General features: G+C 65.0%; 53 protein-coding genes and 3 tRNA genes (2 of these 56 cut by a window edge). 20 read left to right on the top strand and 36 right to left on the bottom strand.

Features of this window, described 5'->3' with window-relative positions:
* The 11 genes from LHJ54_RS04125 to LHJ54_RS04075 form a co-directional block, all read right to left on the bottom strand.
* Positions 1-592 carry the beginning of a peptide chain release factor 3 gene (locus LHJ54_RS04125; RefSeq protein ID WP_228242665.1) on the bottom strand. Its footprint begins 944 nt before the window's first position, so the window shows 592 of its 1536 coding nt (coding positions 1-592); its start codon is at positions 590-592; the stop codon falls past the left edge of the window.
* A gap of 48 nt (positions 593-640) precedes the next feature.
* Positions 641-1537 (bottom strand): phosphatase PAP2 family protein, encoded by an 897-nt coding sequence (locus tag LHJ54_RS04120; RefSeq protein ID WP_241721423.1) that lies wholly within the window; start codon positions 1535-1537, stop codon positions 641-643.
* 147 nt (positions 1538-1684) lie between these two features.
* On the bottom strand, positions 1685-2437 hold the full coding sequence (locus LHJ54_RS04115) for an SDR family NAD(P)-dependent oxidoreductase (RefSeq protein WP_228242663.1): 753 nt from the start codon (positions 2435-2437) through the stop codon (positions 1685-1687).
* Positions 2434-4827: a phenylalanine--tRNA ligase subunit beta gene (pheT, locus tag LHJ54_RS04110; RefSeq protein ID WP_228242662.1), complete on the bottom strand. Its 2394-nt coding sequence runs from the start codon at positions 4825-4827 to the stop codon at positions 2434-2436. Before pheT ends, LHJ54_RS04115 begins: the two co-directional genes overlap by 4 nt.
* Entirely contained in the window at positions 4824-5921 is a 1098-nt protein-coding gene (pheS, locus tag LHJ54_RS04105; RefSeq protein ID WP_228242661.1) for a phenylalanine--tRNA ligase subunit alpha, read from the bottom strand. Before pheS ends, pheT begins: the two co-directional genes overlap by 4 nt.
* A gap of 83 nt (positions 5922-6004) precedes the next feature.
* Positions 6005-6370 (bottom strand): 50S ribosomal protein L20, encoded by a 366-nt coding sequence (gene rplT / locus LHJ54_RS04100; protein ID WP_228242660.1) that lies wholly within the window; start codon positions 6368-6370, stop codon positions 6005-6007.
* Positions 6371-6384: 14 nt separating this feature from the next.
* Positions 6385-6588, bottom strand: coding sequence for a 50S ribosomal protein L35 (rpmI, locus tag LHJ54_RS04095; RefSeq protein ID WP_228242659.1), 204 nt, complete (start codon positions 6586-6588; stop codon positions 6385-6387).
* A gap of 124 nt (positions 6589-6712) precedes the next feature.
* Positions 6713-7459: an SDR family oxidoreductase gene (locus LHJ54_RS04090; protein ID WP_228242658.1), complete on the bottom strand. Its 747-nt coding sequence runs from the start codon at positions 7457-7459 to the stop codon at positions 6713-6715.
* Positions 7460-8224, bottom strand: a complete 765-nt coding sequence (locus LHJ54_RS04085) for an SDR family NAD(P)-dependent oxidoreductase (RefSeq protein WP_228242657.1) — start codon at positions 8222-8224, stop codon at positions 7460-7462.
* 167 nt (positions 8225-8391) lie between these two features.
* On the bottom strand, positions 8392-9168 hold the full coding sequence (gene hisN / locus LHJ54_RS04080) for a histidinol-phosphatase (protein ID WP_228242656.1): 777 nt from the start codon (positions 9166-9168) through the stop codon (positions 8392-8394).
* A gap of 14 nt (positions 9169-9182) precedes the next feature.
* A complete protein-coding gene (locus tag LHJ54_RS04075) occupies positions 9183-10118 on the bottom strand; it encodes a ribose-phosphate pyrophosphokinase (protein ID WP_228242655.1) in 936 nt (311 codons plus the stop codon).
* A gap of 161 nt (positions 10119-10279) precedes the next feature.
* On the opposite strand from LHJ54_RS04075, the gene LHJ54_RS04070 reads away from it, so the two are divergent.
* Entirely contained in the window at positions 10280-10672 is a 393-nt protein-coding gene (locus LHJ54_RS04070; RefSeq protein WP_228242654.1) for a DUF6356 family protein, read from the top strand.
* Between the two features lie 35 nt (positions 10673-10707).
* Here the strand turns inward: LHJ54_RS04070 and LHJ54_RS04065 are convergent, their stop codons facing one another.
* Both LHJ54_RS04065 and glpX read right to left on the bottom strand, forming a co-directional pair.
* The gene (locus LHJ54_RS04065; RefSeq protein ID WP_228242653.1) at positions 10708-12051 is read right to left on the bottom strand and encodes an FAD/NAD(P)-binding protein; all 1344 of its coding nucleotides are present in this window, start codon (positions 12049-12051) and stop codon (positions 10708-10710) included.
* Between the two features lie 108 nt (positions 12052-12159).
* The gene (gene glpX / locus LHJ54_RS04060; RefSeq protein WP_228242652.1) at positions 12160-13143 is read right to left on the bottom strand and encodes a class II fructose-bisphosphatase; all 984 of its coding nucleotides are present in this window, start codon (positions 13141-13143) and stop codon (positions 12160-12162) included.
* Between the two features lie 70 nt (positions 13144-13213).
* Here glpX and LHJ54_RS04055 point away from each other — a divergent pair, with 70 nt between their 5' ends.
* Positions 13214-13765: a hypothetical protein gene (locus LHJ54_RS04055; RefSeq protein WP_228242651.1), complete on the top strand. Its 552-nt coding sequence runs from the start codon at positions 13214-13216 to the stop codon at positions 13763-13765.
* On the opposite strand, the gene LHJ54_RS04050 is transcribed toward LHJ54_RS04055, so the two are convergent.
* Positions 13762-14646 (bottom strand): hypothetical protein, encoded by an 885-nt coding sequence (locus LHJ54_RS04050; protein ID WP_228242650.1) that lies wholly within the window; start codon positions 14644-14646, stop codon positions 13762-13764. The two genes, LHJ54_RS04055 and LHJ54_RS04050, sit on opposite strands and share 4 nt — an antisense overlap.
* A gap of 355 nt (positions 14647-15001) precedes the next feature.
* Here LHJ54_RS04050 and LHJ54_RS04045 point away from each other — a divergent pair, with 355 nt between their 5' ends.
* From LHJ54_RS04045 to LHJ54_RS04030, 4 genes are all read left to right on the top strand, one after another.
* Positions 15002-15679, top strand: coding sequence for an energy transducer TonB (locus LHJ54_RS04045; RefSeq protein ID WP_228242649.1), 678 nt, complete (start codon positions 15002-15004; stop codon positions 15677-15679).
* A 55-nt stretch (positions 15680-15734) separates the two neighbouring features.
* A complete protein-coding gene (locus LHJ54_RS04040) occupies positions 15735-16616 on the top strand; it encodes a MotA/TolQ/ExbB proton channel family protein (protein ID WP_228242648.1) in 882 nt (293 codons plus the stop codon).
* 100 nt (positions 16617-16716) lie between these two features.
* Entirely contained in the window at positions 16717-17250 is a 534-nt protein-coding gene (locus tag LHJ54_RS04035; protein WP_228242647.1) for a biopolymer transporter ExbD, read from the top strand.
* A gap of 39 nt (positions 17251-17289) precedes the next feature.
* Entirely contained in the window at positions 17290-17742 is a 453-nt protein-coding gene (locus LHJ54_RS04030; protein ID WP_228242646.1) for a biopolymer transporter ExbD, read from the top strand.
* 103 nt (positions 17743-17845) lie between these two features.
* Here LHJ54_RS04030 and LHJ54_RS04025 read toward each other — a convergent pair whose 3' ends face one another.
* Positions 17846-20293, bottom strand: a complete 2448-nt coding sequence (locus tag LHJ54_RS04025) for a ligase-associated DNA damage response DEXH box helicase (RefSeq protein WP_228242645.1) — start codon at positions 20291-20293, stop codon at positions 17846-17848.
* Positions 20294-20511: 218 nt separating this feature from the next.
* Here LHJ54_RS04025 and LHJ54_RS04020 point away from each other — a divergent pair, with 218 nt between their 5' ends.
* Positions 20512-21507 carry a BON domain-containing protein gene (locus tag LHJ54_RS04020; protein ID WP_228242644.1) on the top strand — a complete coding sequence of 332 codons (996 nt, stop codon included), beginning with the start codon at positions 20512-20514 and terminating at the stop codon, positions 21505-21507.
* Positions 21508-21611: 104 nt separating this feature from the next.
* Here the strand turns inward: LHJ54_RS04020 and pgmG are convergent, their stop codons facing one another.
* From pgmG to LHJ54_RS04005, 3 genes are read right to left on the bottom strand one after another with little or no spacing between them, the layout of a single operon-like run.
* Positions 21612-23015: a phosphoglucomutase/phosphomannomutase PgmG gene (gene pgmG / locus LHJ54_RS04015; protein ID WP_228242643.1), complete on the bottom strand. Its 1404-nt coding sequence runs from the start codon at positions 23013-23015 to the stop codon at positions 21612-21614.
* Between the two features lie 9 nt (positions 23016-23024).
* The gene (locus LHJ54_RS04010) at positions 23025-23309 is read right to left on the bottom strand and encodes a molecular chaperone DnaJ (RefSeq protein WP_228242642.1); all 285 of its coding nucleotides are present in this window, start codon (positions 23307-23309) and stop codon (positions 23025-23027) included.
* Between the two features lies 1 nt (position 23310).
* Complete coding sequence (locus tag LHJ54_RS04005) at positions 23311-24153, bottom strand: division plane positioning ATPase MipZ (RefSeq protein ID WP_228242641.1); 843 nt, start codon at positions 24151-24153, stop codon at positions 23311-23313.
* 97 nt (positions 24154-24250) lie between these two features.
* Here LHJ54_RS04005 and panC point away from each other — a divergent pair, with 97 nt between their 5' ends.
* Together panC and LHJ54_RS03995 are read left to right on the top strand one after the other, a co-directional pair.
* Complete coding sequence (gene panC, locus LHJ54_RS04000) at positions 24251-25099, top strand: pantoate--beta-alanine ligase (RefSeq protein ID WP_228242640.1); 849 nt, start codon at positions 24251-24253, stop codon at positions 25097-25099.
* 151 nt (positions 25100-25250) lie between these two features.
* Positions 25251-25967, top strand: a complete 717-nt coding sequence (locus LHJ54_RS03995; protein ID WP_228242639.1) for a cytochrome c family protein — start codon at positions 25251-25253, stop codon at positions 25965-25967.
* 30 nt (positions 25968-25997) lie between these two features.
* On the opposite strand, the gene LHJ54_RS03990 is transcribed toward LHJ54_RS03995, so the two are convergent.
* Positions 25998-26666 (bottom strand): RlmE family RNA methyltransferase, encoded by a 669-nt coding sequence (locus LHJ54_RS03990; RefSeq protein ID WP_228242638.1) that lies wholly within the window; start codon positions 26664-26666, stop codon positions 25998-26000.
* Entirely contained in the window at positions 26663-27835 is a 1173-nt protein-coding gene (locus LHJ54_RS03985) for a Ppx/GppA phosphatase family protein (RefSeq protein WP_228242637.1), read from the bottom strand. Before LHJ54_RS03985 ends, LHJ54_RS03990 begins: the two co-directional genes overlap by 4 nt.
* Before the next feature lie 186 nt (positions 27836-28021).
* Here LHJ54_RS03985 and LHJ54_RS03980 point away from each other — a divergent pair.
* A tRNA-Gln gene (locus tag LHJ54_RS03980) sits at positions 28022-28095 on the top strand.
* Positions 28096-28267: 172 nt separating this feature from the next.
* Here the strand turns inward: LHJ54_RS03980 and LHJ54_RS03975 are convergent.
* On the bottom strand, positions 28268-30718 hold the full coding sequence (locus LHJ54_RS03975) for a DUF305 domain-containing protein (RefSeq protein WP_228242636.1): 2451 nt from the start codon (positions 30716-30718) through the stop codon (positions 28268-28270).
* 181 nt (positions 30719-30899) lie between these two features.
* Between LHJ54_RS03975 and LHJ54_RS03970 the strand changes: the two genes are divergently transcribed.
* Entirely contained in the window at positions 30900-31781 is an 882-nt protein-coding gene (locus tag LHJ54_RS03970; protein ID WP_228242635.1) for an LOG family protein, read from the top strand.
* Here the strand turns inward: LHJ54_RS03970 and thiD are convergent.
* Both thiD and glmM read right to left on the bottom strand, forming a co-directional pair.
* Positions 31771-32577, bottom strand: coding sequence for a bifunctional hydroxymethylpyrimidine kinase/phosphomethylpyrimidine kinase (gene thiD / locus LHJ54_RS03965; RefSeq protein ID WP_228242634.1), 807 nt, complete (start codon positions 32575-32577; stop codon positions 31771-31773). The genes LHJ54_RS03970 and thiD overlap by 11 nt on opposite strands.
* Positions 32574-33911 carry a phosphoglucosamine mutase gene (gene glmM, locus LHJ54_RS03960; RefSeq protein ID WP_228242633.1) on the bottom strand — a complete coding sequence of 446 codons (1338 nt, stop codon included), beginning with the start codon at positions 33909-33911 and terminating at the stop codon, positions 32574-32576. The genes thiD and glmM overlap by 4 nt, the downstream gene beginning before the upstream one ends.
* Before the next feature lie 95 nt (positions 33912-34006).
* Here glmM and LHJ54_RS03955 point away from each other — a divergent pair, with 95 nt between their 5' ends.
* Positions 34007-35320 carry a dicarboxylate/amino acid:cation symporter gene (locus LHJ54_RS03955; protein WP_228242632.1) on the top strand — a complete coding sequence of 438 codons (1314 nt, stop codon included), beginning with the start codon at positions 34007-34009 and terminating at the stop codon, positions 35318-35320.
* 20 nt (positions 35321-35340) lie between these two features.
* On the opposite strand, the gene LHJ54_RS03950 is transcribed toward LHJ54_RS03955, so the two are convergent.
* Both LHJ54_RS03950 and LHJ54_RS03945 read right to left on the bottom strand, forming a co-directional pair.
* Positions 35341-35949 carry a sigma-70 family RNA polymerase sigma factor gene (locus LHJ54_RS03950; RefSeq protein ID WP_228242631.1) on the bottom strand — a complete coding sequence of 203 codons (609 nt, stop codon included), beginning with the start codon at positions 35947-35949 and terminating at the stop codon, positions 35341-35343.
* Positions 35949-36182 (bottom strand): NepR family anti-sigma factor, encoded by a 234-nt coding sequence (locus LHJ54_RS03945; RefSeq protein WP_228242630.1) that lies wholly within the window; start codon positions 36180-36182, stop codon positions 35949-35951. Before LHJ54_RS03945 ends, LHJ54_RS03950 begins: the two co-directional genes overlap by 1 nt.
* Before the next feature lie 196 nt (positions 36183-36378).
* Between LHJ54_RS03945 and LHJ54_RS03940 the strand changes: the two genes are divergently transcribed.
* On the top strand, positions 36379-38046 hold the full coding sequence (locus tag LHJ54_RS03940) for a CHASE domain-containing protein (RefSeq protein WP_228242629.1): 1668 nt from the start codon (positions 36379-36381) through the stop codon (positions 38044-38046).
* 51 nt (positions 38047-38097) lie between these two features.
* Here LHJ54_RS03940 and LHJ54_RS03935 read toward each other — a convergent pair whose 3' ends face one another.
* Together LHJ54_RS03935 and LHJ54_RS03930 are read right to left on the bottom strand one after the other, a co-directional pair.
* On the bottom strand, positions 38098-38892 hold the full coding sequence (locus tag LHJ54_RS03935; RefSeq protein WP_228242628.1) for a response regulator: 795 nt from the start codon (positions 38890-38892) through the stop codon (positions 38098-38100).
* A 358-nt stretch (positions 38893-39250) separates the two neighbouring features.
* The gene (locus LHJ54_RS03930) at positions 39251-40408 is read right to left on the bottom strand and encodes an N-acetyltransferase (protein WP_228242627.1); all 1158 of its coding nucleotides are present in this window, start codon (positions 40406-40408) and stop codon (positions 39251-39253) included.
* Between the two features lie 196 nt (positions 40409-40604).
* On the opposite strand from LHJ54_RS03930, the gene LHJ54_RS03925 reads away from it, so the two are divergent.
* Positions 40605-41690 carry a fatty acid desaturase gene (locus LHJ54_RS03925; RefSeq protein WP_373457050.1) on the top strand — a complete coding sequence of 362 codons (1086 nt, stop codon included), beginning with the start codon at positions 40605-40607 and terminating at the stop codon, positions 41688-41690.
* A 9-nt stretch (positions 41691-41699) separates the two neighbouring features.
* Here the strand turns inward: LHJ54_RS03925 and LHJ54_RS03920 are convergent, their stop codons facing one another.
* From LHJ54_RS03920 to LHJ54_RS03890, 7 genes are all read right to left on the bottom strand, one after another.
* Positions 41700-41963, bottom strand: coding sequence for a hypothetical protein (locus LHJ54_RS03920; protein WP_228242626.1), 264 nt, complete (start codon positions 41961-41963; stop codon positions 41700-41702).
* A gap of 63 nt (positions 41964-42026) precedes the next feature.
* Positions 42027-42503 carry a GNAT family N-acetyltransferase gene (locus LHJ54_RS03915; RefSeq protein ID WP_228242625.1) on the bottom strand — a complete coding sequence of 159 codons (477 nt, stop codon included), beginning with the start codon at positions 42501-42503 and terminating at the stop codon, positions 42027-42029.
* On the bottom strand, positions 42500-43600 hold the full coding sequence (gene lptG / locus LHJ54_RS03910; protein WP_228242624.1) for an LPS export ABC transporter permease LptG: 1101 nt from the start codon (positions 43598-43600) through the stop codon (positions 42500-42502). The genes LHJ54_RS03915 and lptG overlap by 4 nt, the downstream gene beginning before the upstream one ends.
* Positions 43601-43609: 9 nt before the next feature.
* Positions 43610-44854 (bottom strand): LptF/LptG family permease, encoded by a 1245-nt coding sequence (locus LHJ54_RS03905; RefSeq protein ID WP_228244289.1) that lies wholly within the window; start codon positions 44852-44854, stop codon positions 43610-43612.
* 57 nt (positions 44855-44911) lie between these two features.
* Positions 44912-45295 carry an ATP-dependent Clp protease adapter ClpS gene (gene clpS, locus LHJ54_RS03900; RefSeq protein ID WP_228242623.1) on the bottom strand — a complete coding sequence of 128 codons (384 nt, stop codon included), beginning with the start codon at positions 45293-45295 and terminating at the stop codon, positions 44912-44914.
* A gap of 171 nt (positions 45296-45466) precedes the next feature.
* Entirely contained in the window at positions 45467-46192 is a 726-nt protein-coding gene (locus tag LHJ54_RS03895) for a phasin family protein (protein ID WP_228242622.1), read from the bottom strand.
* A 77-nt stretch (positions 46193-46269) separates the two neighbouring features.
* Positions 46270-48066: an alpha/beta hydrolase gene (locus LHJ54_RS03890; RefSeq protein WP_228242621.1), complete on the bottom strand. Its 1797-nt coding sequence runs from the start codon at positions 48064-48066 to the stop codon at positions 46270-46272.
* A gap of 124 nt (positions 48067-48190) precedes the next feature.
* On the opposite strand from LHJ54_RS03890, the gene LHJ54_RS03885 reads away from it, so the two are divergent.
* From LHJ54_RS03885 to LHJ54_RS03865, 5 genes are all read left to right on the top strand, one after another.
* Positions 48191-49405 (top strand): LL-diaminopimelate aminotransferase, encoded by a 1215-nt coding sequence (locus LHJ54_RS03885; protein ID WP_228244288.1) that lies wholly within the window; start codon positions 48191-48193, stop codon positions 49403-49405.
* On the top strand, positions 49402-50193 hold the full coding sequence (locus LHJ54_RS03880; RefSeq protein ID WP_228242620.1) for a crotonase/enoyl-CoA hydratase family protein: 792 nt from the start codon (positions 49402-49404) through the stop codon (positions 50191-50193). Before LHJ54_RS03885 ends, LHJ54_RS03880 begins: the two co-directional genes overlap by 4 nt.
* Before the next feature lie 226 nt (positions 50194-50419).
* Positions 50420-53434, top strand: coding sequence for a TonB-dependent siderophore receptor (locus LHJ54_RS03875; RefSeq protein WP_228242619.1), 3015 nt, complete (start codon positions 50420-50422; stop codon positions 53432-53434).
* Between the two features lie 157 nt (positions 53435-53591).
* Positions 53592-53665 (top strand) — tRNA-Cys (locus LHJ54_RS03870).
* A gap of 71 nt (positions 53666-53736) precedes the next feature.
* Positions 53737-53812 (top strand) — tRNA-Thr (locus LHJ54_RS03865).
* A 184-nt stretch (positions 53813-53996) separates the two neighbouring features.
* Here the strand turns inward: LHJ54_RS03865 and LHJ54_RS03860 are convergent.
* Positions 53997-54281 carry a PhoD-like phosphatase N-terminal domain-containing protein gene (locus tag LHJ54_RS03860; protein WP_228242618.1) on the bottom strand — a complete coding sequence of 95 codons (285 nt, stop codon included), beginning with the start codon at positions 54279-54281 and terminating at the stop codon, positions 53997-53999.
* Between the two features lie 13 nt (positions 54282-54294).
* Positions 54295-54432 carry a hypothetical protein gene (locus LHJ54_RS03855; protein WP_228242617.1) on the bottom strand — a complete coding sequence of 46 codons (138 nt, stop codon included), beginning with the start codon at positions 54430-54432 and terminating at the stop codon, positions 54295-54297.
* A gap of 172 nt (positions 54433-54604) precedes the next feature.
* Here LHJ54_RS03855 and LHJ54_RS03850 point away from each other — a divergent pair, with 172 nt between their 5' ends.
* Positions 54605-55930, top strand: the 5' portion of a protein-coding gene (locus tag LHJ54_RS03850) for a helicase-related protein (RefSeq protein ID WP_228242616.1). 1821 nt of this gene lie beyond the right edge of the window; only the first 1326 of its 3147 coding nucleotides appear in the window; it begins with the start codon at positions 54605-54607; its stop codon lies off the right edge, out of view.

The following is a 55930-nucleotide window of genomic DNA, read 5'->3' as shown; positions in this document are numbered from 1 at the left end:
CGCGAAATTCCTTGGAGGGGCCCTCCGGCCGCGCGACGGTGCCGCTGGCGAAATCCAGCACGCCTTCGAACTCTCCGCCCATGCCAACCGGAAAGCCCTGCGGCGACACGTCGAGTTGCAGCATGTCGGCGATCTCGTCGAGCAGCTCGAACACGGGCCGCCCCTCCCGGTCGACCTTGTTGACGAAGGTGATGATCGGAACCGACCTGAGGCGGCATACCTCGAACAGCTTGCGCGTCTGCGGCTCGATCCCCTTGGCCGCGTCGATTACCATGACCGCCGAGTCGACGGCGGTCAGCGTGCGGTAGGTATCCTCACTGAAATCCTCGTGGCCCGGTGTGTCGAGCAGGTTGAAGGTGATGCCGTCGCGTTCGAAGGTCATCACCGAGGAGGTCACGGAGATGCCGCGTTGCTGTTCGATCTTCATCCAGTCCGAACGCGCGCGCCGCGCCTGTCCGCGCGCCTTCACCTCACCCGCAAGATGGATCGCGCCGCCCTGGAGAAGCAGTTTTTCCGTCAGCGTGGTCTTGCCGGCGTCGGGATGGGAGATGATGGCAAAGGTGCGGCGGTTTGACGGCGGGGTTTCAGACATGGGACCTGCGCCCTTAGCGGTGCTGGCGCACTCCGTCCATGCGGTCGATCAGCCTGGCGGGCGGGCGGGCAGGCGCCGCTTTCCGCCGAGCCAGGATTCCGCCGTGGCGGCGCAGGCGAGCCAGACCAGAAATCCGCCGACCAGATCGGAGCCGTAATGGCCGCCCATCGGTACGGTCGACACGATCGTCACCGCCGCCCAGATCGTCGCCGGCCAGCGCAGCGGGGTGCCCGCGAAACCCTGCGCCAGCACGAGCGCCATGACCGTGTGAAACGACGGGAAGCAGACGATGCCGTTGAGGTCCGCGGGCCGCACCAGCAACTCGGACCCTGTGTAGAACCGCTCGAACGCGCCCAGCGCATAGGTGCCGGCACCGTGCGGCAAACCCGCCCCTTGCAACGCGCCCAGCTCCAGCGTCGCCGTCGCTCCACGCGCGGGAAAGAAGATGCACACGATGGCCGTGACCTGCATCGCCAGCATGGCCGTGGTGAAAACGCGCCACAGCGCCTCTCGGCTGCCGGTCGCAAGGTGCCAGGCGATAACCGCCACGCACATCAGGGCCGACTTATCGTAAGCCTGGTACAGCACCGCCGAGATGGGCGGGGAAGCCGCCACGGCCAGATTCGCCGCCCTGACATCAAGGCCGATGAACTGGTCTGCTGCCAGGAGCAGCTCGTCAGCCAGCGGCAGGCGCAAGCGCAGCGCGAGGCAAGCGACAAGGCCACACAGCAAGGTACCCGAAGCGAACAGGGCGCCCACCGTCGCGGCATCGCCAAGGCGCCAGTGCAGCCTGCGGATCCTGCACCACAGGGCCAGGGCCACCAGCAGAACGCCGAGCAGCGCAAGCGGCACGAACTCTGCCGACAGCCGCTGCCCTGTGCGCATAAGCACAAAGGCGAGAACCGCAGCGCTGACCACCTGCGCCACCGCGATTGCGGCCAGCATCGGCCGGAGCGCCGCAGCCTGCGTCAAACTGCTGTCTGGGCGGACGTTCGCCGGAGGCAGGAGAGCAAGCGCGCCGTGCATTAGCGCGTAATGTCCCGATCATGCTTGAGATCGGGTTAAGATCGCCGGGAAGCGATGGCAGTATTGTCAGGACGCTTCCCTGGCCACCTTGAACCCGGCAAAGCTCTGGCTGACGGGCATCAGTTCCAGCGTGTTGATATTAAGGTGCGGCGGCAGGTCGGCGACCCAGCGCACGGTCTCCGCAATATCCTGCGCCGTCATCGGCTGTGCGCCGCCGTACAGCTGTTCGTGCGCCTGCACATTGCCGCCGGTGCGGACCAGCGTGAACTCCGTCTCCACCATGCCCGGCTCAATCGATGTGACGCGCACGCCGGTGCCGTGCAGGTCGCAGCGCAGGTTCAGAGTGAATTGCCGCACGAACGCCTTGGTGGCGCCATAGACATTGCCACCCCCGTACGGATAGGTTGCCGCAACGCTGGCGATATTGATGATCGCGCCGCGGCGTTCGATGATCCCCGGGAGCAACCGGTGGGTCAGCGATACCAGCGCGGTGACATTGGTGTCGATCATGGTGCGCCAGTTGGCCAGCTCGCTGTGCTGCGCCGGCGCGGTGCCAAGGGCAAGGCCGGCGTTGTTGACCAGCAGGTCCACCTCCGCGAAGTCGCCCGGCAGATCGTTCAGGGCAGCATAGCGCGCTGCGTCATCCCTGACATCGAACGCCGCGCCGTGGAACCGTTCCGCACCGTGCAGGGCCGCAAGCTCCGCCAGCCGCTCGGCCCGCCGGCCCGTGCCGATCACCCGCCAGCCGCCGGCGATCAGCGTGTCGACGCAGGCGCGGCCGATCCCCGCCGTCGCCCCCGTGACAAGCGCGGTTTTCATGAACGCAGCTCCCCGCCCAGTTTGGCCGCCGCCGCGACGATACGGTCGGACACGGCTTTGAGCTCCGCCTCAGTGAAGCTCTTCTCGCCCGGCTGCAACGTCACTTCCACCGCGAGCGACTTGCGCCCATCGGGCACGCCTTGCCCCGCGAACACATCGAAGATCCGCGCTTCCACGATCAGTTTCCGATCCGCGCCCCGTACAGCCCGCTGGAGATCGCCCGCCGGCAGGTCCGCAGGCACGATGAATGCGAAGTCGCGCGTCACCGCCTGCAGGATCGGGGGCGCAAACGGCGGCCGAGCAAAGTCGCCATTGGCCTTCTTGCCAGGAACTGCATCGAGGTAGATTTCCGCCGCCATAACGGGCGCGGCGATGTCGAACGCCTTCAGCGTCGCGGGATGCAATGCGCCGAACCGGGCAAGGATGTTCTTGGGCCCCAGCCTCAGAGTGGCCGACTGGCCGGGGTGAAACTGCGAACCCGCGTCGCCAGCCACTTGCAGGTTGGCCACCGGCGCTCCGGCAAGTTCCAGCAGGGCCAGCGCGTGGGCCTTGGCATCGAACGGGTGGAACATCGCCGCTTTGCCGTTTCGCCAGCCGCGCACGGTCTTCTCGCCCGCCAGCACGATGCCGAGGGTCGGCCGTTCTTCCATCGCGCCGTCCGCTGTGCGGATGTAGCGGCGGCCAAGCTCGAACAATCGCGAGCCGCTTGCGCCGCGGTCAGCATTGCGCTTGGCGGCAGCGAGCAGGCCGGGGATGAGCGAGGGGCGCATCGCCTTCATGTCTTCGCTGATCGGGTTGTCGAGCACCCACAGCGCCTCGTCCGTAGCGGCGAAGTGGCGGGCGTCCGGCTGCGGGAGAAAGGACCATGTCACCGCCTCGTTCAGACCACGCGCGGCGGCAGCGCGGCGCAGGCGCCGCTCGGTGATCTGCAGCGCGGTGGCAGTTGGCCGGGCGATCCCCGCGTGCCGGGGCAGGGGGACGCTCGCCACTGCGTCCAGGCCATGGATCCGGACTACTTCCTCCACCAGGTCGGCAGCCCCTTCGATATCATGGCGGCGCGGCGGCACGGAAACGTTCCAGTCCGCATTGACGTGAAAGTCGAGCGCGGTCAGGATGCGGCGTTGTTCTTCCTGGGCAACCTCCACCCCGCCCAGCCGCGCGGTCAGCGTCGGATCGAATGGCACAACTCTTGACTGCGCCGGCGGGGCTCCGGCCCGCGCAACTTCGCTCGCCTCTCCGCCGCACGTTCTGAGGATGAGGTCGGTGAGAATTGCCAGACCGTCTTCCAGGAAGGCCGGGTCGACACCCCGTTCGAACCGGGTGCGCGCGTCGGAGCTGAGGCCAAGCTTGCGCCCGGTGACGCCGATGCGGGCAGGATCGAAATAGGCGATCTCGAGCAGGACGTCGGTGGTTTCTTCGCTTACTCCCGAATGTTCCCCGCCCATGATGCCGGCGATGTCATGCACCATCGCGTCGTCCGCGATCACCGTCATGGTGTCATCAAGCGTGTAGGTCTTGCCGTTCAGCGCGACAATTTCCTCTCCGTTGCGGGCGCGGCGGGCAACCAGCGGGCCGGACAGCTTTGCCAGGTCATAGGCGTGGGCCGGACGGCCGAATGCCAGCATCAGGTAATTGGTGGCATCGACAACCGCGTTGATCGGGCGCTGTCCGGCCGCCAGCAAGCGGCGCTGCATCCATTCCGGGCTGGCGCCGTTGCGGATGCCGCGGACAATGCGGGCGTAGAAGGCCGGACAGCCTTCTTGATCGTCGGTGCAAATACCATGAGACCATTCGTGGCGAGCAGCGATGTCCGGCACCTCGACTTGCCTTAACATGCCCACTCCAGCCGCCGCGAGATCGCGGGCGATGCCGTAAACGCCCATGCAGTCCGGCCGGTTGGGGGTTATAGCCACGTCGAACACGGGCGAAGTTGCTGCGTAGCTCGCGAACGCTGCGCCCACCGGCGCGTCGGCGGGCAGCTCGATGATGCCGTCGTGTTCGTCACCCAGTTCCAGTTCGCGGACCGAACACATCATGCCATTGGACTCGACGCCGCGAATGGCTGACTTCTTCAGCGTCATGCCGCTCGCCGGAACAACAGCCCCGGGCAGGCCGAGCACACCCGTCATTCCGGCCCGCGCATTCGGCGCACCGCAGACGACCTGCAACGGCGTCCCGTCGCCAGCGTCAACCGTGAGCACCTGCAACTTGTCGGCGTCGGGGTGCCGCTCTGCGGTCAGAACCCGCGCAACCTTGAATCCGGCCAGCCGCTGCGCCGGGTCGTCAATGCCCTCAACCTCGTGCCCGATGCGGTTCAGAGCATCAGCGATGTCTTGTGCGTCCGCGTCGGTGGTCAGATGGTCGCCGAGCCATTCAGCGGAAAACTTCATGGCCGTGCTCCTACCCCGGCGGACAGGGTCGGCTGATCAAACGCGGAAAAGCCGTAATGCTGGAGCCACCGGTTATCGCCGTCAAAGAATGCCCGCAGATCGTTCATCCCGTATTTAAGCATGGCCAGCCGGTCGACTCCCACGCCGAAGGCGAACCCCTGGTACTCATCCGGATCGACGCCCGCGAACTCCAGCACGCGCCGGTTCACCATGCCTGATCCCAGCAGTTCCATCCAGTCGTGCCCTTCGGCATCGCCTGATCCACCGACCACCCGACGGCCACTTTGATGCGAATAGCCGACGTCCACTTCGACGCTCGGTTCGGTGAACGGGAAGTAGCTGGGCCGCAAGCGCAGCACGATGTCGTCCCGTTCAAAGAAGGCCTTGAGAAAGGTTTCCAGCGTCCATTTGAGATGGCCAAGATGAATGCCGCGGTCGATCACCAGCCCTTCGACCTGATGGAACATCGGCGTGTGTGTTGCATCGCTGTCCGAACGATAGACCCGCCCCGGCGCAATGATGCGGATCGGCGCACCGTTCTGCATCATCGACCTGATCTGCACGGGGGAAGTGTGGGTCCGCAGGAGCATCCGTTTGCCGGCCCCTTCGTCCGGGAAATAAAACGTGTCATGCATCGCCCGCGCCGGGTGGGTTTCGGCCATGTTAAGCGCGGTGAAGTTGTGCCAGTCGTCCTCGATCTCCGGCCCGGTCGCAACGGCAAAACCCAGATCGGCGAAGATTTCGGCCAGTTCGTCCATGACCTGGCTGACTGGATGAACCGTGCCGCGCGGTCCGTCGGAAGCGGGCAGTGTCAGATCCAGGCGTTCGGTTTGCAGCCGCCGTTCCAGCGCCGCCGCCTCGAGCGCCGCCTTGCGTTCGTCGATGGCGCTTGCGATGGTCGCGCGCATCTCCTGGATCCGGGGCGCCTCGCGCGTGCGTTCCTCCGGGCTCATCGACCCCAGGGTCTTCATCAGGGCACTCAGCCAGCCCTGCTTGCCAAGAGCCTCGATGCGGATGGCCTCGACCTGCGCCGGATCCTCGGCACGCTGGAGCCGTTCCAATGCGTCGGTGAGCTTCTGTTCGTTTTGGGTCATCGCCAGTCCGCTACTCGAGTTGCGCGCAAAGAAAAAGCGCCGCTCCATCGCTGGGGCGGCGCTTCGGTTCTCTGCGGCCGGGCTTAAGCCGCCTGGGGCAGCGCGCCCTTTGCCTGGCTGATGATGGCGGCAAAGGCGCCGCCTTCGTTCATCGCCAGATCGGCCATGACCTTGCGGTCCAGTTCGATGCCGGCGAGCTTCGCACCGTGCATGAACTGGGAATACGTCAGCCCTTCGGCGCGGACCGCGGCGTTGATGCGCTGGATCCACAAGGCGCGGAAGCTGCGCTTCTTAACCTTGCGATCGCGATAGGCGTATTGACCGGCCTTTTCGACAGCCTGGCGCGCTACCCGGATGGTGTTCTTGCGCCGGCCGCGATAACCCTTGGCCTGCTCGAGCAGCCGCTTGTGCTTCTGGCGTGTGGTTACGCCGCGCTTGATGCGTCCCATATCCGTCTAACTCCTTATTTGAGGCCGTAAGGCGCCCACAGGCGCACATGCCCGGCATCACTGTCGGACAGCACCTTGGTGCCGCGTTGCTGGCGGATATACTTCGCATTGTGGCTGATCAGGCGGTGACGCTTGCCAGCCACACCGTGCTTGACCTTGCCGGTCGCGGTGAATTTGAAGCGCTTCTTCACCCCGCTCTTGGTCTTCATCTTGGGCATTTTCATCTCCTTGGCAGAGACACGTCCAAACCGGCCCTGGCAGCCCTGTTGGCCAGGCCGGCGGATAATCACGTGTCGGTGAAGTGGGCGCGCATAGCCCTGGAAGTGACGAAACGCAAGACTTCTAGAAATGGGCGAGATAGCCGCCGTCGACGGCAATGGTGTGGCCGGTGATGTAGCTCGCCTCGTCGCCGGCAAGGAACGCCACCGCCCCGGCGATCTCGTGCGGCTGGCCCCACCGCCCCAGCGAAGTGCGGCGCTGAAGATGCTGCTCAACGGCAGTGTCGGCCACCATTCCGGCATTGGTTTGCGTGCTGAAATAGCCCGGCGCGATTGCATTGACGGTGATGCGATCAGCACCCAGTTCGGCCGCAAGCGCGCGGGTCAGCGCGGCCAGCCCTCCCTTGGACGCGGTGTAGAGCGGGTCGCCGCGGGCGATCTCGGCGGCGATGGAGGTGATGTTGATGATCCGTCCTGCCCTGCTCTGCCGCAGCAGCGCCGCAGCGCGGCGGGCGAGATCAAACGGCGCGACGAGGTTCACTTCCAGCAGGTCGCGCATTGCCTGCCGGTCAAGTTTGGCCAGGGCGCGCCGGTCGCGCTGTCCGGCGTTGTTGACCAGGATATCCAGCCCGCCTTCCCGCTCCAGCCGGGCAAAGGCCGCGGCGGTGGCCGCGTCATCCGCTATGTCAAAGGGGAGCGGTGTCGCCCCGCCGCCGATGGCGGCTGCCGCCTGCTCCAACGCACCTTCGTTCCGCCCGTTCAGCCAGACCCGCGCCCCGCTGTGTGCCAACCGCTGCGCGATGGCAAAGCCCAACCCCCGGGCCGCGCCCGTGACCAGCGCCACGCGCCCTGCCAAGCCTTCGTTTCCCATTCACGCTTCGTAGATCATCTTCACCGTCATGCCACCATCGATGTTGAGGTGCTGCCCGGTCACAAAACGCGCGGCGTGCAGATAGGCGATCGCCTCCGCGATATCGTCGGGCTGGCCGATCCGCCCTGCCGGATGCTGTTCGCGGTCCTGCGGGCGATGGTCCGGCTCTTCCCGCCTGTCGCCAGCCTGCCACGGGCCGGTTTCGATCCACCCGGGGCGGACCGCATTGACGCGGATCGCCGGGCCGAGACTGATCGCAAGAGCATGGGTCAACGCGTCCAGCCCGCCCTTGGCCGCGGCGTAGGCGAAGCATTCCGGCTCGCTCCTCACCGCGCGCGTGGAGGAGATGTTGCAGATGCTGGCACCCTCCTCCCGGCGCAGCAACGGCACAGCCGCCCGGCTCGCCAGAAAGGCGGCGGTCAGGCTGGCGTCGATCCATCCCCGCCACCTGGCGAGCTCCAGTTCTTCCAGCGGACCGCAATATGGATCGGCGATCCCGGAATTGTTGACGAGGCAAGTGAGCGGGTCATCGCCGAGCCATTCGCCGACCCTTTGGAACGCTTCGTGTACCGCCGCCTCGTCGCCGCAATCGCAAGTGACAAGCAATGCCTCGTCTCGCGGGAGTTCACCGCGCACCTCGTCCAGCGCTTCTTCGTCGCGGTCGAGGCCGATGACCCGCCATCCCCGCGCGTGAAACCAGCAGACAGCAGCCCGTCCGATGCCGTTGCCCGCCCCAGTGATGAGGATCGTCTGCTGCCCTGTCATGCCGCCTCAACGGGCGGGCCGCAGCTTGGTGCCGGTCGGAACTGCGCGGCGGGCGACCGGCGCGGCAGCCATTCTGAAAAGACTTCGCAGTGGCGCCGGCATGATAACACCGTGCCGCCAAGCGGCGTCCACCAAAATCGAGGAGCGGTCTGCCGAACGCCTTGGCATCACGCCGAACCCAATGCCTCCACCACATCCTCCAGCCGCGCCGGATCGCCAACTGCGATCACATCGCCCGCGCTGTCGGCGCGCAGCGGCTCTCCGCGCCAATCGGCGACGATGCCTCCGGCTCCTTCGACCACGGGCACCAGGGCAGCAAAGTCATGCAGCTTCAGCCCGGCTTCGGCCACGATATCGATGTGCCCGCTCGCCAGCATGGCATAGTTGTAGCAATCGCCGCCCATGACCATCCGCTTGTGGTCCGTCTCGCCGGCCAGCGCCATGAACCTGTCGCCCTGATGCGGCGTGAAGTAATGCGGCCCGGTCGTGGCGATCACCGCTTGGGACAGGTCCGCGCACGGGCGGCAGCGGACCGGGGCGGCGTTGAAGGTGGTCGGGCGACCCGTCACGCCCACCCAGCGTTCGCCCAAGATCGGCTGGTCGATGATGCCAACGACCGGAAATCCATCGACCAGCAATGCGATCAGCGTTCCGAAGATTGGCCGGCCGGCAAGGAACGCGACGGTGCCGTCGATGGGGTCGAGCACCCACTGCCGGCCGCTGTGCCCCTCCTTCACGCCAAACTCTTCGCCCACCACCCCGTCCTGCGGCAGGTCGTTCTCGAGGATCAGGCGCATTGCCTCTTCCGCCGCGCGGTCGGCCTGCGTCACCGGGGATGCGTCGGCCTTGCGCTCCGCATCCGCAGCGCGGAAATGCGGGCGGATGGCCGCACGCGCTGCATCGGCGAGGCGGTGGGCGACGGCGAGTTCGGCGTCGAGTTTCACGGGCGCCTTTCGCGTCAATCAAACAGGCTGGAAACGCTGGACTCGTCCGCGATCCGCTTGATCGCCTCGCCCAGCAGCGGGGCAACGGTCAGGATGCGGATATGGCTGGACTCGGTGGCCGCATCCGTCGGGCGGATCGTGTCCGTGATGACGAGTTCCTTGAGCGCGGAGCCGTCCACCCGGGCGACCGCGCCACCCGACAGTACGCCGTGCGTGATATAGGCGACGACGCTGGCCGCACCATTGTCGAGCAGCGCCTGCGCCGCGTTGACGAGGGTGCCGCCCGAATCGACGATGTCGTCGATCAGGATGCAATGCCGCCCCCCAACCTCGCCAATGATGTTCATCACTTCCGATTCGCCAGGCCGGTCGCGCCGCTTGTCCACGATGGCGAGCGGCGCATTGTCGAGCCGCTTGGCCAAGGCGCGGGCGCGCACGACGCCGCCGACATCGGGGGACACCACCATCAGGTCACGCTCGCCATAGCGGGCCTGAATGTCCGCCGCCATGACGGGCGCGGCGTAGAGGTTGTCGGTGGGGATGTCGAAGAACCCCTGGATCTGGCCGGCATGCAGATCGACCGACAGCACCCGGTCCGCTCCGGCCTGGGTAATGAGGTTTGCGACCAGCTTGGCGCTGATCGGGGTGCGCGGGCCGGGCTTGCGATCCTGGCGGGCATAGCCGAAATACGGCACAACCGCCGTGATCCGCCGGGCCGACGCCCGCCGCAGCGCATCGATGCAGATCAGCAGTTCCATCAAATTGTCATTCGCCGGATAGGAGGTGGACTGCACCACGAACACATCCTCGCCCCGGACATTCTCGTGCACTTCGACGAAAATCTCCTCGTCCGCGAAGCGGCGCACCGACACATCCGTCAGCGGCACTTCCAGATAGCCGGCAATGGCGCGCGCGAGAGGAAGGTTTGAATTGGCGGCCAGGATTTTCATGGGGGTCGCGGCTCTGTCCTGTGGTGGTGGCGGTCGGCAGCGCGCCCTAGCTCAATTGCAGAGGATTGCCAAAGAAACTTGGCCGCGGTTCCGGCCAGATGTTTGCCGGACTTGCTTGATCCCCGCGTCAGGTGATGCGAAAACCGCGCCAGGAGCATGGCATGATACGAAGCAGTCGCAAACACCTGGCGGACGCTGGCGAAACCTACCTGGAACACCTGCGATTTGCTTTGACGGTGGCCGCCCTGATGATCGGCGCGGGTCTGGCCTGCCTCATCCACGCGCTGGTCCCGGCCCTTTGCCAACGGACCTGCAGCACCACGCTGGAACAAGTGCGCAGCCTGCTCACCGACCGGAACAGGTTGACCGAGGTACGGCGGCACTGCTCCGGCGTTCTGACATTCACCGGCCTCGTCGCGCTGTGTTCCACCTTGGCGCTGGCGCTCGTACTGATCGCAAGCTTTCGGCCGATTGTTGTCGTGATTGCCCTGCTGGTGCTGCTCTATCCTGTTGCCTACCTCGCCGCGGATCGCCAGCTGAACGGCTTACCCTAGCGCGATGGAAGGCTGGTGCGCGCCTCCTTTGCCAATCACCCCAGCGCCAGTTGACTAGCGATCCGTTCCGCCACCGCAGCTGCCTGAACCCTGATATCCGGCACGGCCGTCATCTCCCAGAACTCTCCCCGGCTCAGCGGTCCGACAGCCCACAGGTCGTCATGGCCGCGCACTCTGGCGCAGGCATCGACGCTGATCGCGATCCCCAGATTGTCGGCGGCGATCGTGCCGCTCCCGAGCAGGTCCGATAAGAGCGGATCGCGCGTGTCGCGGATGGAGCCGAGCGGGCCGGTGCAGTTGAAGATGCGGGAATACCGACGCCACTCAACCGCCGCTGCCTCGCCCCGCCGGTGGATGCGCACGGCCACCATGCGATCTTCGCGGCGAGCGTCGACAATCCGGCCGGCCTGGACCTCCAGCCGCCCGGCTCGGATCGCTTCGGCCAGCCGCCCCGCCACTGCCGGAGCGATCCGGTGGCGGCGCACATCCCAGTGTGGACGGGCGTGGCGCAGGAACCGGCGCTTCGCCGTATCGTCCAGCGCTTGCCAGAGCGTCTGGGTGTGCGGCCTCAGGCAGTCCACCGCAGCCCGCCAGCCGGTCGTGCCCGAACGGTGGCGGATCCAGCGCCACAGCGCCATCAGATCGCCTGCGGGAAGGTCCGCCAGCGCCACCGGCGCGGGCGCAAAGGCGTCGTGCGGGCGGGGCAACAGCCCGCGCCGCGACACTGCAATGGTCCTGCCGGCGAAGCCGGCGGCCTGGAGCGACAAGGCGAGGTCGATCATGGTCAGGCCGGTGCCGATGATAAGGACGTCATCGCGCCGTCCGGCCAACTGCGCCAGCGCGGCACCGGCTTGCCTGCTCCACGGATCTGCAACGAAGCGATCGCCGAGTTCGGCGGCCCAGCCGGGCGCGGCGGACGGCTCGTTACCGGTGGCCAGCACCAGATGCCTTGCCGACAGCACGTGCCCCCCATCGACCTGAACCTGCCATTCGCCCGCCGCCTTTGCGGCCGACACGGCCTGGCCGCCGGCCACCCGCACCCGGCCGCTGGCGCATGCCTCGGCCAGGATGCCGCGCAGGTATTCGCCGTATAGGCGGCGCGGGGCGAACGGCGCCGACCCGTCGCCGTGTTCGTGCCAGTAACGCTGAAAGGCGTCCGGATCGCCAGGCCACGCGCTCATGCCCGCTGCCGGCACATTCAGGAGATGATCGGGATCGGCGGTGCCGTAGGCCCGCCCCGGACCTGCCACCGGCGCGGCTTCCACCAGGCGGGACGTGACGTTCAGCCGCGCCAGATTTGCCGCGACCATCGTTCCGGAAAAGCCAGCGCCCACGATCAGAACCTGGGAAGAGGCGTCCGCCATGGCCGCGCTAGCCATTACCCGGTGCCGCTGCCCGGCCGGAAGAAGCCCCGGAGCGGGCGAGCCCGATCGGTTGCCAGCTGGCCATCCCGCCCCCCTTTTTGCCCCTGCGTTCCCGCCGGCGCTCTAGCCCCTGCGATGCTCTCCACGAATCCAGCGCACGGTGCCGCTGGATGCGCGCATCACAACGCTTTCGGTGGTCATGCGCCCGTCCTTGCGATACTTCACCCCGTCCAGCAGCGAGCCGGAAGTCACCCCCGTTGCCGCGAAGATGCAGTCGCCCCGCGCCAGATCGTGAAGTTTGTAGATACGGTCGAGATCGTCGATGCCCCATTTGCGCGCGCGGGCCCGCTCCTCATCGTTGCGGAACAGCAGGCGGCCCTGGAACTGCCCGCCAACACAGCGCAGCGCGGCGGCGGCCAGAACACCCTCCGGCGCTCCGCCAGAGCCCATGTAGAGGTCGATGGTAGTGTCCTCGTCCGTCACGGCGATCACGCCCGCCACATCGCCGTCACCGATCAGGACAACTCCGCAGCCCAGCGAGCGCAGCTCCGCGATCAGATCGGAATGGCGCGGCCGGTCGAGGACGCAGACGATGATGTCGGCCGGCTCAACCCCCTTGGCCGCCGCGACCGCGCGCACGTTGTCGGACGGCGATTTCGCCAGATCGATGACGCCTTCGGGATAGCCCGGTCCGACGGCGATCTTGTCCATGTACACATCCGGCGCGTTGAGCAGGCAGCCTTCCTCCGCCGCCGCGAGCACCGCGAGCGCATTGGGGCCAGCTTTCGCGGTAATGGTCGTCCCTTCCAGCGGATCGAGCGCGATGTCGATCTTCGGCCCCGTGCCCGGCGCGCCGCCGACCTTTTCGCCGATGAACAGCATGGGCGCTTCGTCCCGCTCGCCCTCGCCGATCACCACCGTGCCGTCGATCTCCAGCGTGTCGAAGGCCCGCCGCATCGCTTCCACGGCGGCAGTGTCGGCCGCCTTCTCGTCGCCGCGACCGATCAGCCTGGAAGCGGCAATCGCCGCCGCCTCCGTCACCCGCACCATCTCCAGCACGAGCACCCGGTCAAGCGGGCTCACCCCTGCGGCGTCAGTCTTGTTCATGGCCAATTCAGTCCCTCAAAGTTGTTCTGCAGCCGGGCGTTAGAGGGGGAGAATGGCATTGTCGAGACGCGTGCCCCTCCTGCTTCTGGCGCTCGCCTGCCCCGCCCCGGTGCTTGCGGCCCCCAAGGCTGAGCCGCCGCAATCGGTTGATCTGCTTGAACATGCGCGCAGGTTGCCGGCCGTGCCGCCCGAAACGGAGCCTTGCGAAGCCGAACAGGACACGGCCGCCATCGCGGGCGAAATCGTCGTGTGCCGCCGGGTCAGCGACGGCGCCGAGCACCGGCTGCGCAACCCCGGCGAGGCACGCAGCCGCTATGCCGCCGCGACCATGGACGCAGGCGATCCGCGTGCGCCCGATCTGGAGCCGAAATATTCCGGAGTGGTTGTAAGCCGGGGCTGTTTCATCCCGCCCTGTCCAAAGTCACGCGCTATTGTGATCGACTTTGCCGCCTTGCCGGAAACTCCGCCCGGATCCGACGCCGAGCGGATAGCTAACGGTCTGACGCCGGTGGGTGAAGAGGAGAACAGCCCCGCTGCCCAGGCACGAATTGCGGCCCGGCTGGCGGCGGAGCGGGAATTGTCAGCGCCCGCTCCGGCGACCGATCGACCTGCGCCGCCCTAAACGGCGGTTCGCGTGCGCCCGCACGGCCCAAGGTCGCGCCGGACGAGCTGGTAATCCTCGGCCGCCTGCCGCTGCGCCGACGGGCTGCGCGCAAGGTCGGCGTCCGGCGGAAGCGCGTCCGGCAGGCCGCAAGCCAAGCGCTGCCAAGCCAGGGTATCGCGGGCAGGAGGACTGGCAGCCTGATCGACGAGTTCGCTCCACGACACGCCCCACCTTGGGTTCTGCCCCGGTCGGCGGATAACCGTGATGGAGGCAGGCGCTCCGCTGGCCGTACGCAGGAACAGCTGCGTCTCCGATTCGCCCGCAAGATTGCCGGGCATCGACAGCACATCGACAATGCCCGTCACTATCGGCGGCCTGTCGGGCGCCAGGGTCGCGGCGACGACCTCACGTACACGCGCCTCCAGCGCAGGCGTAGCGACCAGTTGCGCGGAAGGGTCAACCAGCTGCAGTTCGCCAGGGCGGCCGGCGACCGGCCGAGCGAACAGCAGGACGGTTTCCCGACGCAACCTGGGCACCCGCCCGCGCGCGTCGCGGGGCACGTCCACAAGATAGCGCAGCCGTTCACCGACCGGCACGGTGCCGGCGATCAGCGCCTGCGTGTCGGCTTCGATGAACAGCCGCGCGTGGCCGGGCACGAGGCCAGGCGCCCGGTCCGGGCGGACCTCGGCCTGCCGGCGCACCTGCGCCCTGACCACTAGCTGCGCCGCCTCCGCGAGATCGACAAGATCCGCATAGGCGGGCCCGGTCACGCTCGTCGCCTGCGCGGCGGGCTGCGGTTGTGCGGCAAGGTGTTGCACCGGCGCTGCTGCCAGAGCAACGCCCAGCACCAGCCCGGCGATTGCGCGGGGTTGAGGGTCGAATCGGAGCATAGCGATCATGGTTCTCCTGCGTGTCTTTCAGCAGCTGTGCCACGCCGGCACATTTGCTTGGCCCTCGATTACAGTCAGCCAGCGTTAACAGGCTTTGAACCCATAAACCATTGCGCACCTGCCACACTGTAGCTAAGGGCGCGACCGAAAGGGAATAACAAAGCATTAACCCTTTATCGTTCGGGATGGAAAGCCCGCCCGCCCGCCAGAGGCAGAATGCTTCTCAAGGGTTGGCAAAAGGGTCGCACCGGAGGATAATGACGCGGCTTGCCCCTTGCGGGTAGCAGCGCAATGCGCAACAACCGGCCTTCAACCGGTGATGTAATGGAGTGATGCGACCGAAATGGCCTATGCCGACCAACAGATGAGTTCCAATCGCCTTATCGCGATCATCATTGTTGCGCTCATTCATATTGGAATTGGCTATCTGCTGATCACCGGGCTCGCCATCTCGGCGGTGAACCAGGTGGTGGAGCGGGTGACTGCCGTTGATCTGAGTGAGCCTCCGCCTCCGCCGCCGGAGCCGGACGAGCCGCCGCCACCGCCGCCGGACACACCGCCTGCCGCGCCGCCGCCGCCCGTGGCCGTGCCGCCGCCCATCAACATCGCGACGCGGCCGCCGCAGATCGAGACGCAGACCCAGATTCCGCCGCCGGCTCCGCCAGTGGTGCGCATCCCGCCGCCGGCTCCGCCCGCGCCTGTGGCCGCGCCTCCGCCCCCGCCCCCGCCGCCGCCTGCTCCGTCTCGCGCCCGGCCTGCTTCGGCAGCCAATCAGAACAGCTGGGCAAGGCGTATCCAGGACAACTACCCTTCCCGGGCCCTCAACGAAGGGACCGAAGGCAGGGTCGGAGTTGCCGTCACCGTGACCCCGGACGGGCGGGCCACCGGGTGCCGGGTAACGAGCTCCAGCGGGTCAAGCGTGCTGGATACCGCAGCCTGCCAGGGGATCGAGCGTTACGGGCGGTTCAACCCGGCGCTTGACCGGGACGGCAATCCGACGTCCGGTTCTTTCGCAACCACCATCGTATATCAGATCACCTGATGGCGCAGGCCCACCGCCAACTGCGCTCAGACCAACTCAGCAAGAGGAATTCGCAATGACCTTTAACCTAATAGCAGCGGCGGCAGATGCGGCGCCGGTCAACCAGTTCGGCTTCTGGGAAGCCATGGAACAGGGCGGCCCTGTCGCCTGGTTCATTCTGGCTGTGCTGGTCATCATGTCCATCGGTTCGTTCTACATCCTCATCACCAAGCTGCTGGAGCAGAACAAGGTGATGCGTGAATACCGCGAGATGCAGGGCAGCTTCTGGCGTGCCAACAACTTGGAAGACGGCGCCCGCAAGCTGAATGACAACAGCCCCTGGCGCCAGCTGGCCGACGACGCGATCGCCGCCCGCAAGGACCACGGCAAGATGACCGACGAAGTGGAAGCGCACGACTGGCTGCACGGCTCCATGATCCGGTCGGAATCGGCCATCATGGCCCGGCTGCAGCAAGGCATGCCGTTCCTCGCCTCGGTCGGTGCGACCGCGCCGTTCATCGGCCTGCTCGGCACGGTGATCGGGATCTATCGCGCGCTGATCAACATCGGCATCGCGGGTTCGGCCTCCATCGACAAGGTCGCCGGCCCGGTCGGTGAAGCGCTGATCATGACCGCCATCGGTCTGTTCGTGGCGGTTCCCGCGGTGCTCGCCTACAACTGGCTGCAGAGCCGCAACAAGCGGATCCAGGCCTTGCTCAGCGGGTTCTCCAACGACCTCATGGCAAACATCACGTCCAATGGCGCGGTGAAGCCTGCCGTCACGACGGCCGCCGCGACGAAGGCGGCTGCCGCGACCACCACGTCCAAGACCGCTCCGGTGACTGGGCGTCCGGCAACCGCCGGTGCGCCTGCTGGCGGCACGACCACCGCCGGCACGGCTGGCGGCGCAACCGCCGGCATGACCACCAGCACCACGACCACTCCGCCGAAGCGGTAAGCGGCTTGGCCGGGCGGTGCCGCGATCTGCGCGGTTCATCGCCCGGCCAGCCCCTCTGCAGTACACAGTGACCGACATCTCAAGCGAATAGGACGACCTGATGGCAATTTCGATGGGAGGGGACGGCGAAGACACGCCGATGTCCGACATCAACACCACACCGCTGGTGGACGTGATGCTGGTGCTCCTCATTATCTTCCTCGTCGCTGTTCCGGTCGCCATTCAGACGATCGCACAGCTGCGTATTCCGGTGCTCGAAACCACCGAATCGCAGGACAAGGTCGAAAACCTCCAGCTCACCGTGAGCACCACCGATGCGGCTGGCCGCAGCGCCGGCGAGCCTGGCTTCGAAGGTGCGTCGCGCAACGGCGAATGCCGGGTGTATTTCAACAACATCTCGCCCGTCACTTCCGAGGAGCTGTACGATCAGGCCTTCAACCGGCTGGATACCATCGTTCAGCGGGCCGGTGGGCCGGAAGCGATCATGGCCGACCCCGAGCTGATCCCGCAGGTGCATATCCGGGCGGACCGGGAAGCGCCGTGGCGCTGTGTCGCAGGCACCATCTTCAACGTTCAATCGGCCGGCTATCCGACCGTGGGTTTCATTTCCAACCCGGTCGAGTCCAACATCTAAGCCGACCGCAAGGCGCGAAAAAGCAGGAGTAAAGCAGCGATGGCAATGTCAGGCGGCAAGGATGATGGCCAGCCGATGATGGAAATGAACACGACGCCGCTGATCGACGTCATGCTCGTGCTCCTCATCATGTTCATCATCACCATCCCGGTGGCGACGCACTCGGTCGACATCGACCTGCCGGTGCCCAGTCAGAACCCTCCGCCAGTGCTGGTGGACCCGATCAAGAACAAGATCGTGATCACGCCGCAGGATGAAACATTGTGGAACGGTGAAGTGGTGTCGGATGGCGAACTTCTGACCATCTTGCAAAGCACGGTTGGGCCGAACGAGCCTGAACTGCAGTATGAGCCCGACGCGCTGGCGAGCTATGACCGATCCTTGCGGGTGCTCGACATCATCAAGGGCTCCGGAGTGACCAAGTTCGGGTTCGTGGGCAACGAACAGTTCCGCACCTTCGGCACGGGCGGACCTGCCAACCCGGTGGGCTAAGCCGCCCCCGGCAGGTAACAGGATGCAGAAGGGGCGGATAAACTCCGCCCCTTTTTTGTGGCTCGCTAGACGCACCTGGCCGCCGCTCGCCAGACCTGCGCAGTCAATCCTCCAGCGGCAAGTCCACCCACATGGCTTCGGCGGCAAGCCCCTCCGCCTCCACCAGCAGGGCATCATCGGATGTCGCGGACGGGGTGTTCTCGCGGCCCACTATGATCAGCACCGGGACGGCCAGCGGGCTGATCCGATCGAGCCGCACATGTCTAAGCTGCGCAGCGGCGGTGTCCAGCAGATCGCCCAGCCGGCCAACGTCCGTCAGCAGCGCACGCGCATCCGCCCAGGCGGCCTCCAGCAGCAGGTGGCCCGGCTCGTATTTTCGCAGCACGTCGTAGATTAGATCGGTCGAAAACGTCACCTGCCTGCCGGTCTTGCGCCGCCCGGGATGCTGCCGTTCCACCAGCCCGCCAATCACCGCTACCTCGCGGAACGCCCGGCGCAGCAGATGGCTTTCCTGCACCCACGCCACGAACTCCTCCGTCAGCACATCGGGTGACAGCAGCGGTGCCGGGTCCTCAATGGGCTTCAGGCTCCACACGGCCAGTGAATAGTCGTTGGCGTTGAAGCCCAGTGGTCCGAGACCGCGATCCTGCATCCGCTTGGTTACCAGCATGCCCAGCGACTGGTTCGCGTTCCACCCCACAAAAGTATAGAAGACGGCGTATTCCCGCCCGTCGCGCGGAAATGTTTCGACGAGCAGGGTTCCGGGCGCCGGCATCTCGGATCGCCAGTCCTGCACTTCCAGCCATTCGCGCACATCATCGGGAAAGCGCGCCCACCCCGCCCGGTCCACCAGCAACGCTCGCACCCGGTCGGCAAGGTGGGTGGTCAGCGCCATGCGCGTGCCGCCGTAGGACGGGATCATGGCCGCCTTGGACGACGCGCGGACGATGACCTCCATGTCGCGGACCTGCTCCACCTCGAGGCTCATGCCGGCAAAGGAGAAAGTGTCCTTTGGGCTGAGCGCGGCGGCAAACCGCTCCTCCACCCGGCCCAGCTGACGCCCGTTGCGGAACCGCACCGTCAGCATTTCGCTATCGATTATGATGCCGGCGTTAAGCCGGTGCCTGGCCGCGCGTTCAGGGTGCGTCAGGCGCCAGGTGCCGTGTCTGTCGCGCACAATGCGCTGGAACTTGTCGTAGGCTTTCAGCGCATAGCCTCCGGTCGCAACGAACTGAAGCACGCGGCCGAATACCTCCTCGTCGATCCATGCATAGGGCAGGCACGACCGCACCTCCGCCAGCAGCGCGGCCTCGTCAAATGGAGCAGCGCAGGCACACCCCATGACATGCTGCGCAAGCACGTCGAGACTGCCGGGACGAAACGCTTCGCCGTCACGCTGTCCCTCGTCCACTGCCTCCTTGGCAGCGGTAGCCTCCAGAAACTCGAAGCGGTTGCCAGGCACGATCAGAGCGCGGCTTGGCTGGTCGAGCCGGTGGTTCGCGCGGCCGATCCGCTGCAGCAGGCGGGAGGAGCCCTTGGGCGCTCCCATCTGGATCACCAGATCGATATCGCCCCAGTCCACCCCCAGGTCGAGCGAAGCCGTGGCGACGAGCGCGCGCAGTTCGCCGCGCGCCATCGCTCCTTCCACTTTGCGGCGCGCCTCCACCGACAACGATCCATGATGAATGCCGATGGGCAGCTTGTCCTCGTTCACATCCCACAGGTGCTGGAAGATGTACTCGGCCAGGAACCTTGTGTTGGTGAACACCAAGGTGGTCCGGTTCGCTTTAATCTGACCGTAGATCTGGGGTATCGCCCACGTGGCCGCGTGTCCGCCCCAAGGCACGCGCGCATCTTCGGGCAACAGGATCTCCACCTCCGGCGCGGCACCCGCTTCCCCCTCGATCAGCGCGACGGTGTCTATCTCGCCCCACAGGGCCAGCCACTCACGGAATACTTCCGGGTTGGCCAGCGTAGCGGAAAGCGCGGCACGCTGAAGCCCGGGCGCAATGGCCTGCAACCTCGCCAGGCACAAAGCCAGCAGGTCGCCGCGCTTACCGGTGGCAAAGGCATGCACCTCGTCGATCACCACTCGCTTGCAGGAGGCGAACAGATCGAAGCTGTCCGGGTAGGAGAGGAGCAGCGAGAGGCTCTCCGGCGTGGTGAGGAGAATATGAGGCGGCTTCTCGCGCTGCCGCTTCTTGCGATCCGATGGCGTATCACCGCTGCGCGTTTCGATCCGCAGCGGCAGGTTCATCTCCGTGACCGGCGTAATCAGATTGCGTTGCACATCGGCCGCCAATGCCTTCAGCGGTGAGACATAGAGCGTGTGCAGTCCCTCCGCCGCTTGCCCTGATCCGGTTCGGCTGGGGCAGAACGCGGCAAGGGTCGGCAGAAACCCGGCCAGGGTCTTGCCCGCCCCCGTATCGGCCACCAGCAAAGCGTGGGCGCCAGCATCGGCCGTATCCAGCATCTCTGCCTGATGGCGCCGCACATGCCAACCGCGCCGGGTGAACCAGTGCGCGATTTCCGGAGGAAGGTTGAAACCCATCACAGGAGCCTCAACGCCCGAAGCGGGAAACGGTCGCTCCGCCGGATGGCCGCGGCCGATCCGATCAGCCCCGCAGTCACCACGGTCCGTCCCCGGCCTGCTGCGCCAGACTGCGGCTCCGGCGCGCCGGACAGAGAAACATTTCAGCCGTTCCAGCCGTTTATGAGCATCACGCCCTGAAAACTCGGGCGATTACTCACCCACGAGAGGAGATGGAGATGGATAACAGGTATCGCGACCGGCACAGCCAGAACAGGGGCGACTACGATCGCCAGCAGGAGCAGTTTGGCGGCGGTCAGAACCGCCAGTATGGCGACGATGACTATGGCTTTCGTCAATCGCGTCAGGGAAGCCAGGATCGCTACAGCCAGGGTTCGTACTCAGACCGCGACCGCGGGAACTTTGGCGACCGTTACAGCCAGAACAGCGATTACGACAGTTTGAGCGACTATGACCAGCAGTCGCAGTCATACGGCAGATCGCAGTACGGTTCGGGCAGTCAGAGCTATCGCGACAACGATTACGGCCGTTCCGGCATGAACCAGAGCCGCCAGAGCTACGGCAGCAGCTATCTTGGTGGCGGGTACGGCGATATGGGCCGGAGCGATTATTACGGCGGCTCCGGCTATGGCCGTGGCGGAGACAGTGATCGCGACCGCACACGCACGAGCTACTACGCCGGCGAAGGCGGGCGGCACCGAGGGCGCAGCTTCGACCGGGATGACGACCGCGGCTTCTTCGATCGCATGGGCGACAAGATTGAAAGCTGGTTCGGCGGCGATGATGACGACCGGCACCGCCAGGACGACCGCTATGGCCGCAGCAGCGGCTATCGCGGCCACGGCCCGACCAACTACAAGAGGTCGGATGAGCGGATCCTGGAGGATGCCTGTGATCGCATCACTCACGATCCGCGCGTCGACGGCCGCAACATCGAAGTGACGGTGAAGGACGGCGAGGTCACGCTGGATGGCACCGTCGACAGCCGCATGGCCAAGCGGCGGGCGGAAGACTGCGTCGACGACATCTCCGGCGTCAAGCACGTGCAGAACAATCTGCGGGTCAAGGAACGCAGTTCCTGGGGCAGCGGCAATGACAGCTACGACAGCAGCCGTTCGGGTATTGGCGACTATCAGGAGAGCCGCAGCGTCAAGCGTGACTCCGATGCCACCAACAAGGCGACGAGCGGATCAGGCACTACGCCTACAACGTGAGCGCTCAGCAGCGTCGCTGAGAGGAAAGGGCTCCCGTTGCGGAGCCCTTTCTTTTGCTCTCTGTCTCTTTGAAGCTGCCTTGTTGCGGTCGCGCGCCGGCCTTCTCAGTGTCCCGCCTGTTCGCCCCTCTCGAGCCCTGACAGGCGAAGCTGTTCGTCGATCTGTGCCATCAGCCGTTCAAGACCTTCCGCCGTGTCGCTTTCGGCGCGCGCCACCAGCACGTCCTGCGTGTTCGACGCCCGCAGCAGCCACCACCCGTCCTTGGTCGTGACCCGCACCCCGTCGGTGCCGTCGACTTCGGCATCACTGTCGGCAAGGCGTGCCTCCACCTCCTGGATCGCGGCAAACTTGCGCGTTTCATCCACCTGAAAGCGCATTTCCGGCGTGTTGATCATCGCCGGCATCGCACCCCTCAGCTCCGTTACGGAACGGCCCAGCCGCGCCGCCGCCGCGATCAGGCGAACGCCGGCATACAGCGCATCGTCATAGCCGTAATAGGTGTCGGCGAAGAACACATGGCCGCTCATTTCGCCGGCGAGCGGCGATCCGGTCTCCTTCATCTTCGATTTGATAAGGGAATGTCCGGTCTTCCACATCAACGGTTTGCCGCCATGTTCCCGCACAGAGTCGAACAGTGCGCGGCTCGCCTTCACATCCGCGATGATCGTTGCGCCGGGTTGCCGCTGGAGAAGGTCTTGAGCATAAATCATCAGAAGCTGGTCGCCCCAGATTACGCGCCCCTCTCCGTCGATGGCCCCGATCCGGTCACCGTCGCCGTCGAAGGCGATGCCGAAATCAAGCTGCTTGTCGTGGACCAGAGCCTTCAGGTCGACAAGGTTCTCCTCCACCGTGGGATCGGGGTGGTGGTTGGGGAAATTGCCGTCCACCTCGGTATAGAGCAGGTGATGCTCGCCCGGCAGGCGCGCTACCAGGCGCTCCAGCGCGGGTCCTGCGGCACCATTGCCCGCATCCCATCCGACCTTCAGCCCGGCCAGCGTCGCCGGGTCTATTCCATCAAGGCCGGCAACAAGCGCGTCGATGTAAGCAGGCAAAACATCCAGCCTGGCGGTCTCGCCGGTGCCGTCCTGCCATTCCCCGGCTGCCGCGCGGCGCCCCAGTTCGGCGATCTCGGCACCAAAGAACGGACGCCCCTGAAACACCATCTTGAAGCCGTTGTAATTGGCGGGATTGTGGCTGCCGGTTATCTGGATACCGCCGTCCACATCCTCCAGTGACGCCGCCGCGAAATAGAGCATGGGTGTAGGCCCAAGCCCGATCTGGACAACATCCATCCCGCTGGCGGTAAGCCCCTCCACCAGAGCGTGCTCCAGCATCGGCGAGCTGATGCGCCCGTCGTAGCCGACCGCCACCTTGCGCCCGCCCGCCTCGCGCAGCATGGAGCCGAAGGTGCGGCCGATCGCCCGCGCATCATCCGGGCCAAGCGTTTCGCCGATAATGCCGCGGATGTCGTATTCACGCAGGACGGTGTTGTCGAAGGTGTGGGCCATCAGGGTTCCTCAGTGAGTTGCTTTCCAATGTGCCAGCAGCGTGTCGCGCGCGGCATTGGCCGCTTGCGTGTCGCCTGCGCTGCCGCCGCGATCCGGGTGTATACGCGCGACAAGCCGCCTGTGTGCCGCGAAAATTTCGAGGCGTCCGGCGTCCTCATCGACCCCAAGTATCGCTTGCGCCTCGGCTACGCTCATCCCCTGGGGTTGAGGTCGTCTTGGCTGCCACGGCCAGCGGCCCGTCACCATCCGCCAGACAAGCAGCGCGACGAGGGCGATGATGACAAGTTTGCTCACGTCACCGAACTCCGGCGGCCTCCCTCGGCCGCTCCGCCGCAGGCCCGGGTGTTTCTGCCTCTTTCACGCCGGGCAGATGCAGGCCGGCAATCAGCTGGCGCAGCTCCTGCCGGGCAACGAGGTGGCTGGTGCCCAGCTCGCCCAGGTGTCCGCGGTCGAGCAGGGTGAGGCCGGAAGGAAACAGTTCACGATAGATCACACGTTCCGATAGGCCCTTCACTACCCGGAAACCGACCCGCTTCGACAGTTCGCTCAGCGCTTTTTCGATCCGCGCCTGATTGCGCGCTTCGGTAAAGCCGGTGCGATTGCGCACCACCACCCAGTCCATCTGCCGCCGCTGTTCCGCGATGGTCGCCCGGCTGCGCTTCAGCCGGGCTTCCCAGATGAGTTCGGCGTAGAAGCTAAGCTTGCGGACCTTGAAGCTTTCGCCCTCCACCTGGCCGATCAGGTCGAAATCGACGAAGCTGTCGTTCATGGGGGTGATCAGCGTGTCTGCCTCTGCCGCGACGTGGCGTGACAGCGGGTCGTCGCGTCCGGGCGTGTCGAACAGCACGACGTCGTGGGTTGAGGCGACGGCGGCAACCCGCTCCTCCAGTTCCGCCTCGCTACCGCCGGCCACGACCTCGCAGGTCGCCGTCGGCAGATTTACCTTGCGCCGGACCATCGTCTCGGCGCGATTTTCGAAATAGCGATCCATCGTGCGTTGCCGGTGGTCAAGGTCGAAGGCCGCAACCCGCAGGCCGCGATAGGCGAGCGCAACGGCGACATGCACCGCGGTGGTGGACTTGCCGGTGCCGCCTTTCTCGTTGGCGAGGGTGATGCGGTGAGGGCGGTTGCTTGGCACCTGTTTTCCTGCATGACTTGTGGTTGTCGCCGGCTTGCCATCCGCTAAGGGCGGGAACCGACCCGTTTATCCCGCTCTTAATGAAGGCCCCGCACCCGTGCAAATCATCCGGCAACTAGAAATGTTGAGAAGCGCCGTCGCCGCTGTGCGCGAGCGCGGTGGCTCACTGGCGCTGGCGCCGACCATGGGGGCGCTGCACCAAGGGCATCTCACCCTGGTCCGCGAAGCGCGGCGCATGGCCGACGCGGTCGCCGTGTCCATCTTCGTCAATCCGCGCCAGTTCGGCCCGAGCGAGGATCTGGACAGCTATCCTCGCCAGCTGGAGCGGGATGCCGACCTGCTGCGAAGCGAAGGCGTGGCCATTCTGTGGGCACCGGACGCTGCGGTCATGTATCCTCCGGATTATGCGACCGATGTGTCTGTCGCTGGGGTGAGCGAACCGTTGTGCGGAGCGAACCGGCCCGGACATTTTGACGGCGTGGCAACCGTGGTGCTGAAACTGTTCAACCAGGTTCGGCCGGACTGCGCGCTGTTCGGGGAAAAGGATTGGCAGCAACTGGCTGTGATCCGCCGCATGGCCCGCGACCTTGATCTGACACAGCCTGACGCCGCCGCCATTCACGCCGTGCCGACGGTGAGGGAAGAGGACGGGTTGGCGATGAGTTCGCGCAACGCGTATCTGTCGCCAGAGCAGCGCGCACGGGCGGCCGCCCTGCCCCAGCTGATGCGGCAAGCCGCCGCGGCGATTGCCAACGGCGAAGCCGCGCAAGAGGTGCTGACGACCTTGCGGAGCGACCTTCTTGGCGCCGGTTTCGAGCAGGTGGATTATGCCGAATTGCGCGACGGTCAAACGCTGCACTCTGTGGCACAGGCACAGCCAGGCTCGCGCCTGTTCGTGGCAGCGCGGATCGGCGGCACCCGCCTCATCGACAACCTGGCCGTCTAAAACCAGCCTGCCGACTTGTCGGGGTGGGGCGAAGTGCGCGCCTGTCCTCGGGGCCAGTGCAAGCGGCCTTGCCTTGACCGGCGGCACTGATTAAAGCGGCTCCGCCGGGCTAGCGCCTTGTTCTATCCATTCCTGCAGGCTTTACATAACCATGAGTGATCGCACCAACACCATCTTCGGCTGGGTTCTGTTTGCCGGAATCATCGCTCTGGGTCTGTCGATCCTCAGCGGCAAGTATTTCCAGGCCGGCAACAGCCATGATGGTGAATTCGGCTACGCCATTCAGGGCGTCGTGGAAGAGGGCGCGGCCGAAGACGGTCCGGACCTCGGCACGCTGCTGGCGGCCGCCGATCCAGCGGCGGGCGAAAAGGTGTTCGCCAAGTGCGTCGCGTGCCACACCATCAACCAGGGCGGCGCGAACGGCATTGGTCCCAACCTCTGGGCGGTGATGGGCACTCCTATCGGCCAGCACGCGCCTGGTTATGCGTATTCGTCTGCGCTGGCCAATCATGGCGGCACCTGGACTTACGAGAACATGGATGCCTGGCTCGCCAATCCGCGCGCTTTCGCCAGCGGCACCAAGATGAGCTTTGCGGGTCTCTCCCGGTCGGAAGAGCGGGCCAACGTCATTGCCTTCATGCGCGCGAATGGGGGCGGTCCGCCGCTGCCTGAACCCGTCGCACCGGCGGCGGTCGCGGAAGATGCGGCGGCAGCGGCAGCGGCACCGGATGCCGATCCGGGTGCAGTCGCGGGCGAGAACCCGTCTCCGCAAGAGGCGGCGGGCGGCGCGGGTGCGGCTCAGCCGGTCGCGACGCAGCAGGGCGCGGTGCGCAACGACAGCGCCTCCAAGCCGGGCAGCAGCCGCTAAGAACGCTTAACTGCTGCAAGGACGCGTCCGTTAGTCGCTGCGCCCCTTAAACCCCTGCGCCACGACATACCACTCCGAACTGCCCTTGCGGCTGGCGGGTGGCTTGGCGTGCTTTACTGTCCTAAAATGCTTCTTCAGCAGGGCAAGAAGCTCTGCATCCGTGCCCCCGGCCAGCACCTTGGCAACAAACGCGCCGCCAGGTTCAAGCGTGTCGATCGCGAACCAGGCCGCTTCCTCGACTAGCCCCATGGTGCGCAGGTGATCGGTCTGCTTGTGGCCTACGGTGTTGGCGGCCATGTCCGACAGGACCAGATCGGGCGCGCCGCCCAGCGCTTCCAGCAACAGCGCCGGCGCCTCGGGCGCAGTGAAGTCCAGTTGCAGCAGGGCTGCCCCTTCGATCGGCTCTGTCTCCAGCAGATCAATGCCGGCGACCGCCGCTGCCGGTATTCGCCGACGCACCACCTGTGTCCAGCCGCCCGGTGCAACACCGAGGTCCGCAACCCGTCTGACCCCGCGCAGCAGGGTGAACTTCTCGTCCAGTTCCAGCAGCTTGTAGGCCGCCCGGCTGCGATAGCCCTCGCTCTTGGCCTGGCGCACGTAGGGGTCGTTCAGTTGCCGCTCCAGCCAGCGGGTCGAGGATGCGGTGCGCCCCTTGGCTGTGCGGACGCGCTTGCCCGGATCGCCCTGCCCGCGCGTCACAGACCCTTCTGCCCGCGCATCACGGCCTGCGCCTGCTGCCCCCGAAGATCGGCCGTGATGAGGCTGCGCAAAATTCCTTCCCGCACACCCCGGTCGGAGATCCCCAGCCGTTCTGCCGGCCAGATATCGAGTATCGATTCCAGGATCGCGCAGCCCGCTACCACTAGGCTGGCCCGATCGTCCCCGATGCATGGCACCTGCCGCCGCTCCGCCGCGGGCAGTCCGACCAACCGCGCGCTGACCGCCCGCATCGCCTGGGCGGGCACGATCAGCCCATCCACCGCCTGACGGTCGTACTGGCTCAGGCCCAGATGGACGCTGGCGAGCGTGGTCACCGTTCCGCTGGTTCCAAGCAGCCTGATCTGCGACCGCGGGCTCGCGAAGGGGCGCAACCGCTCGGCAAAAGCGGCGAAGCTGCGCCGCACCCGGTCGCGCATATCGGCATACATGGCGGCTCGCCGGGCCTCGTCTCCATCGACAATCCCTACGGTGTCGGTCAGCGACACCACCCCCCAGGGAACGCTGTGCCAATCGAGGATGCGCGGCACAGTGCGCCCCTGTTCCACCAGCACCAGTTCGGTCGAACCGCCGCCGATGTCGAAGATGATCGCGGGGCCGGGGCTGCTTTCCAGCAGGATGTGGCAACCCAGAACCGCGAGCCGCGCCTCCTCCTGCGCGGAAATGACGTCGAGCACCAGCCCGGTCTCCGCCCTGACCCGCTCGATGAAGGCAGGGCCGTTGGCGGCCCGCCGACATGCTTCCGTCGCGACCGACCGGGCAAGATGGACACCGCGCCGCCGCAGCTTGTCGGCACAGACTTGCAGCGCGTCCATTGTCCGCTCCATCGCCGCTTCGCTGAGCCGGCCGGACTGCGCCAGTCCTTCGCCCAGACGCACCACGCGACTGAAGGCGTCGATAATGGTAAAATTGTCGCCGGACGGGCGTGCGATCAGAAGGCGACAGTTATTGGTGCCGAGATCGAGCGCGGCATAGGCTTGCCTGCGGAATGGGAAATCCCGCGCCGGTCCGGCCTCGCCGCCTGTTACTCCTCCGGCCGCGGGTTGATGGCCGCCACCTTTGTTACGGCTGCGCTGCCGTTCTTCGCGCGCGCCGGACGTCTCGCCCCCTCGTCGTGCCGCAATCCTGTCCGGCGGAGAATGATCCGCCATATGCAATCTTTCAATTTCGTGCGCGGAAAGGACGCTTCCTTTCCGTAGATACATGGCGGATGCTAACTGCCTTTGCGGCTGGGGGCAAGGGCGGGCGGGGCGACGCCGCTTGACCTGCCGGCGTAGCGAATTTACAGGCCAACCTTCCGGCGCGCGCACCCATAATCCGCGCCGCCTCGGCAGGATTGCCCCGTCGTCTAAAGGTAAGACTACGGACTCTGACTCCGTCAATTGAGGTTCGAATCCTCACGGGGCATCCAGCAGTGCGGTTTGGCAGCAAGCGCACTGTGGCTCGCCTCGCGTGCATGGATGCTTCGGTCAGGCGAGCCCAGCGCAGGCTTGCCCGCTGCGGCGTTGTCCAGCGGGCGCTTCTGCCGGGTGTGTGTCGGAAGCTCGCCCTTAAGTCCCCGCAAGCGTAGCATCCTCCACTAATCAGCCGCCGGACGCAGCCAGCCGCAGCATGACATCGAACAGCGCCGCTATCCGCTTCTCGTCGGCAGCGCTGAGAGATGTTCCGGCCGCGCTGCTCGCCATCACCTCAGCCTGAAGCCGGGTGACCTGCGCGCGGTCCGGCCGAGTCCCGCCTTGCGCCCGTTCCGCCATTGTGCGGAGCGATGCAATCCGTGCCCGGTCCAGACCGCCAGACCGCTCCAGCTGATCGATGTAGGCAAGCGCCACCACCGGCGCCGCCGGCCAGGTCACCGGGGTCTGCCGCTGCGGGTTGAAGGCGTCCTCTCCTTGCGCCAACGCCGCCGCCGCGATTTCGTTGGCGGACAGATGCTCGCTGGGTTGCAGCGTCAGGACGTCCAAACCACGCAGTATTTCCGTCGCGTAGATCTGCCCATTGTGGAAGTAAGCGGACCAGTAACCAGCGATCGGCTTCTGGACCGCGTCGATCGGGCCACGGTCGAAGAAGGCGATTTCACGGGGCGCATTACTGTCGGTGAAATCGAACAGCGACAGCCCGCCCTGGTACCAGGCCTGGATCATCAGGTCGCGCCCCGGCACAGGCACGATGGAGCCGTTGTGCGCCACGCAATTCTCAAGCTCGCTCTGCGGGGCAGGCAGCTTGAACGTGCCGCGCCGTTGCAGCCGCCCGTCCACGATGTCGTAGATGGCGTTGGCACCCCAGGTCACCGGGTCGGACGCCTGGCAGCGCGGCTGCATGCCGCCGCCCCATTCGTCAGTGAACACGACCTTGGTGCCATCATTGTTGAATGTCGCGGAATGCCAGTAGGCGAAACCCGGATCGACCACCGCATCGATCCGCACCGGCTTCATCGGGTCGGCAATGTCGAGCACGATGCCGTTGCCCGAACAGGCCCCGGCCGCGATCTGCCGCGACGGGAAAACGGTGATGTCATGGCACTGGTTCGTTTCGCGGCTGGTCTGGGTGCCCGCCCCATGATCGCCGCCCTGCCACAATCCGGAGATATTGCCGGCTTCGTCCGCAAAGACCCGGGGGCTGTCGATGATGCGAGCGGCGGCAGGGTTCGCCACCGGAATTTCTATGACGTCGATGGAAAACAGGGCGGTGCGCGCGTCTCCCGGCGTGCCGCCGACGCATCCCGCCAGCTCCTCCTCCTCGCGCACCCCAGCGGTGCCGGAGTTATAAACGATGATGCTGGGCCGCTGCGCCGTCGGCAGGCTCACCACGGAATGAGTGTGGCTGCCACGGCAGGTCTGGACCAGACCGACTTGGCGTGGGCGGGAAAGGTCGGAAATGTCGAAAATGCGCAACCCGCGGAACCGGTCAGGGCTGACGTCCTGTGTCACCCCTTCTATCCCGCAATCGACCCGCCCCCGGGTCTGCTCCACACTCATCAAAAGAAGATTGCCGACGATCGACACATCTCCCTGCCCGCCGGGGCAGACGACCGCGCTCGCAAGCGTGGGCGCGCCATCGGCGGCGAGGCGGTAAAGGTAGAAGCCATGGTAATTGCCCACCGCCAGAAGGTCGCGGGTGAACGCCATATCGGTGTTGCCGAAGAACAGCAGCGGCGAACGGCTGGCAAAACGCTGCTCCCGCTCTGTTCCACTGCCTGCCTCACCGCCTGGTGTGTCCAGCGCAGGCAGCAGGCCGGTCGGGTTGGCCGGGTCGAAGAAGCCCGGAGGGTTGGGCCTGCTCGTCATCAGCGTCATGTTCCACGCCGCCTCGCCAGCATCGCGGAACCCCGGCGCCAGACCGACACGCGGATCGGCCGCGAAGGTGGCGAGCTGCGTGTTCATCCGCGCGATTTCGGCTCTCTGATCGGCCACCACCTCGCTCGTAAAGTCGAACAGGGCTGGATCATGGGCCGTGCCTGGCTGCTTCAGCAGGTCTTCCACCATGGTGATGGCGCCCTGATGATGCTCGATCATCAGCTGAAGGAACATGCGGTCGAACGCTGGTCCGCGCTGCTGGCCCAGCGATTGCAACTGCGCGGAAGTGAGCATGCCGGGCATCGTGTGTCCGGCATGGCCGTGGTGCGCGTCGCCGTGCTGATGCGCGGCATGAACATCATGCGCAGGCGCGCCGCTCGCACGGGCCGTTGTCGCGCCCCGTTCCGCCAGCCAGCCGCGCATGAAGGCGATTTCATCCCCCTGCGTCGTGGCGATCTTTGCGGCGATCGCGCGGACGTCGGCGTTCTGGCTCAACCGGTCGGCCATTTCGGCCATCTGCAGCGCCTGGCCGTGATGCTCGATCATCATCTGCATAAAGGCGATGTCGGCGGCCGTGTGCCGCGTCTGCGTCAACCGCGCCGCCTCTTGCGCGGTCACAACCCGTGACTCCTGTCCCGGTGCTCCCGGCTGGACGATGGGCGCCTCCTGCGCCGCCAGCCCGGATGTCATGGCCAGGGCGGCGGTGGACAGGCAAAGCAGGGCGACACTGCAATGGGGCATCGGGTGGACATCCTCTCTTGTTTTGCCTCACCTTTCACGCCCGTCGCCGCAACGTCAAAGGAAAACAGCGCAAGGATTGGCGCAAGCGGCTGGCTTGCCTAGCGCTCCGCCCCCGCCTAAGCGGCTGGACCTTTGGGGCAGCGTTCCCGCGCGCCCGGTTTTGCCAAGCAAGGACTGTTCTATGGCCATGGGCGCCGATCACGAGTTGACGGACCGAAAATTCTACGAGGCGCGGCAGGAGGCGGATTTCTCGGAACGCACGATGCCGTCCACGCCGCAGACGGAACATCCCGCCTACAAGCTCGCCTTCCGTGACGTCGACTTCCTCCTGCGCGAGGAACTGCGCCCGGTCCGGTTCCAGCTTGAACTTCTCAAGCCGGAGATGCTGCTGGATCAGGCTGGCGTCGGGTCCACTCTGGTGATCTACGGTTCCGCCCGCATTCCCCCGCCGGAAGCGGCCGAGATTGCGCTGGAAGGCGCCAGGGATCTGCCTGAAGAAGAGCGGAAGGTGGTAGAGAACCTCGCCAAGAAGGCCAAGTATTACCAGGAATCGTACAACCTTGCCCGCATCGCCAGCGAACGGTCGATCATTGAAGGCGGCAAGCGGCAGTTCGTCGTCACCTCGGGCGGGGGGCCGTCAATCATGGAAGCGGCCAACAAGGGCGCGCAGGAAGCCGGGGCGGAATCGATTGGCCTCAACATCGTCCTGCCGCACGAGCAGGCGCCAAACCCCTATGTGACCCCCTATCTGTCCTTCCAGTTTCATTATTTCGCGCTCCGCAAGATGCACTTTCTCCTGCGCGCGCGGGCGGTGGCGGTATTCCCCGGCGGTTTTGGCACCTTCGACGAGTTCTTCGAGCTGCTCACGCTCATCCAGACGGGCAAAATGAAGCCGATCCCAATCCTTCTGTTCGGACGCGATTTCTGGACCCGGGTGATCGACTTCGACGCACTGGCCGACGAAGGCACCATCTCGCGCCGCGACCTCGACCTGTTCCGCTGGTGCGAAACGGCAGAAGAGGCGTGGGAACACATCTGCGGTTTTTACGAGATCAAGAGTTGACCGCTGAACGTACCCCGTGATGGCCCAGCGGACCTGCGCCGCTGCCGAAGCCGGGTGCGGCTGCGATTGCGGCTCTGACGAAGGCGATGCCGTCCTGGGTAGCCTGCGGCAGTGACCGGCCTCTGGCTAGACCGGTTGCAAGCGCGCTCGCCAACGTACAGCCAGTGCCATGGGTGTGCCGCGTTTCGATCCGGCGGTTGGTGAAGGATGTCACCTTCCCGTCAGCAGTGACAAGGAGATCGGTAAGCTGGTCCGACGGGCCATGACCGCCCTTGGCCAGCACCGCGCAACCATGGCGTGCGCCCAGAGTGCGCGCGGCGGTCAGCATGTCCGTGTCGCTGTGAATCTTCGCACCGGCAAGGGTGGCCAGTTCGGGCAGGTTGGGAGTGACGACCAGAGTCAGCCGCATCAGCCGTTCAAAGGCAGCGACGGTTGCTTCGTCCGCCAGAACAGACCCGCTGGTCGCCACCATGACCGGATCGAACACGATCGGCACCCCGGTTGCCGCGAGCCGATCCGCCACGATGTCTGCAATCGCGGCAGAGCCCAGCATCCCGATCTTCACCGCATCCACGCCCACGTCCGCGATGCAGCTGTCGATCTGGGCGGCGACCAGTTCCGGATCCAGCACACGGGCCGCGTGAACGCCCAGTGTGTTCTGCGCCGTGATGGCCGTCACGGCCGTCATGGCGTAGCCGCCCAGCATCGTGACGGTCTTGATGTCGGCCTGTATCCCCGCGCCGCCCGACGAGTCCGATCCGGCGACGATCAGAACGCGCGGCGGAGAGGCGGTCAAGCCGCCGCCTTCACTTCCTCGCAGATGCGGTCCACCACCTGCTGCACCTGCCGCTCGTCGTCTCCTTCGGCCATGACGCGGATCACCGGCTCGGTTCCGGAGGGGCGGATGACCAGTCGTCCTCTGCCGGCTAGTTCCGCCTCGGCGTCCGCAATCGCCTTTTGCACGCTGTCCTTCTCCAGCGGCTTGCCCCCGCTGTAGCGAACATTGCGCAGGAGCTGAGGCACGGGCTCGAACTGGTGCAGGAGGTCGCTGGCCCGCTTGCCGGACCGAACCATCGCCGCCAGAACCTGCAGCGCGGCAGTCGTGCCGTCCCCGGTGGTTGCATGATCGAGCAGGATCATGTGGCCCGACTGCTCGCCGCCAAGGTTGAACCCGCCTGCCTTCATCTGTTCAAGCACGTAGCGGTCGCCCACCCGCGACCGCTCCAGCGTCAGGTCGCGGGCCGCCAGAAACCTTTCCAGGCCCAGATTCGACATGACCGTGGCAACGATGCCGCCGCCCGTCAGCAGCCCCCGGTCCGCCATGTGCGATGCGATGAGCGCCATGATCTGATCGCCGTCGACCGTCTGGCCTTTTTCATCGACCACGATCAACCGGTCGGCATCACCGTCAAGCGCGATGCCGATATCCGCCTGTTCCTGAATGACCTTGATGCGCAGCGCATCGACCGCGGTGCTGCCGCACCCGCTGTTGATGTTGAGGCCGTCCGGGCTGACGCCGATCTGCACAATGTCCGCGCCCAGCTCCCAGATGGCGGCGGGAGCGACCTGGTAAGCGGCACCATTGGCGCAGTCGATCACGATCTTGAGCCCATCAAGCCGGATGTCGTCAGACAGCGACTGCTTGACGGCGTGGATATAGCGTCCGCGCGCATCTTCAATCCGGCGGGCACGGCCGATGTCCTTGGCCGCAGCCAGCTCAAACGTCTGTTCCATCAGCGATTCGATGGCGAGCTCATCCTCGTCAGACAGCTTGAAGCCGTCCGGGCCGAACAGCTTGATGCCGTTGTCTTCGTACAGATTGTGGCTGGCCGAAATCATCACGCCCAGGTCCGCGCGCATTTCCCGCGTCAGCATGGCGATGGCCGGTGTCGGCAACGGGCCGGTCATGATGACGTCCATGCCGACGCTGGTGAAGCCCGCGACCAGCGCCGATTCCATCATATAACCCGACAGGCGGGTGTCCTTGCCGATCACGACCCTGTGGCGGTGATCGCCACGGTTGAAGTGCCGCCCTGCCGCCTGCCCGACCCGCATGGCGGTATCCGCCGTCATGTGCCCGGCATTGGTGCGGCCGCGGATGCCGTCGGTGCCAAAGAACTTGCGAACCATTGCTTCAAAAAATCCCGGTTGCCCCAAGCCTCACAACGGCTTGAGTAATTGCAGCGCTATTGCCGTTTTCCTGAAATAAAGTGAAGGGGCATCAGATGAACGACAATCGACCGATGGGCGGCCACGCCGCGCCCGCAGCGGCAGAGGGAAGCACCGGGGGTCTCATTGCGGTGAAGCTTCCCGTGCTGTGGACCTTTGCCGGGCTGGTGGCGGGGTTGGCGCTCGGCACCTTGCTTGGCGGGTCCCCCTTGCTCGACCCGGTGGTGCAGGCTGCGAGGCCCGTCGGGGCCCTGTGGCTGCGCGGACTGCAGATGACGATCATCCCGCTGGTCGCCGCCCTGCTCATCACCGGCATCGTCCAGATCGCGGCAGCCGCGCGGGCGGGCGCGATCGCGCGGCGGATGATGACGCTGGTGCTTGCCCTCCTGCTCTTCAGCGGCGCGAGCACGGTGACGCTGATGCCGCTGCTGCTGGATCGGTTTCCCATTCCCGCGTCGGCGTCGGCCCTGCTCGGCACCGCCGACTTCGACCCTGGAGACATCCCAGCGATCGGCGACTTTCTGACGTCCTTCGTGGCGCCCAATTTGTTTGCCGCCGCAGCCGAGACGGCCATGCTGCCGCTGACCCTGTTCTTTGCCCTGTTCGCGCTGGCTCTGATGCGCCTGCCGGCGGGGCAGCGCGAAGTGCTGCTGCGGTTTTTCCATGCGCTTGGCAATACGATGCTGGTGATCATTGGCTGGGTTCTCTGGCTGGCGCCGGTCGGAGTCTTCGCGCTCGCTCTGGGCGTCGCAGCGCAGGCGGGCGGCGGCGCATTCGCCACCTTTGCCCATTACATCCTGACCGTGTCGGCCATGGGCATGGTGATTGTTGTTGCCGCTTACGTGCTTGCCATAGTAGGCGGGCGCATCGGCGCGGCGCGGTTCATCAGGTCCGTGTTGCCTGCACAGGCTGTCGGGATCAGCACGCAATCATCGCTCGCCAGCCTGCCTGCAATGCTCGACAGCGCGCGCAGGATGGGCGTGCGGGAAAGCACCGCCGATTTTGTTCTTCCGCTGGCCGTGGCGATATTTCGCGCGACCAGCCCGGCGGTAAACCTGGCGGTGGTGATCTATATCGCCACGCTGGCCGGCGTGCCGCTGTCCCTGCCGCTGCTGGTCGCGGGCGTGCTGGTGGCGTTTATCGTATCGGTCGGTTCGGTCAGCCTGCCGGGTTCCATCAGCTTCGTGATCTCCATAGGCCCGATTGCGCTTGCCATGGGCGTACCGGTCGAACCGCTCGGCCTGCTGGTAGCGGTTGAAATGCTGCCCGATATCATCAGGACCCTGGGCAATGTCACCATGAACGTTGCGGTGGCGGCGACCACCGACAGGGCCGGTGCCGAGGCAAAGGTCGAGACGACCGCGTCGTAGGCGTCACAACGCTGAGTGGATTACTGGTTGACCGCCACCCGGTTGCCGGCGGCCAGCCCGTCCAGTTCTTCCAGAATGGCCCGGTGTGCGGCACCGTCGCCGATGGCGCGTTGCGGGATGGAGCCGCTGGTCAGCATCGTGTTCAGCGCTGCGCGCGCCCTGCCGACACGGCTTTTGATCGTGCCGATGGCGCAGCCGCAGATTTCCGCCGCCTCTTCGTAGGAGAAGCCCCCCGCCCCCACCAGAAGCAGTGCTTCACGCCGTTCGGGCGGCAGGGTAAGCAGCGCGCGATGCATGTCGGACAGGTGGATCGGCTCTTCCTGCCCAGCGGGCGCGGTCAATACCCGTTCCGCCACGCCTTCGTCATAGTCGCCGCGAAACCGGTTGCGGCGCATGTCCGTGAGGTAGGCGTTGCGCAGGATGACAAACGTCCACGCGCGCATGGATGTGCCCGGTTCGAACCGGTCCTGCGCGGCCCATGCTTTCAACAGCGCTTCCTGAACCAGATCGTCGGCCATGTCGGGGCGCCCGCACAGGCCGCGTGCGAAGGCCCGCAAATGAGGCACGACCTCCGTTAGCTCCTTCTTGAAATCCGCTTTTTCGCCCGCGGTCCGCGCCGGAGAACCCATCAGGCAGTTTTGTCCAGCTTGTCCAGCAGGTCCTTGAAATTACCGGGCAGCGGTTCTTCGACAACGGAATTGTAGAGTTGGCGCAAACCCTGCGTCCATTCCGGGTTACGCTCGCTTCCCTGCTCGCGCCCTTTTTTGCGCGGCGCTTCGGCGGGCCGGGGTGGCTTCTTGGAAGACGTCAAAACTTCAAAAACCTTTTGTCTGTTACCCGATAAGAACGACGCGGAGATCATGACACACACCATCTTGTTCAGCCCTGAGGCATCATTCTTCCCCTGGCGGATTGGGAACGATGAAGAGCATGTCTTGTTCCCCGTTGCAAGGCCTCTGGAACCGACCTGGCATCTGATTGGACTACGTGCCGCATGAACACAAAAACATAATCTGGCAATCGCCCCGCTTGCCTGTTGCACTTGAACAAGGACCGTCATGAGTAGGAGTTGGCTTGATCGGCATCCCCGCGCCGCACCGCTTCTGATATTCTTTCTGATCGCGGCCATCACGGTGGTCAGCGTCATGGCGATCGAGCGGGGCGAGAACGCGCGTGAGCAGGTGCGCCTGTATCGGCAGGCCGAAGGCCTCACTGCGGCGCTTTCGCGCCGCGCCGCAACAACCGCGGCATATCTGCGGGCCGGGTCTGCGCTGTTTGAAACGAGGGGCACCGTAACTCCCGAAACCTTCCGCCGGTTCTCGGCGGAACTGAAGCTGGACCAGAACTTCCGCGGCGCCGAGGGGATCGGGTGGGCGCCAGCGCTTCGGCCCGAGCAGGTGCCCGACTTCGAGCGGAGGGCCGTTGAGGAATCGCGCCGCGTTATCACAGTCACGCCGCAGCCATCCGTCGGCATCGACCTGGTGGTGCCGATCTACTACCTGCAGCCGGACACGCCCGAAAACCGCCGGGCAATCGGCTTCGACATGTATTCGCAGCCGGTTCGCCGGGAGGCCATCAATGCCGCCTTGCGGACGCGTCAACCCACCGCCAGCGGGCCGGTTGTCCTGAGGCAGGAAGAATCAGGGTCGGCGCCTGGTTTCCTCATCTACATGCCGGTGTTCGCAAACGAGCCGGGACAGCCGCTGAAGGGCTTCATCTACAGCCCGTTCCGGTCCGAGGAATTCCTGCGGGCAGCCTTCGCCGGGGAAGCGTCCGCCAACCAGCACCGGGTTGAGTTGATCGACCTTGGCACAGCCACCGCAACCCTCGTTGCGGCGATCGGTCCTGACGCCCGCAATGCCCGCACCGCATCTGCCCGCATGATGATCGCCGGCCGACCGTTCGAGGTGCGGGTTTTCTCCGCCGGCCAACCCATGTTGTCCCCTCTTTCTCTGGCGACGCTGCTGTTCGGCATGGCGGTCGCGGTGCTGCTGATGGTGATGGCCCGCCTCCTTGCTGCGCAGGTTCGCGAGGACCGGCAGCGGCTTGCCTGGTTCGAGGAGCAGAATTCCATCCGCGACTCGCTGACGCGCGAGTTGAACCACCGGGTCAAGAACACCCTGGCCAACGTTCTTTCGATCATTGCCCTCACCCGCCGCCGAGCCAGCGATCTCGACGAATTCGCAGACAGTCTCGATGGCCGAATTCGGGCGTTGTCGGCGACCCATGACCTGCTCACCAGATCAGACTGGGGAACAACGCCGATCCACGACGTCATCGCGGCGGAGGTCGCGCCCTATGCCAGGGGTGAAAACCGGGTTGTGGAAAGTGCAGGGCCGGATGTGGAGCTTGCCCCCAACGACGCGTTGTCGCTGGGCCTCGCCATTCACGAACTCGCGACCAACGCGGCGAAGTACGGCGCGCTCAGCCAGGCCGGCGGAAAGGTAAAGATAGACTGGGAACTCGCCGCCGACAATCTGGCGAGGGTAAAATGGGTGGAAACCGGCGGACCGCCGGTCCCGGAATCACGCAGCCGTGGGTTCGGGACCGATCTCCTGCAAAAGATCATCGCGCATGAATTGCGGCACCCGGTGGAGCTCGACTTCGCTCCCACCGGGGTCCGCTGCACCCTCGTCATCCCGGTTCGCGAACCAAGACCCTTTGCCATACGGGCAGGAGGTCAGAACAAGGCTCAGACGTCGGCTTCGGAACCAGCCGCGGCCTGAGACAGCGTACGGCAACGACGTCTGTGCGCCGCCCGCCCGCTGCCGCCATACTCAATCCAGCGGACGGCTGGACCCGAAGAACAACGCCTGGCTGATCGCAGCGCGGACGGTCTGTTCCTGGAAAGGCTTGGTGACGAGGTAAGTCGGTTCCGGCCGGTCGCCCGTGAGCAGCCGTTCCGGATAGGCCGTGATGAAGATCACGGGCACACTGTCGATCGCAAGAATGTCGTCAACTGCATCCAGACCGGACGAACCATCGGCCAGCTGGATGTCGGCCAGCACCAGTCCCGGAGTCTGCTCGGCAACCACCTCCTGCGCCTGGGTGCGAGTGGCGGCGGTGCCGCAGATCTCGTGACCCAGCGAGCGGACGAGATCTTCAAGCTGCATGGAAATGAGCGGCTCGTCTTCGATGATGAGGACGCTGGTCGTGGACTCGCGGTCTATTTCGGCCACGGCTTCCTGAACCAGCTGCTCCACCTCGGCTTCTGGCATGTCCATGATTTCCGCCGCTTCGGCGACCGAGAAGTCTTCGAGCGTGGTCAGAAGCAGGGCCTGCCGATTGAGCGGTGTCACGGATTTCAGCCGGTTCTGGGCCGCAGCCTCGTGCTCCGACGAGGGTGTCTCAGCATCGTTCACTTCCATGTACGCGCTTGACCAGACCTTGTTGAACGCACGGTAAAGCGGAACACGTCCGCCTTCCAGCGATCGCTTCACACCTTCGTCGGCCAGCGCGGCTTCCAACGTGGCGCGAACAAACGCGTCACCCGTCGTCTGAGACCCGGTCAGGGCGCGCGCATACCGTCTCAAATAGGGCAAGTAACGGGCAATCTGGTCACCTAGGGACATATATCAATCCTGCTAGAACTTAGAATGATGAGTGGCAGAACACGGCAGCCGGGACGCTGCCGCCAGGCCAGTGAGTTGCTGACGTCTATTGGAGATGGCACAGCGTTTTCGCAAGAACACTTTGCTTCGGCAACTCCTGGCGCAGGTTCCTTTGCGCCTCCCAATCTTCAAACATCCGGGGCCAAAAAAAGTTTCTGTCAACGGGAACTCCCGCCACGGCGCAGCATTTCCTTTTTGTCACCGCCGAGACCCCCCTCCCGTCCAAGCGGCCGGTGATACGATCCCGAAAGGCCTTCGCTCTTGACTGAGCGGAGGCCTTTTTTCTCTGAAGCCGCATTGTGCCCGAAGCCGGCGTGGATCACAGCGGCTTTGCAAAGATCATGTATTCCCGGTTGATCCGGCTTTCTATGGCGTTGGCGATGGCGATCATGCCCTGATTGTCATCGAGGATCCAGCCGATTTCCCCCCGCTCCGCCCCGAACTTTGTCACAGCGGCCCGGCGGATGAACTCGATCATCATGAAGGCCAGCTGACTGGCCAGGCGGGTGTTCTGATGTTCCTTGACAACCCCCATCAGCGGCACGCGCATGGTGCGCGCCCGCGGATGCTTCAGCCAGCGTAGCAGGCGCACCCATCCCAGCGGGAACAGCCGCCCTTTGATGACGGCCAGCGCCTCGTTCATATCGGGGAAGGTCAGCATGAAGGCAACCGGCCGACCATCTAGCTCCGCGATACGCACCAGTTCGGGCTGCACCAGCGGCTTGAGCTTTTTGGCGGCGTGCGCGATTTCCCTGTCGGTGAAGGGGATGAATCCCCAATTGTCCGACCATGCGTTGTTCAGGATCTGAAGAATGATCCGCACGTCGCCATCGTAATCGAGCCGGCCCGCTTCCCGGATGGCGATCCGCCCGTTCCGTTCGCCCGACTGGACTATCCGTCGGATCAGCGGCGGAAACTCCTGCTTGATGTCCAGCTCGTAGGTGACGAGCGACTTGACGGGGGAATAGCCCGCCCCTTCGATCCACGCGCGGTAATGCGCGGGATGATGTCCCATCATCACCGTGGGCGCGTGGTCCTGCCCCTGCACCAGCAGGCCGGGCTCCTCCCACACGGACAGGGAAATCGGACCCAACACGCGCGACATGCCACGCTCGCGCAGCCACGCTTCGGCCGTTTGGAGAAGGGCGCGAGCAACCGCCTCGTCCGCTGCGTCGAAGTAGCCGAACAGTCCCGTGCCCGGCCCGAACCCCTGCACGGCCGGCATCTGCAGCGCGAGGTGGTCGATATGCGCAGAAATGCGTCCGACATCCTCGCCGTCGCTCGTGGCGATGAACAGTTGGACCTCCGCATGATCGAAGAACGGGTTCTTCCGCGGATCGACGAGTTCCAGCTGTTCCGAGCGAAGCTGCGGCACGTAGTGCGGCACCCGGCTGGCGAACGCACGCCCAAGGTCAACGAAGCGGGTGCGCCCGGCCTTGTCGCAGACGGCCACGATGCTTACATTCCGATCTGTCACAAGGAGTTCCCGTTCAGCCTGGCGCAGGTATTGTCCTGCCACTCCTGCGTAGGCGCCGCCACTCCTGTCAAGCGGCCGGCCGCACTCTCGCCCTGATCGACGGTATTCAGGCGAGATGTTAGATCGGACTGATCGGAACCGCGCGTTTGCACGGAGCGGACTGGGTAGGGTAAGAGACTGATCCGGAAATTGTCTTATGAATATGCAGCAAACCTTTGACGCCCCGGTGGTGACCCCGTTGCGGCCCGTTCGGACCGACTTCCGCCTGTCTGACGACAAGGCCATGCTGCGTGCTGCGCGCGATCTTACAAAGGACATAGCCGAGGCGAGGCCCGCGGTTTACTGGGGAGACATGCTTGGCTCGGCAGCGGTGGGTTATCCCGCGCTTGCCGGGGCGATCGTGGCCGGAAGCGTGCCGCTCGCCCTTGTTCTGGGTGTGGTGGCGGCGCTGGCGCTATACCGTGCCCTGCTGTTCATCCACGAAGTGTCGCACATGCGCCGGGACGCGCTCCCCGGCTTTCGGACAGCGTGGAATGTGCTGGTCGGCATCCCGCTCCTCACCCCATCGTTCATGTACGAAGGGGTGCACACCTTGCATCACAAGCGAACGCAGTACGGCACCGCGGAAGACCCCGAATATCTGCCGCTGGCACTGATGAAGCCGTGGAGCCTGCCGCTGTTCGTGGCCGTGGCGATGCTGGCGCCGATCGCCCTGTTGTTCCGCTTCGCTGTGCTGGTGCCGCTGGGCGCGGTAATCCCGGCCGTGCGGCGCGTGACATGGGGGCGCTTTTCGGCTCTCGCCATCAACCCGGCGTTTCGCCGCCGTCCGGTAGAGGGCGAGCTGAAGCGGCGGGTCCTGTGGCAGGAAGCGGGCGGCTTCATGTGGTCGTGGGTGCTGATCGGCAGTATCATCGCCGTGGGCTGGAAACCGTTTCTGACCGCTCTGGCGGTGCTGTCGGTCACGGCGACGCTCAACCAGTTGCGCACCCTGGTTGCTCATTTGTGGGAGAACGAGGGTGAACCGATGACTGTGACCGCACAGTTCCTCGACAGCGTGAACGTGCCACCGCCCGGCTTCATTGCGGAAATCTGGGCGCCGGTTGGACTGCGCTATCACGCGCTGCATCACCTGATGCCGTCGATGCCCTATCACTCCCTTCCCGAAGCGCATCGGCGGCTCAAGCGGGAGCTGGGAACTAACTCGACGTACGACGGGGCGAACCACCCCGGCATGACCTACCTGGTCGGTCGCATCGCGCGCAGTACGATGGTCTCGCGCTAGAGGCTTTCTTTAATCGCGCACCTCGGCCGTGGACCCTTCCCTTGGAGAAGCATCCCCGCGGCCGGCTGCGGCCTGTTCGCCCGAACCGCCGGCGATTGAGGTATTGACCGGTGCAGGCCCCGCTTCGGCGTTGCCGCCGGGAACGGGATTGGTCGACGCCTCTTCAAACGATGTGTCCACCGGTCCCGGCGGCGGCGCTTCGCCTCCCTGACCGCAGGAGACAAGCGTTGCGGCGGCAAAAGACAGCAGAAACAGGTTCACACGAGGAGTCATCGGCAGCAGTCCTTTGATCTGTTGCACTCACGACGTCTCAGGCGCGCCGGCGTTCCGCCGGAACTAGCCTAGGAAACGAATCATGGGGACGCGGCTGCCATGCTGTCCACTGGCCTCCACTTGCGTCCGGATCAGCGTGCCGAGACGTGGATGGCTGGCGGCATCCACCTCCGCGAAGCCCAGCCCGGTGCGCAACGCCCGCTCCCAGAAAGTGTCGCGGCGGGCCGTCACGGTCAGGGCCGCAAAACCGCTGGCGCGGGCGTCCACCAGCGCTGCTCGCAGAAGATGCGAACCGATGCCGGCTCGCTGCCGCTCTGGCCGTACAGCCAGTGCCCAGACATGCACTTCCCGCCCGAACGCTTCGCAGACGACAAAGCCCAGGAGGCGACCGGATTCCTCCACGACGAGGCTGCGCCCCTTGCGGATCAGTTCGGCGTAGCCGACCTCCGCCGGCGCGCAGTGGCTGTCTGCTTCATGCGCGATTTCGCACAGGACAGCGGCATCGGATAAACGCGCCAGCCGCAGGCGCCGGTGGCTCACTCCTCCGTCCTGATAAGGACCGTCTCTCCGATCAGGGCAAACAGGAAGAAGGGCAGCCAGGCCGCAAGGAAAGGCGGATAACCGCCGAAGCTGCCCATCGCCAGCGCCAGATTGTCGAACACGAAATAGGCAAAGCCCAGTGCCATGCCGATGATCGCCCGCACGAACAGCTTGCCCGATCGCGCAAGCCCGAAGGCGGCGATCGCTCCCAGAAGCGGCATGAGCACGGCCGACAGGGGTCCGGACAGCTTGTGCCACCGGTTCGCCTCCAGTTCGGCGGTTCTGCGCCCGGCGGCGCGGTATTCGTCGATGATCGGGCCGAGGCTGGCGAACGTCTCCGCCGCCGGATCGACCCGTTCCAGACGGAATGCGGTCGGCTCGATGTTCTCGCCGACGATCGTGCTGGCAAGCTGCGCCGTGTCGGCAGTCTGGACGGAGAACACCCTGGCATTCGACAGCCGCCAGCCAGGCGCTGCATAGCTGGCCGCAGGCGCGGTGATCTGCTCCGCAATCTGGCCTTGCGGAGTGATCCTGTACCACGCCACGTCGGTAAGCTGGGTATCTGCCCCATAGCCTGCGACCGTCCCCGCCTTGAGCACGTTCAGACCGTCGCTCAGGAACACGTTGGCGCGCACGTCGCTGCCGGGCGGAACGGGTCTGAAATCGTTTCCCTGCCACGCGGACAGGGCGCCGGTGGCCCGCGTCACGATCCTTTCGTTGAAGGCAAAACTCAGGCCGGACACGACCAGAGCGGTCAAGATCAGCGGAGCCAGAACCTGATGAGCGGACATGCCGGCCGCCTTCATCGAGATCACTTCGCTGTTCTGGTTGAGAGTGAGCAGGGTGATGATGGTAGCCAATAGGACCGAATATGGCAGAAAGGTCTGCACCAGCTGGGGCAGGCGCAGGGACACATACGTCAGCAGCTGGGCCTGTCCGTTGCCCGGTACCGCCAGGATGTCGCCGCTCCTCGCCAGGAGGTCCAGCATCATCAGCACGAGCACCAGCATAATCAGCACTGCCATGATCCGGGCGAAAAACAGCCGGGCCAGGTACAGCGTCAGCGTGCGCGATGGGAAGAAGTCGAGGTTCGGCACGCCCGCCCGCTATTCCGCCACTGCCGGGGTCGGTACGGGCGGCATCATCCGGGCCCGCCGCCGCTTGGAAAGCTTGCCCAGCCGCTTGCCGATCTTCGCGGCGGCTGCCTCCAGAGCGCCGATGGCCTGCCCGCCGGGGACGTAGGCGACGCGGTAATACATCCACACGATCAGCGCAGCGAAAACGAAGAACGGCGTCCACAAGGCGATAACCGGATCGACCATGCCCAGCGCCGCGATATCTTCGGCATATTGGTTTATCTTGTGGTAGGCGACTACCATCACGATCGATACGAACACGCCCAGCGCGCTGGTTGATCGCTTGGGCGGGATGGCCAACGACACCGCCAGCAGCGGCAGCAACAGCATCATGACCACTTCGACCAGCCGGAAGTTGAACGATGCGCGGGTCGCGTCCTGCTGCGGCTGAGGCGTGGTGTCGGCCCAGCCGATCCGCAGAAGTTCGGGCAGGATGTATTCGTTCTCAGAGTCGCCCCTTTCGCGGAACCGTTCCAGCGCGGGCAGGTCGATGGGCAGATCGTTCTGCGCGAACGACAGTACCCGGGGTTCGGTGCCCACCCGGTCCGGCCCTGTATCCTGCACGATTACGCCGTTGCGAAGCCTGAGGATGATGGTGTTGGGGTTCTCCGCGTTGGCCAGAAAACGTCCTTCTTCCGCCGAGATGGACAGCACCTGGCCGCGTTCGTTCGCCACCCGCGCGAAGATCCCCACCAGGCGGCGCCCGCTATCCTCGCTTTCCTCGATCCGCAGGGCCATGCGGTCGCCAAGGCTGTTGAACTCTCCCACCTTGATCGATGCGCCGAGCGCACCGCTTTTCAGCTCGAAGTCGAGCTGGGAATAAACGTAACGGCCGATCGGCTGGAGGTAGAAGACCAGCGCGATGTTCACCGCGATCAGCGCCAGCGTGATGAGGTACGGCACGCGCAGCAGTCGGTTGTAGGACAATCCCACCGCCCGCATCACGTCGAGTTCACTGCTGGTCGCCAGCTTGCGGAACGCCAGCAGGATGCCGAGCATGAGACCCAGCGGAATGGCCAGGCTGGCATATTCGGGCACCAGCGTCAGCAACATGGTGAAGACCACTTTGACCGGCCCGCCCTCGGTGGTGACGAACTGGAACAGGCGCAGCATCTTGTCCAGCAGCAAAAGCGTCGCCGCCAGCGCGAACACTCCCAGCATGGGGAACACTACCAGCCGAAATATATATCGATCGATGGCGGGAATGAATTTCAGCACGGCGATGAGCGGCCTAGAGCAGGCGCCGCCGCTTTGCCAGCAGGGCCGTGCGCCTCAGGCCTTTTCGAGCGTGCATTGAAGCGGGTGCTGATTCTGGCGGGCGAAATCCATCACCTGGTTGACCTTGGTTTCAGCAACCTCGTAGGTGAAAACTCCGCAGACCCCGACACCTTTCTGGTGAACGTGGAGCATGACCTGGGTTGCTTCCTCCAGATCCATGCGAAAGAAGCGCTTCAGAACCAGGACGACGAATTCCATCGGGGTGTAATCATCGTTCAGCATCAGCACGCGGTACTGGCTGGGTTTCTTGGACTTGGCGCGCGTCTTGGTCGCGACCCCGATCTGCGGCCCGTCCGGCCGATTGCCGCCTTTGTCGGGTCCCGCGCAGCGTAGCGGGGATGCGTTCGACAGTGCAAAAGGGCGGGGACCGGTCATCATCACCGTCAATATGTATCGGGACCGCTTTCTGCAAGGTGAGCCAACCGCGTCATTATACAGCTCGCCAAGACACGACCTTTCGCGGCCGATGCCGGAAACGCAGAACGGGCCAGACAGCGCGCTGCCCGGCCCGTTCCACCAGATCTCCGGCTGTCGCCGGCGGACGTATCCTTATGCCGCCTTGGAGAACTTCTCCACCGCTACGCTCAGCCGGCTCGACATCGGCGCAAATGCGTCGTTGGCGAGCTTGAGGAACGTCTCGGTATTGCGCGAAGCCTGCTTGATGAACGCATCCATGTTGCGCTGTGCAAGTTCGCCCTGGAGCTGCAGCAACTCAGTCGGAGACTTCACCGCTGCCAGTCGCTTGGCCCCTTCGGTCATGCCTTCAACCGCAGTGCGGGTTTCTTCCAGCGTCGAGCGGCCAATGTCCTGCAAGCCGGTGGCCCACACGCGGCCTGCCTCGACCAGCGCCTCAGCGTTGCCGCGGGTGAATTCCGTCACGTCGGATGCCAGTTCGGTCGACCGCTGGTAGAAAGCCTGTGCCCGGTCCTGCATCGTGGCCGTCATGTCGTTCAAGCCGTTGGCCTGTTCGTTATTGCTGTTCATGTCGTTCATGGTTTCTGCCTTTTCTGTAGAGTTCGTTTCGCGCTGGAAGACCGTCGGAGAGCCGGTGACCTCAGCGGCCTTCTTCGGCTTGCCGCCAGACTGCCTGCCTGTCTTGACCTGCTTGGGCGGGCCATTCCGGCCCGGACGTGGGGACTTTTCCGGCTTGCCCGCTGCCTTGTCGGTGACAGCGACGTCACCGCTTTCCGCCCCGTGGCCGATCGCTTGCGCGATGGCGCTCAGATCGGGCCCTTTGCCAGCCTGCTCGTCGTGTTCGCTGTTCTCGTCAGCCATGCCAACCTCATATTGCTGCGGTGCACAATATAGGTAGTCAGAAAGGCCGGTGCAAGAATTTTTGTGCAGCGCACAAATCAGCGTGTCTGGACGTAGATGCCGGGCGCGTCCTCGATCACATCGTCGCCATCGCTCCCGGGCCTGCGTTTGCCTGTTGCCTCCACCATCTGCGGCGCGTGAGTGCGCAGCCACTTGATCCAGTCCGGCCACCAGCTTCCCGGGTGCTCGGTCGCTTGCTCCTGAAAAGCGGCAAGCGACGGCGCAGGTTCGTCGTATGTCCAGTACTGGTATTTACGGGCATCCGGCGGATTGACCACGCCCGCGATGTGGCCCGATCCGGCAAGCACGAACCTGACCGGACCCTTGAACTGCTCCGTCATCTTCCACACGCTTGCGGCAGGCGCGATATGGTCCTCCTTGCCAGCCTGGATGTAAACCGGCGTCGTTACCTTCGACAGGTCTATCGCCACTCCATCGACGACCAGTGATCCCCGCTTCACCAGCCGATTGTCGCGGTACAGGTCGCGCAGGTAGGACTGGTGCCACTTGGCGGGAAGGTTCGTCACATCTCCGTTCCAGTGCAGCAGGTCGAAGGCTGGGTACTCCTCGCCCAGCAGGTAATTGTTCAGCACATAGTTCCAGATGAGGTCGGTGCCCCGCAACAGGTTGAAGGTCGCGGCCATGTACCGCCCATCGAGATATCCGTCCGGCGTCAGCGCCTCCAGCGCGGCGAGTTGCTGGTCATCGACAAAGTTCAGCAGCTCGCCAGCCTCGGAAAAGTCCACCTGAGCGGTGAAGAAGGTGGCGCTCTGCACCTTTTCCGCCTCCTCGCGTGTCGCCATGACCGCGAGTGTCGCAGCAAGGGTGGTCCCGGCTACGCAATAGCCGATCGTGTGCACCGCCTCGACCCCCAGACGCTGCCGCACATGATCGATCGCTTCGGTCTGGGCGCGGATGTAATCGTCCCACTCTATGTCCTTCAGCGACGCATCGGCCGACTTCCAGCTGACCATGAACACGGTCAGCCCCTGCTGGACCGCCCATCGCACGAAGCTCTTCTTGGGATTGAGGTCGAGAATGTAGAAGCGGTTGATCCACGGCGGAAAGATGACGAGCGGCACCTCCAGCACTTCGTCAGTGGTCGGCGAATACTGGATGAGTTGATAGAGTTCGGTCTGGTGGATCACCTTGCCGGGCGTCACCGCGATGTTCTCGCCCAGCCGGAATGCATCGGGATCGGTATGCGTCAGCTGCCCGCGCCGCAGATCGTTCAGCAGGTGTTCCATCCCCTTGACCAGATTCGCGCCGCCGGTTTCGGCCGTGCGTTGCAGCACCACCGGGTTCAGCCACGGAACGTTCGCGGGACTGGCTGCGTCGTTCACCGCCCTGGTGAAGAAGCGCATCTGTTCCTTCAGCTTGGGCGGCACGTTCTCCTGCGCCTCGACCATGGCGGCGAGCTGCTCGGTGAGGAGCAGATACGTCTGGTGGATCAGGACAAAAGCCGGGTTTTCCCGCCACTCCTCGGCGGCAAAGCGCTTGTCCGCGCGGGGCAGGTCGCCGGCGGAACCGCCCAGAACCTGCTGCCACAGGACAAGCCCGTCTTCCCACAACGCCTTCTGCCGTTCCGGATCAAGCATCGGCCATTGCAGCAACGCCGTCTGCTGCCACTGCAGCCACTGCGCCGGGTCGCCCCAGGATTGCGCAGCCCCCTGTTCGGCCTGGAAGTCCAGCCACATCCGCTGCATGCGCAGCGCGGTTGTCATGAGCCCGCCCTGCTCCGGCTGCACGGCCAGCGGCGCCAGCATCGCGCGCGCGAGCTTGGCCTGCGCTTCCCACATGTTGGTGAACGGGTCGGGTGTATCTTCCTCAGCCATGCCGGTTCCTCGCGCAGTCATGTCATCCTAACGGTTGTCCTGCGGGTTTGCACCACGCAAACGTTTGCCGCCGCCATCCCGCTCGATTAGGGTCGCTGCCTTTCGCGCAGATTGGGACATGGCAATGCCCGAAGAATTCTACCGCATGAAGCGCCTGCCGCCTTATGTCATCGCGGAAGTGAACGCGATGCGGGCCGCCGCACGTTCGGCCGGACGTGACATCATCGACCTTGGCATGGGCAATCCCGATCTTCCCCCGCCTCCGCACGTCCTCGCCAAGCTGGCGGAGGTGGCCGCCAAGGCCGATGCGCATGGCTATTCGCAGTCGCGCGGCATTCCCGGTCTGCGCAAGGCACAGGCGAACTATTACCGCCGCCGGTTCGGGGTTGAGGTGGACGCCGAAAGCGAGGTCATCGTCACCATGGGTTCCAAGGAAGGGTTGGCCAGTCTCGCCACCGCGATAACCGCCCCCGGCGACGTGGTGCTGGCGCCCAACCCATCCTATCCCATTCACACCTTCGGCTTCATCATCGCGGGCGCGACGATCCGTTCCGTCCCGACCACTCCCGACGCACGTTACTGGCGGGCGCTGGAGGCAGCGATGAGCTTCACCGTGCCCCGACCCACGGTTCTGATCGTCAATTATCCGTCCAACCCCACGGCGGAGGTAGTGGATCTCCATTTCTATGAAGAACTGGTCCGCTGGGCAAAGGCCAACGAGGTGTGGGTGCTGTCCGACCTTGCCTATTCGGAACTGTATTTCAACGGCAGGCCCACCCCGTCAATCCTGCAGGTTGAAGGCGCGAAGGATGTGGCGGTGGAATTCACCTCGCTGTCCAAAACCTATTCCATGGCTGGTTGGCGGATCGGCTTCGCGGTGGGCAACAGACGCCTGATCGCCGCGCTGACGCGGGTGAAATCCTATCTCGACTATGGCGCGTTCACCCCTGTTCAGGCGGCAGCCTGTGCCGCGCTGAACTGCCCGCAAGACATCGTGGAGGACAATCGGCGCCTCTACCACAAGCGGCGCGACGTGCTGGTGGAAGCGTTCGGCCGGGCCGGCTGGGACATTCCGCCGCCTCCCGCCTCCATGTTCGCGTGGGCGCCTCTGCCGCCCGTACTGCGGGACCTGGGCAGCCTCCAGTTTTCCAAGGAGCTGCTCGCCGAAGCGGGCGTCGCGGTCGCGCCCGGCGTGGGTTACGGCGAGGATGGCGAGGGGTTCGTGCGGATCGCGCTGGTGGAAAACGAGCAGCGGCTGCGTCAGGCGGCGCGTTCGGTGAAGCGGTTCCTGCGAAACCGCGGGATCAACACGGGTGGACAAAGGAGAGCGGCGGAATGAACGAGGATCGGGTCAGCCTGACTATAGCCGATGGCATTGCGCACGTCCGGCTGAACCGGCCGGACAAGATGAACGCGCTCGATCCGGCGATGTTCGATGCCATCATCGCCGCGGGCGCACAGCTGCGCGAGGCCAGCGGCGTGCGCGCGGTCGTCCTGTCGGGGGCGGGGCGCAGCTTCTGCGCTGGGCTGGATACCGCCAGCTTCGCGGCCGCGCCCGATCCGGCGCAGCCGCCACTGGCTAAGCGCACCCACGGCAACGCCAACCGGTACCAGGAAGTGGCAATGACCTGGGCCAAATGCCCGGTGCCGGTGATCGCCGCCATTCATGGAGTATGTTTCGGCGGCGGGCTGCAGATTGCCAGCGGCGCCGACATCCGCGTCTGCACACCCGACGCGCGCCTCGCAATCATGGAGATGAAATGGGGGCTGGTCCCCGACATGGGCGGTTTTGCGCTGTGGCGCGGGCTGGTGCGACCGGATGTGCTGCGCGAACTGGTTTACACCAATCGCGAAATGACGGGGGAGGAGGCGCTCTCGGCAGGACTGGTGACACAGCTGGCCACCGACCCGCTGGCCTGCGCGATGCAGCTTGCGCAGGTGATCGCCGCGCGCAATCCCGCCGCCATTCGTCAGGCCAAACGCCTGTTCGCCGCCATGCCGGACGAGGACACCGACGCACTGCTCCAACTGGAAAGCGAGGCGCAGGCGCAGGTGATCCGCCAGCCGAACCAGATCGAGGCGGTGATGGCAGGGCTTGAGCGGCGGCAGCCGATATTCACCGATTAGCGCGCCCACCGCAGGCCCGGCGGGCGAGATAAACGGTTGGCCCAAGTTTGCAGCACTGGCAAATGAGCAGCAGCCATGCTGCTGTTGCCAATTTAAGACAGCCTGGACAAAATCTGTCGCGGCGTAACCGCGCAACTTGCAGCCGCTGAGGGGCAGGAGCAAGAGCGTTAACCCATTCTGGCCAGCCAGTGGTCGGAAGATCAGAAGTTTTGGAGGCAAATTTCTCATGCGCCGGTCAGCGAAAGCACCCTACGGTAAACTCACACTGCTACTAGGTGCCGGAGCCATCGCCCTCGCCGTCGCGATGCCCGGCAGCGCAGCCGCACAGGATGCGGCGCTTCCTGACGCCGCCCAGGATGAGGACGAGGACGTCATCTTCGTGACCGGCACGCGCATAACGCGGCCAGAGGCGGCAACGGCAACTCCGGTGGTCGCGATCACGGCAGAAAACATCGAGCAGTCCGGTGTGACCAACCTCACTGAACTGCTGGCGCAGACACCTGCCCTGTTCAACTCGGAAACCAATTTCGATGCCGCCGGCTCTCAGGCGCGGACGGGGGCTGCGGGGGTCAACCTGCTGAACCTGCGCAACCTGGGCGCCAACCGAACGCTGGTGCTGGTGAACGGGCGCCGCCATGTTGCCGGCGTTTCGGGCGAAGCCGCCGTTGATATCAACACCATTCCGGTCGGATTGATCGAGCGGGTGGACGTGCTGACGGGGGGCGTGTCCTCAGTTTATGGTGCGGACGGTGTGTCCGGCGTTGTGAACTTTATCACCAAACAGGACTTTGAGGGCATCGACGTGCGCGGGCAGGCCGGCATCTCGGACTTCGGCGATGCGGAAACCCTGTTCCTCTCGGCGACGGTTGGCCGCAACTTCGCTGATAACCGGGGCAACTTTGCCCTCTCCTATGAATTCCGCGACAGCGGCCGGGTCGGCTTCGGTGATCGTCCGAATGGTCGTTACGAGGCTGACACGCTGGTCCGAAACCCGGACGATATCCCGGATGACCCGAACATCCCGGATAACATCTTCCTCAACCGGATCGGCTATTCCGACAGTTCGCCCGCAGGAGCGCTGGTGATCGACAACAGTTTCGTTCCCCGGTTCAAGGGCGCGGGTCAGCCGTTCGACGGCGGCCGATTCCTGCCGCAATCGGGCTTCCTTGCCCAAGGCGGCGACAACACCCCCGTGAACGACTACCAAGGCGACCTTCAGGCAGCGACGCAGCACCATTCCTTCAATGCCTTCTTCAACTACGAACTGACCGGCGGCATCCGCTTCTTCGCGGAAGGCAAGTACGTGAAGAGCGAAAACTTCACGATCGCCCAACCTTCCTTCGACTTCTTCACCTTCGTGTCGCAGGACAACCCGTTCATCCCGGCAAACGTCCGCGCCGCGGGGCTGGACGACTTCGGCGGTCTGCTGTTCAACCGCGACAACTTTGATTTCGGGACCCGCGACGAGATCTTTGAGCGGGATCTCTATCGGACCGTGGTCGGTTTGAGCGGCGACATCAGCGAAAATGTCCGGTTCGAGGCCAGCTACGTCTACGGCCGCAACGAAACCGACTACACCTCCACCAACCAGCGGATCGAGGATCGCTATTTCGCCGCTCTCGATGCAGTTGACGAAGGCGAATTCCGGACCGGGGTGCCCAACGGCGTGATCAACTGCCGCGTCAACCTTGACGGCGGGGCGATCGCGGATGCAGGCAACTTCAACTATGGCGAAGCGCCGCAGACCTTTACTCCGGGTCAGTGCGTCCCGCTCAACATCTTTGGCGAAGGGGTTGCCAGCGCCGAGGCTCTGAACTTCATCCTGACCGATACGCGCAACCAGTACACCATCCAGCAGCACGTCGCCAACGCGTTCATCGCCGGTGACTTCGGCGGGCTGTTCGCACTCCCGGGTGGCCCGGTAAATTTCGCGTTCGGGGCAGAATACCGCAAGGAGCAGAGCGATTTCCGGCCTGACGCCATCTCCACCCAAGTCACAACCTTCGATCCCAACACGGGGGTTCTTGCAGATCTCGCGCTGCTTGGCCCGGAGCGGGGCCAATTCGACGTGTGGGAGGTGTTCGGAGAGTTGAACGTACCGCTCCTGTCAGACACACCGTTCTTCCAGCTTCTGGAGTTCACGGTAGCGGGGCGGTATTCCGATTACTCGACCGTCGGCAGCACGGAAGCTTGGTCGGTGAACGGCCAGTGGGCACCTGTCCGTGATGTCCGGTTCCGGGGCGGCTACTCGGAATCGGTGCGGGCGCCGAACATCACGGAACTGTTTGCTCCGCGCAGCGGAACCTTCGCCTTCCTGTCCGACCCGTGCAGTCCAGTGAACATCAACCAGGGCACCGAGTTCCGTGCGGCCAATTGCGAGGCGCTGATCACCGGTCTTGGCGCGAACTTCGCCACCTTCGACTTCGACAGCGACATCGCGTCCAGCGCCAGCCTCGAAGGCATCTTCGCAGGCAATCCCGACCTGTCGGAGGAATCTGCGAAAACCTGGACAGCCGGCGTGATCCTGCAGCCGCGGTTCCTGCCCCGGTTGACCATTACTGCCGACTGGTTCGACATTCGCCTGACCGATGCGGTGCGCACGCCGACCTTGTCGGAAACGGCGCAATTCTGCGTCGACTCCGCTTCGCTGGACAATGTGTTCTGCGATTCGATCACCCGTGCAACGGGAACCGGGTTCGTGACCAGCTATGTGCTGGGGCCGCAGAATGTCGCCTTTATCGAAACTGCCGGAGCCGACATAACCGTCAACTACGGCTTTACGCCGGGCAACGGCAGCTTTGGCAGCTTCAACCTGCGTGCCAATGTCGGGTATCTCGACAAGTTCGAGTTTCTCCCGGCGAACGGCGGCATTGTCGACGATGAACGCGGCGAGATCGGCTTCCCCAAATGGGTCGGCACCGCTGACGTTACGTGGCAGCTCGACAATGTGGTCCTCAATTACGGGGTCCAGTATATCGGGCAGCAGCTGCGCTTCGAACAAGACGAAATCGCCGGCGATCCGGACATAGCCGCGCCGGAGTTTCTCGCCCTGAACCAACGGTTCGTTCACGACATCCGGGCCGAGTTCCGTACGGATGATGAACGCGCCGGGTTCTTCGTGGGCGTGAACAACTTTACCAACGAGTTGCCCGATCGGGGGCTCAGCAACGCGCCAACAGGCTGGCTGGGGCGTTTCTTCTACGCCGGGTTTCGCATCAACACCGACCGGCTGGGCTTCTAGAAGATAGCTTCCCGGTCTCATGAAGGCGTCACTGGACGGTAGTCGGTGACGCCTTCTTTGCGCCAGCACCAGTGCAGGTCGGCCGCAGCTTCAACCCGTGGAAGACGGATTGCGCTGACCAGCCCGACGCGCTAACGGGCACAGCTTGCCACACGGCGGCCCGATGGCGGAGTGGTTACGCAGAGGACTGCAAATCCTTGCACGCCGGTTCGATTCCGGCTCGGGCCTCCACTTCGCCGGACGATCGTGACGCCGATTTGTCGTTGCGAAGAACCGCCCCTGCGGTTAGGGGGCGGGCCAGTGCCGCTTTAGCTCAGCCGGTAGAGCACATCATTCGTAATGATGGGGTCAGGTGTTCGAGTCACCTAAGCGGCACCACCCATTCCCCAAGTCGCCGCCTCATGCCGCTGCTTCCGTTCAGCGGCGCGCGGAGCCCGCAGTTCCGGAGCATTGGGCGGTGCGACGCTAGAACAGTGAGGTCGTGAGACGCACGGCACGGCGGCATCTGCTGCGCTATGCGGGCAATATCTCAAGCGGCTCCTTCGCCGAGCTCATGCCTTCCCTATTCAGCCGAAGCCGAAGAGGACCCGCTGCTGCGCACGGCGGGGCCGCCCGGCCGGGCTGATACGATCCACCGGACCGGCACGTCTGCCGACCGGGCTGCATCTACGCTCACCCTCGTCCAGATGACTGCGCCGTCCGCCGCCGGATCGCCGCTGGCCACGCCATGTTCGAAGCGGACCGGCAGGGTGCTTTCGCCGACGGTGGCGCAGCCGGGAAGGGCGAGGGCGGTGGAGGCGCTAAACAGCTCAAGAACCTTGCGCCGGTTCAGCGTCATTTGCTGCATGGATCGAACTCCGTCACTGGCCGATGCGGGCCGCCAGTTGGATACCATAGAACCGTGGTTCGGCGGGAATGAATGTCGGAATGCCAAAGGCGCCACCCCGCCATTCGAACCGGCAATCACCGGTCGGCCTTCTGGTGCTCAGCAGTTGCATGGCGGTACTCCGGCACGCCGGCGCCATGCGGGGCCGGACAGCACAGCGTGTCCGCATCGGGAAGATATGAACCGGTCCAATCGATCGGGGAACACCATTGGCCCTTTGGTCTTTTCTCTGCGCGACGGGCCAATACTCTGGCACTGACGCATTGCGAGAAGGTGGCCAGACATTGCCTGAGACAAGTGACGTGAACGCCGCGGTGAGCGGCATGGGCGCAAAAGTGCTGCGCATCATGCGCAGCATGGGCAATGGGCCGGTGCTCTACCTGTGTGATGACGACGCCGAGGCCGAAGGTCTTGCGGCGGTTGTCGCCGCACTGCTGGCGGATGCGGCAGTTGTCCATTTACCCGCGAGCGACACGCTGCCGGGCGATGACGCGCCGGCGTCGCCGGCTAACGTCGGCCACCGGGTCGCCGCACTGCGGCGGCTGCGCAGGCTTTCATGCGAGGGCAGGCTTGACGATACCATCGTCGTGACCACGGGGGAAGCCGCCGGGCGGCGCTATCTCGCCCCGGAAGCGTTCGATGCACAACCTCCGGGCATCGGCGTGGGGGACCCCATCGATCCCGACCAGTTCCGCGAGGAAGCAGTCGCTCTGGGATATTTTGAGGACAACCGCGTGGATGAGCCTGGCGAGATCGCCATCCGCGGCGAAGTCATCGACCTTTATCCCGCAGACGCCGGTGGTCCAGTGCGGATCGACCTCGCCGAAGGCCAGATCGCGGCGATCCATCAGTTCGATGGCGTCACCCAGCTGCGCGGCGAAGAATGCAAGTCCGTCGAGATTGGCCGCGCGGTAGAGCCGGACGGCGACGCGTCGGCCACCCTGCTCGATCATATGACACCCGGAACCCTGCTGCTGTCGCCCAAGGCGGAACACCGCAGAGCGCGGTTCGTGCAGCTTGCCGGCCGCGCGGCGAAGGATGCGGGGAGCAGCCTCGACGCTGTCGACGATGCCCGTTGGCAGGCGGCTTCAGAGCGCTGGCGATGCGAAGGCGACGTCGCGCGCGTCGGTCCAGAGAGCATCCCGCGCTTCGCCGAAGCGAGGTCGCCAGCGCGGGCGGCAAGGCGCTTTTTAGAGGCGGAACGCGCGGCCGGACGCAGCATCGCTCTGGCGGGCAGCAGGCGCGACCTGCGATTCCTCCGCAGCCGCCTGGGCGACACATTCGCGGTCGTCGAGGATTGCGAGAGCCTGCGCGCCGTAGCCGAGCAAGGCAAGGAGGGGATCGTGTTCCTGTGCGCCCCTCTCGATCGAGGCGCACGCGACACAAGTGTCACGCTCGTCGCGGCGGCGGATATTCTCGGAACGCGGGCACTGCTGGATCCCGGCCCGTCCGCCGCCCGTCAGGTGGGCCTTGCTGGCGTGGACCTGCGCCTGGGCGACCTGGTGATCCACGAGAATCATGGCTTTGCCAGCGTGGTTGGACTGGAACCAGAGCCAGGAGCGGAAACGGGCGAGGTGATCGCGCTTGAATACGCAGACGGAGCGCGGCGG

It is taken from the genome of Porphyrobacter sp. GA68 (assembly GCF_022605525.1).
Lineage (GTDB): Bacteria > Pseudomonadota > Alphaproteobacteria > Sphingomonadales > Sphingomonadaceae > Qipengyuania_B.
This window is presented reverse-complemented; position numbering and strand designations above follow the sequence as displayed.

Excerpts from the sequence above, each read along its gene's own strand:
- LHJ54_RS03985 (WP_228242637.1), bottom strand. The coding sequence starts at position 27,835 with ATGGCGGATCATTCTCCGCCGGACAGGATTGCGGCACGACGAGGGGGC.
- LHJ54_RS04070 (WP_228242654.1), top strand. The coding sequence starts at position 10,280 with ATGATACGAAGCAGTCGCAAACACCTGGCGGACGCTGGCGAAACCTAC.
- LHJ54_RS03885 (WP_228244288.1), top strand. The coding sequence starts at position 48,191 with ATGCCCGAAGAATTCTACCGCATGAAGCGCCTGCCGCCTTATGTCATC.
- LHJ54_RS04075 (WP_228242655.1), bottom strand. The coding sequence starts at position 10,118 with ATGAAAATCCTGGCCGCCAATTCAAACCTTCCTCTCGCGCGCGCCATT.
- pgmG (WP_228242643.1), bottom strand. The coding sequence starts at position 23,015 with ATGGCCCACACCTTCGACAACACCGTCCTGCGTGAATACGACATCCGC.
- LHJ54_RS04065 (WP_228242653.1), bottom strand. The coding sequence starts at position 12,051 with ATGGCTAGCGCGGCCATGGCGGACGCCTCTTCCCAGGTTCTGATCGTG.
- clpS (WP_228242623.1), bottom strand. The coding sequence starts at position 45,295 with ATGATGACCGGTCCCCGCCCTTTTGCACTGTCGAACGCATCCCCGCTA.
- LHJ54_RS04115 (WP_228242663.1), bottom strand. The coding sequence starts at position 2,437 with ATGAAAACCGCGCTTGTCACGGGGGCGACGGCGGGGATCGGCCGCGCC.
- LHJ54_RS03935 (WP_228242628.1), bottom strand. The coding sequence starts at position 38,892 with ATGTCCCTAGGTGACCAGATTGCCCGTTACTTGCCCTATTTGAGACGG.
- LHJ54_RS03970 (WP_228242635.1), top strand. The coding sequence starts at position 30,900 with ATGGCCATGGGCGCCGATCACGAGTTGACGGACCGAAAATTCTACGAG.
- LHJ54_RS04040 (WP_228242648.1), top strand. The coding sequence starts at position 15,735 with ATGACCTTTAACCTAATAGCAGCGGCGGCAGATGCGGCGCCGGTCAAC.
- rplT (WP_228242660.1), bottom strand. The coding sequence starts at position 6,370 with ATGGGACGCATCAAGCGCGGCGTAACCACACGCCAGAAGCACAAGCGG.
- LHJ54_RS04085 (WP_228242657.1), bottom strand. The coding sequence starts at position 8,224 with ATGACAGGGCAGCAGACGATCCTCATCACTGGGGCGGGCAACGGCATC.
- LHJ54_RS03925 (WP_373457050.1), top strand. The coding sequence starts at position 40,605 with ATGAATATGCAGCAAACCTTTGACGCCCCGGTGGTGACCCCGTTGCGG.
- LHJ54_RS04035 (WP_228242647.1), top strand. The coding sequence starts at position 16,717 with ATGGCAATTTCGATGGGAGGGGACGGCGAAGACACGCCGATGTCCGAC.
- LHJ54_RS04025 (WP_228242645.1), bottom strand. The coding sequence starts at position 20,293 with ATGGGTTTCAACCTTCCTCCGGAAATCGCGCACTGGTTCACCCGGCGC.
- LHJ54_RS03975 (WP_228242636.1), bottom strand. The coding sequence starts at position 30,718 with ATGCCCCATTGCAGTGTCGCCCTGCTTTGCCTGTCCACCGCCGCCCTG.
- rpmI (WP_228242659.1), bottom strand. The coding sequence starts at position 6,588 with ATGCCCAAGATGAAGACCAAGAGCGGGGTGAAGAAGCGCTTCAAATTC.
- LHJ54_RS03945 (WP_228242630.1), bottom strand. The coding sequence starts at position 36,182 with ATGATCTCCGCGTCGTTCTTATCGGGTAACAGACAAAAGGTTTTTGAA.
- LHJ54_RS04020 (WP_228242644.1), top strand. The coding sequence starts at position 20,512 with ATGGATAACAGGTATCGCGACCGGCACAGCCAGAACAGGGGCGACTAC.
- LHJ54_RS03955 (WP_228242632.1), top strand. The coding sequence starts at position 34,007 with ATGAACGACAATCGACCGATGGGCGGCCACGCCGCGCCCGCAGCGGCA.
- pheT (WP_228242662.1), bottom strand. The coding sequence starts at position 4,827 with ATGAAGTTTTCCGCTGAATGGCTCGGCGACCATCTGACCACCGACGCG.
- LHJ54_RS03995 (WP_228242639.1), top strand. The coding sequence starts at position 25,251 with ATGAGTGATCGCACCAACACCATCTTCGGCTGGGTTCTGTTTGCCGGA.
- LHJ54_RS03950 (WP_228242631.1), bottom strand. The coding sequence starts at position 35,949 with ATGGGTTCTCCGGCGCGGACCGCGGGCGAAAAAGCGGATTTCAAGAAG.
- LHJ54_RS03855 (WP_228242617.1), bottom strand. The coding sequence starts at position 54,432 with ATGCAACTGCTGAGCACCAGAAGGCCGACCGGTGATTGCCGGTTCGAA.
- LHJ54_RS04090 (WP_228242658.1), bottom strand. The coding sequence starts at position 7,459 with ATGGGAAACGAAGGCTTGGCAGGGCGCGTGGCGCTGGTCACGGGCGCG.
- LHJ54_RS03920 (WP_228242626.1), bottom strand. The coding sequence starts at position 41,963 with ATGACTCCTCGTGTGAACCTGTTTCTGCTGTCTTTTGCCGCCGCAACG.
- LHJ54_RS03890 (WP_228242621.1), bottom strand. The coding sequence starts at position 48,066 with ATGGCTGAGGAAGATACACCCGACCCGTTCACCAACATGTGGGAAGCG.
- glmM (WP_228242633.1), bottom strand. The coding sequence starts at position 33,911 with ATGGTTCGCAAGTTCTTTGGCACCGACGGCATCCGCGGCCGCACCAAT.
- LHJ54_RS03895 (WP_228242622.1), bottom strand. The coding sequence starts at position 46,192 with ATGGCTGACGAGAACAGCGAACACGACGAGCAGGCTGGCAAAGGGCCC.
- LHJ54_RS03860 (WP_228242618.1), bottom strand. The coding sequence starts at position 54,281 with ATGCAGCAAATGACGCTGAACCGGCGCAAGGTTCTTGAGCTGTTTAGC.
- LHJ54_RS03940 (WP_228242629.1), top strand. The coding sequence starts at position 36,379 with ATGAGTAGGAGTTGGCTTGATCGGCATCCCCGCGCCGCACCGCTTCTG.
- LHJ54_RS04050 (WP_228242650.1), bottom strand. The coding sequence starts at position 14,646 with ATGATCGCTATGCTCCGATTCGACCCTCAACCCCGCGCAATCGCCGGG.
- glpX (WP_228242652.1), bottom strand. The coding sequence starts at position 13,143 with ATGAACAAGACTGACGCCGCAGGGGTGAGCCCGCTTGACCGGGTGCTC.
- pheS (WP_228242661.1), bottom strand. The coding sequence starts at position 5,921 with ATGACCCAAAACGAACAGAAGCTCACCGACGCATTGGAACGGCTCCAG.
- LHJ54_RS04030 (WP_228242646.1), top strand. The coding sequence starts at position 17,290 with ATGGCAATGTCAGGCGGCAAGGATGATGGCCAGCCGATGATGGAAATG.
- LHJ54_RS04120 (WP_241721423.1), bottom strand. The coding sequence starts at position 1,537 with ATGCTGGCCGCAATCGCGGTGGCGCAGGTGGTCAGCGCTGCGGTTCTC.
- LHJ54_RS04045 (WP_228242649.1), top strand. The coding sequence starts at position 15,002 with ATGAGTTCCAATCGCCTTATCGCGATCATCATTGTTGCGCTCATTCAT.
- LHJ54_RS03880 (WP_228242620.1), top strand. The coding sequence starts at position 49,402 with ATGAACGAGGATCGGGTCAGCCTGACTATAGCCGATGGCATTGCGCAC.
- LHJ54_RS03875 (WP_228242619.1), top strand. The coding sequence starts at position 50,420 with ATGCGCCGGTCAGCGAAAGCACCCTACGGTAAACTCACACTGCTACTA.